A 56,064-nucleotide genomic window follows, 5' to 3' on the forward strand; every position below is an offset into this window, starting at 1 on the left:
GTCTGTCGTTTTATTGCGGACATCTTTACAGATCGGCTTCTCAACCTCGGAGAAGCCCCGCGCTGCTCAGCGCATTCCCTTTGCCCGTCAACCCCAGTGTTTACCCGTTAACCCAGTCGAATATTCAGGCTCTGCGCGTCCCCGGTCCGGGCGGCGCTGATCAACTGTTGCCGTGAGGCTGAGCTCAGCGGGTTGAGCCAGCTGACCACCGTATGGCTGCGACCCAGGCGCAGGGCTTCGCAGGTCAGTTGCTGGGCGCTCTGGGTGCCGCGCGGCTGCAGCAGCAGGATGCGTTCGCGATTCAGGCCGGCATCGCGCAGCCAGGCCTGGGTGAGGCTGGCGGGCGGGGCGATCAGGGTCAGCCAGCGGGCGTCCTGGTCTTCGCTCAATTCCCGGAGGATCGGTGCCAGAAGGTTCAGGCAGTTCCCGGCCGCACCACGTAGCGACAGCTCGCTGAACACGTCCGGTTCGGCACTCCAAGGCGACTCGACCACCTCTTTCAGGGTCGGCGCCAACGGCTGCACCATGAACGCCTCGAACAACGGCAACTGGGCTTGCTGTGGTGTATGTGGGAACTGCATAAAGCCTCCTTTTAGCGGCGAATGACGCCGACACTCAAGCCTTCGATCACCAGTTCCTGATCTTTCAGGTTCACTTCGATTGGGGCGAATTCAGGGTTTTCGGCCAGCAGCCAGACTTTGCTGCCATCGCGCTTGAAGCGCTTGACGGTCACCTCGTCGCCGATCCGCGCGACCACGATCTGGCCGTTGCGGGCTTCACGGGTGGTATGGACGGCCAGCAGGTCGCCGTCGAAAATGCCCACGTCCTTCATGCTCATGCCATGGACCCGCAGCAGATAGTCGGCGCGAGGATGGAAGAAGGTCGGGTTGATGTTGCAGGATTCTTCGATGTGCTGCTGGGCGAGGATCGGCGCACCGGCCGCCACGCGGCCGATGATCGGCAGGGTGGATTCGTCGGCCTTGGCTTCGAAACCGGGGATGCGAATGCCGCGGGAGGCCCCCGGGGTCATCTCGATGGCGCCCTTGCGGGCCAGTGCCTTGAGGTGTTCTTCCGCCGCGTTGGGCGACTTGAAACCCAGTTCCTGAGCGATTTCCGCGCGGGTCGGCGGGTAGCCGTTGTCATCTAGGCAGCGTTTGATGAAGGCCAGAATCTCTGCTTGGCGTGGCGTCAGCTTTAGCATATTGATCGCTCTGTCTTTTTATACAGTGACTGGGATTATATACAGTGGAACGGTCTTGGCAATGCCCGTTTTTTTGCCCGCCGCCAGACGGTCGATCAAGCCGCTGATTAAAGCGTTGCCGATGTATGGTTAAATAGCTGACCGACGGTTCCCGAAACGAACCGCCAGACTTGACAAGGCTGGGACTGAAACGTATGTTTCAAACAAGTGTTTGTCAGGCGGAGTAGCCATGGCCCAGTCGGAAACCGTTGAACGCATTCTCGATGCTGCCGAGCAATTGTTCGCGGAAAAAGGTTTCGCCGAAACCTCGTTGCGTCTGATCACCAGCAAGGCCGGGGTCAATCTGGCGGCGGTGAATTATCACTTCGGCTCGAAGAAGGCGCTGATCCAGGCGGTCTTCTCGCGCTTTCTCGGCCCGTTCTGCATCAGCCTCGACAAAGAGCTGGAGCGGCGCCAGGCCAAGCCTGAAAACAAGCCGACCCTCGAAGAACTGCTGGAAATCCTCGTCGAACAAGCCCTGGTGGTGCAGCCACGCAGCGGCAACGACCTGTCGATCTTCATGCGCTTGCTGGGCCTGGCCTTCAGTCAGAGCCAGGGCCATTTGCGGCGTTACCTGGAAGATATGTACGGCAAGGTGTTCCGCCGCTACATGACGCTGGTCAACGAGGCCGCCCCGCGGATTCCACCGATCGAACTGTTCTGGCGCGTGCACTTCATGCTCGGTGCCGCGGCGTTCAGCATGTCGGGGATCAAGGCCTTGCGCGCCATTGCCGAGACCGACTTCGGCGTCAACACCTCCATCGAGCAGGTCATGCGGCTGATGGTGCCGTTCCTGGCGGCCGGCATGCGCGCCGAAACCGGCGTGACCGACACGGCCATGGCCACCGCGCAGCTGCGTCCGCGTAGCAAATCGACACCCTTTGCCGCCAAGGTTTGACCCCGCACGGGTGGGCGCGGCAGCGGACATCCGCTAAGCTGGGCGCCCATGCCGACTCTCGTTTCGAACCTGCACCCCATTGTTTGCGCCAACCGGGCTATCACCCGGGGTGACCAATGCGTGCGAGCCGGGTTTATCGTTATCAAGGAATCTCTATGACTGCTGGCCTGCAAGGCTCGTTGATGGTGGACGTCGCCGGTACCTGGCTGACGGCCGAAGATCGCCAATTGTTGCGTCAACCCGAAGTGGGTGGCCTGATCATTTTTGCGCGCAACATCGAACACCCGCGCCAGGTGCGTGAATTGAGTGCGGCGATCCGCGCCGTTCGTCCCGACCTGCTGCTGGCCGTGGACCAGGAGGGCGGGCGGGTGCAACGCCTGCGCCAGGGCTTCATCCGGCTGCCGGCCATGCGGGCCGTTGCCGACAACCCGAATGCCGAGTTCCTGGCCGAGCAGTGCGGCTGGATCATGGCCACCGAAGTGCTGGCGGTCGGCCTCGACCTGAGCTTCGCCCCGGTGCTGGATCTGGATCACCAGCGCAGCGCCGTGGTCGGCACGCGTTCGTTCGAAGGCGACCCGGAGCGTGCGGCCTTGCTGGCCGGTGCCTTCATCCGCGGCATGAACAGCGCCGGCATGGCGGCCACCGGCAAGCACTTCCCCGGTCACGGCTGGGCCGAGGCCGATTCCCATGTGGCCATCCCCACCGATGAGCGCAGCCTCGATGAGATCCGCGCCAATGACCTAGTGCCGTTCGCCCGCTTGAGCAAGCAACTGGCCGCCGTCATGCCGGCCCACGTCATTTATCCACAGGTCGATGCCCAGCCCGCCGGTTTCTCCCGCCGCTGGTTGCAGGACATCCTGCGTGGCGAGTTGCAATTCGACGGGGTGATCTTCAGCGACGACCTGTCGATGGCGGGTGCCCATGTGGTCGGCGATGCCGCCAGTCGTATCGAAGCGGCGCTGACGGCCGGTTGCGACATGGGCCTGGTGTGCAACGACCGCGCCGCCGCCGAACTCGCGCTGAGCGCCGCCCAGCGCTTGAAAGTCAAACCGTCGCCACGCATTGCGCGGATGCGCGGCCAGGCCTGGGCCAACACTGAATATCGTCAGGACCCGCGCTGGCTGGCCGCTGTCGGCGCGCTCAAAGAAGCTCAACTGATTGATTGAGGACGTTCCCCATGACGGTTTACGCGATTATCGGTGGCAGTGGCCTGACCCGGCTCGATGGCTTGGACATTCGCCAGTCACTGGCAGTGGACACGCCTTACGGTGCGCCGTCGGCCGAGGTGCAGATCGGTGAGTACGCCGGCAAGGACGTGCTGTTCCTCGCGCGCCACGGTCATCCGCACCGTTTGCCGCCGCATCGGGTGAACTACCGCGCCAACCTCTGGGCGCTGAAGCAGGCCGGCGCCGAGGCGATTCTCGCGGTCAATGCCGTGGGCGGGATTCACCCCATGATGACCCCCGGGTTTTTGTGCGTACCGCATCAGTTGATCGACTACACCAGCGGTCGCGAACACACCTATTTCGCCGATAATCTTGAACAGGTCACCCATATCGATTTCAGCGCTCCCTATAGCGAAGACCTGCGCCAGCAGCTGATCGCGGCACTGGTGGCGGAGAACGTCGGGTTTGCCAGTCAGGGTGTGTACGCCTGTACCCAGGGGCCACGGCTGGAAACCGCCGCCGAGATCGAGAGACTGGAGCGCGACGGCTGCGACATCGTCGGCATGACCGGCATGCCGGAAGCGGCCTTGGCCCGTGAGCTGGAGCTGGATTACGCCTGCCTGGCGCTGGTGGTGAACCTGGCGGCGGGCAAGTCGACGGCGGTGATTACCGCGGCCGGGATCGAACAGGCGTTGCGGGATGGGATGGGGAAGGTTAATTCGACGCTGGCGCGGGTGCTGAAAGGCTAAGTTGTGCGCCACCGTCGCTAATTCATCTTCAAAAGCATCGAGTGTATGTCTGCAATTATTGAGCAAATTCAACAGCTGCCATGGGCGGAAGCATTCAGTCATCGCGCTCTGGATAAGGCGCGCAGATATGCCCATGAACGTCGGGTAAAAATTCTCGAACTTGATGATGTGTTGGTTCGTGCAACCTGCAGGGGTTCCCAAGGTAACGTCTACGAACAGCAGATCGAACTGGTCGAAGACGCCAATGGCGATTTTGAGCTGGATTGCTTCTGCTCATGCCCTGTAGTGGTCGATTGCAAACACTGCGCAACCGTTATCTATCACTTGCAGGACCTTCCTGTCGCGGCGACTGACAGTCCTGCTTCTGTTCACTTGAATCGTGAGCTGGAGCGCTGGATCGACGGTATTCCTTCTACAAGCAATCCCGCCGATGAGCCGGCACAGGGGACAAGTACGCGCCTGTTTTACACACTCAGGGCTACACCCACTGCCGGTAGATGGACGCTTGAAATCTTCAAGGCCCGCCAACTCAAGAGTGGCGTGTTGCAAGATATCAAGTCGATGTACTCGCTGTCGGACACGCTGATACGTCAACCCGGTTACCTGACGGAACTCGACCTTCGAATCGCCAGGCTGTTAGTCGCCGTTCACTCCCATCACGCGTATTACGCCGGCTATCTATTGGAAGGCAGCAGCGGCGCCGAGCTTATTGAGATGCTGTTGCGGACCTCGCGTCTTTTCCTCGATCTCCAACAGTCGCAACCCTTGACGCCTGGTATGCGCAGAGCAGGTCAATTTGTCTGGGCCGAACAAGCCAACGGCAGTTTCCGCCCGCAATGGGGCAGCGACGAAGCGCCAGTGGAAACGATCCTGGCCTTGGAGCCCTTGTACTATCTGGATCGCGAGCGGCTGCAAATCGGGCCACTGTTCAGCGAGATGGATGAAAAACTGGCGTGTCACCTGTCGTTGGCCCCGGAGATCCCGGCTCGCCAGGCCATGCAGTTCAGCCATCGGATGAGAGCGGCGACTCAAGTTGCGCCGCCGCCGCATACGTTGACGGAACGGGTCATCGAGGGCGTTTTCCCTCAGGCTCATCTGGTGCTCGCCAGCGGCAAGCGTTACGTCCGCTGGCAGCATGAACCCGAGCACCGCGCCGCGTTGGCGTTCACCTACAACGGGCATCCAGTGTCGGACAGGAGCCCGGAGGTGTTGATCCTTTCAGGGACTGAAACCCAGCGTATCCAGCGCAACCCGGTCGCCGAAAAAGCCCTGCGCCAGGCCCTGCAAAAACACGGTTTCAAAAAGGCTACGCGCAAAAGCAGTCTGGACCGCCCCGGCGAAATGTTCACCCTGGCGGATGATGCGACCTGGCTGGCCTTTGCGCAGGACGGGGTCCCGGCGCTGCGGCAGCAAAACTGGCTGATCGATATCAGCGAAAACTTTCACTTCAGCGTGCAGCCTGTAGAGGAGTGGTATGCAGAGGTGGAGGAAGAGTCGGGGCACCAGTGGTTCGATCTGCAACTGGGTATCGTCGTCAACGGCGAGCGTCACAGTCTGTTACCCATCCTCCTGCATTTGTTGCGCAGCCAGCCACAGTTGATGGACCCCGCAAGCTTGGCCCAACGCAACGATGATGAACTGTTGCTGATCGGACTTGGCGACGGGCGTTTCGGTGCCAAGCCCCAGGGCAAAGTCGCGCTGCCCTATGGTCGGATCAAACCGCTGATGGCCACCTTGGGCGCGTTGTACCTGGGTGACCATGTGGGTGATTCCTTGCGTCTGAGTTTGCCGGATGCCGCGCGCCTGAGCGCGCTGGAAGGCGTACCACTGGTGTGGCAGGGCGGTGAGCGCCTGCGCGGTTTTGCCAAGCGCCTGCGTGAGTCGAACCATGCTCACGTCCCGGCGCCCGAAGGGTTGAAAGCGACCCTGCGACCGTATCAGCTGGAAGGGTTGAACTGGATGCAAACCCTTCGCGAACTGGAAGTGGGCGGCATCCTCGGCGACGACATGGGCCTGGGTAAAACCCTGCAAACCCTGGCTCACCTGCTGACGGAAAAACAGGCCGGCCGGCTCGATCATCCGGCACTGGCCGTGATGCCTACCAGCCTGATCCCCAACTGGCTCGACGAATCCCTGCGCTTTACTCCGCAGCTCAAGGTGCTGGCGCTGCATGGCGCTGCACGGCAAAAAGACTTTGCCAGCCTTGCTGAATACGACCTGGTGCTGACCACCTACGCGTTGCTGCCTCGGGACCTGGAGATTTTGCAGCCGCAAGTCTGGAGCGTGCTGATTCTCGACGAAGCGCAGAACATCAAGAATCCGCTCAGCAAAGCAGCTCAAGCCGCCCGTGATCTACAGGCTCGCCAGCGATTGTGTCTGTCCGGCACCCCGCTGGAAAACCACCTCGGCGAGTTGTGGTCGCAATTCCACTTTCTGTTGCCCGGGTGGCTGGGCGACAGCAAAACCTTCAACCGCGACTACCGCACGCCGATCGAAAAGCATGGCGACACCGAGCGGATGCGCCACCTGAGCGCTCGGATAAAACCCTTCTTGCTACGTCGCAAGAAAGACCAGGTGGCGACCGAACTGCCGTCGAAAACCGAGATTGTGCATTGGGTTGATCTCAGCGACGGGCAGCGGGATGTGTATGAAACCGTGCGGGTTGCGATGGACAAGAAGGTCCGCGACGAAATTGCCCGCAGTGGCGTTGGGCGCAGTCAGATCATCATCCTCGATGCGCTGCTCAAGCTGCGTCAGGTGTGCTGCGATCTGCGGTTGATCAAGACGCCGCTCACCGCCAAATCCCTGCGTTCGGGCAGCGGCAAACTGGTCAGCCTGATGGAGATGCTGGAAGAGCTGCTCAGCGAAGGCCGCAAGATTTTGCTGTTTTCGCAGTTCACGTCGATGCTGGCTTTGATTGAGGAAGAGTTGCTGCAGCGTGGCCTGGGTTACTCGTTGCTGACCGGTGAAACGACGGATCGACGCACACCGGTCAAGGATTTCCAGAGCGGTAAAGTGCCGTTGTTTCTCATCAGTCTGAAGGCCGGTGGCACCGGGCTGAACCTCACGGCGGCGGACACGGTGATCCATTTCGATCCGTGGTGGAACCCGGCGGTCGAGAACCAGGCGACCGACCGCGCCTACAGGATCGGGCAAAACAACCCCGTGTTCGTCTACAAGCTGATTGCTAGGGGTACGGTGGAAGAAAAGATACAGGCGTTGCAGCAGGAGAAAGCCGTTCTGGCCGAAGCGGTGCTTGAAGGTGGGGCGACGGGTGGGTTGAAGCTTGAGCAGAGTGATATTGAGGCATTGTTTGCACCGCTGCCCAATCTCAAGTCCTGATAGCGTTTTTCTTCAGTAATGGCCCCATCGCGAGCTTGCTCGCGATGGGGCCTACCAGGCGCCGCCGATCTCAGCGCTTCTCCAGCTTCTCCGGCAACGGCGCAAACAACGCTTCGATATCATCACTCTGCAACTTCCAGTCCCCGGCCTTGCGCCCGTCCAGCACGCCGGCGGCGAGGTCGGATTTTTCTTTCTGCAGGTGCTGGATCTTCTCTTCCACCGTGCCCCGGGCAATCAGCTTGTAGACGAATACCGGTTTCTCCTGGCCAATGCGATACGCGCGGTCGGTCGCCTGGTTTTCGGTCGCCGGGTTCCACCATGGATCGTAGTGGATCACGGTGTCCGCTTCGGTCAGGTTCAAGCCAACGCCGCCGGCCTTCAGGCTGATCAGAAAGATCTGCCGCTTGCCGCTCTGGAAGTCCTTCACCGGCGTACGCCGGTCGCGGGTCTGGCCGGTCAGCAGGGCATAGGCGACACCGCGTTTGGTCAGCTCGGCCTCGATCAGCGCCAGCATTGAGGTGAACTGCGAAAACAGCAACACCCGCCGTCCTTCCTCGAACAACTCCTCGAGCATTTCCATCAGGCTGTCGAGCTTGCCCGAGGTGCTGCCGCGCGCGGGCAGGGTGGCTTCGTTGACCAGGCGCAAATCGCAGCAGACCTGGCGCAGCTTGAGCAGCGCCTCGAGAATGATGATCTGGCTGCGCGCCACGCCCTTGCGGGTGATTTCGTCGCGGACTTTCTTGTCCATCGCCAGGCGCATGGTTTCGTACACGTCGCGCTGGGCTTCGTTGAGTTCGACCCAGTGGATGATCTCGGTTTTCGGCGGCAACTCGGTGGCCACCTGCTCCTTGGTCCTGCGCAACAGGAAGGGTTTGATCCGACCGTTGAGGTGTTGCAGGCGTACTTCACTGCCGCGCTTTTCAATCGGCACGCGGTAATCGCGGTTGAAGCTTTTTATATCGCCAAGCCAGCCGGGCAACAGGAAGTGAAACAGTGACCACAGCTCGCCCAGGTGATTCTCCAGTGGCGTGCCACTCAGGCACAGGCGCTGGCGCGCATTCAGCTCGCGCGCGGCCTGGGCCGCCTTGCTGTTGGGGTTCTTGATGTACTGCGCCTCATCCAGCACCAATACGTGCAACGGCTGCGCCGCCAGCCGTTCGACGTCCTTGGGCAGCAGCGCATAGGTGGTGAGGATCAGGTCGTAATCGGCCAACTGGTCGAAATGCTTTTTGCGACTGGCGCCGTACAGCGCCAGCACCTTGAGTTGCGGGGTGAAGTGCGCCGCTTCATCGAGCCAGTTGGGGATCAGGCTGGTGGGCATCACCACCATGCACGGCCGATCGAGGCGCCCGGCGTTTTTCTCGCTGAGAATGTGCGCCAGGGTCTGCAGGGTTTTACCCAGTCCCATGTCGTCCGCGAGAATCCCGCCGACTTCCAGTTGGCGCAACGACTGCATCCAGCTCAGGCCTTCCAGCTGATACGGACGCAAGGTGGCGTTCAGGCCTTCGGGGGCGGTGGCGGTGTGATCCTTGATGTCCCGCAGGCGCTGGGCAAAGGTGCGGATCTGTTCGCCGCCTTCCCACAGCAGCGGCAGGTCTTCCAGCGGATTCAGGCGCGTGGCGTCGGCCTTGCTCAGGCGCAGGGTGGTCTCGCCGGGCTCTTGCAGATAGAACTCGCCGAGGGTCGCCAGTACCGGTTTCAAGCGGCCGAAGGGCAGGGCGACTTGCAAGGGCCCGTGTTCGGAATTGGGACGGTGGGGGATGTTCACCAGGATCAGCTCGTCGTCGCGCCGCCGGGCCAGGCGCTCCGGGTTGAGGATCTCGGTGTGGGAGCGCATCAGGTTCAACAGGATCGGCAGCAGGCTCAGGCGCTCACCGTTGACGATGATCCCCAGTTCCAGGTCGAACCAGTCACGTTCAGGGGCCTGTTCGACCGTGGCGTACCAGTCGTCCACCGCCGTCAGGTCGAAACCGAAGTCCTCGTCGATCTGCAACTCCCAGCCCTGGGTGCGCAGCTTCGGCAGTTCATTGAGGGTGAAGGTCAGCCAGGCGCTGTCGTTGACCATCTCGAACAGCTCGCCGGCGCTTTCCGGCAAGGCCTTGCTTTGCCGGGTGGCGACCTTGAAGCCGAGGATTCGCAACTGTTCCCGGTAGGATTGTTCGATTTCCGGATGACGTTTTATCCGCAGTGTCTGGGTTTCCTGGCGAATCAGCACGTCGGCGTTCTTCTGCCCGCTGACGTATTCATCCAGGTAGCTGAACGACAGGGCGGCGCGATGCTGGATGTAGCGTTGCATCTTGCCGTTGCGCGGTTCGAAGGCGCTGAACTCGACGCTCGCCAGCCACAGCCGCGGCACCGGTTGCACATTGTCCACCAGCACTTGGGGCGCTTTCGGGTTGCGGTTGTCCAGCACCGCCTGGAGTTTTTCCAGCAGCTCGGCGTCTTTGGCCGCGGCGGGGTAGTTGAGGGTTTCCTGCACTTGCAGCAACACCGCCGCGCAATGTTTGCAGTTGCTGTGGACCGGGCACGTGCAGTGGGCGTCGATCATCAGCAGCGTGCCTTTGGCCGACTCGCGCAGGCGAATCGTCTGACGGTAAACGTTAGCGCCAGAGCCTTCGCAGGCGGCGATGATGGTGGCGTCGCCGGCCTCGACGATCCTGACGCGATTTTCCAGGGCGTAGCGGCGGCCACGCTCCAGGCTCTGTTCCTTGAATCGGCTGACCCAGGAAGGTGCCAGGGGTTTGCTCAGGGTCGGGGACATAAGGACTTCAATCAGTCCGGAATTTCATCGGGGACTGGCCGAGGCGCAGGGGCGGTCAGCGAAGTGATCTTGATCAGCAGGCCGAGGTGGCCGTTGTCGAGGAAGTTCAGCTGGCCGTTCTTGGTGTGGCTTTCCTGTTTCATGCGTTCGCTGGCAGTGACCATGCCGTTGGCATCGATCTGGTTGACCCAGAAATCCGCGTCGACGTCGGTAAAACGCCCCAGTTTCAGGCTCAGCGTGCCCTCGATCGGGAACTGGCCGAATTGTTCCGCGCCGTCGCTGATCGCGACTTTGCTGGCCTCTTCGCCGAGGTTCTGCTGCCACGCCTTGTGCAGCAATACCGTGTAGTCGTTGCTGGCGGTGAGCTTCTCCACTTCGGGATTGAGGCTCGGCGTGCGGAAGCTGTCGGGGTCGATGCGCTGGGCGCCGGCCGCCCAGTCTTCCGGCGCGGCTTTGCTGACAATGGCAGGCACGGCGTTTTGCCGCACCAGGATCATTTCGACCTGATACAGATCATCGGCAAATGCCGTCGGGATGACCAGAGTCATCAACGTAGGGACGACCAAAGCCATCAACAAGGTCAGTGTGCGGAACAGGCGCATGCGGCGTCCTTCAAGCAGTTTTCGGAATGAGGCGCTCGAACAGCGCCTCTACAGTATTAAAGCGCTCTTCCGGGCGCTCCATCGGCACCTGGAATTTAAACATCGTCGCGCCTTCGAATTTGTAGCGTTTGGGCTGGCTCTGGATCAGTTTGATCAGCGTCAGCGGGTCGACTGGCGTTTGCGTGGCGAACTCGATCCGGCCGCCTTGCGGGCCGCCGTCGACTTTCTTGATGCCCAGCAACTCGGCCTGCAACTTCAGCGCGGTGATGCGCATCAGGTTCTTCGTCGGCTCCGGCAGCAGGCCGAAACGGTCGATCATCTCCACTTGCAGGTCCTTGAGGCCTTCCTCATCGGCGGCCGAGGCAATGCGCTTGTACAGGATCAGGCGCGCATGCACGTCCGGCAGGTAGTCTTCGGGAATCAACGCCGGTACCCGCAGGTTGACTTCCGGACCGCCGCCCAACGGCTGATCGAGGTTCGGTTGTTCGCCCTTGCGGATCGATTTCACCGCGCGCTCGAGCATTTCCATGTACAGGGTGAAACCGACGGCCTGGATCTGCCCGCTCTGCCCGTCGCCGAGCAGTTCGCCGGCGCCACGGATTTCCAGGTCGTTGGTGGCGAGCACGAAGCCCGCGCCGAGGTCTTGGGTATTGGCGATCGCTTCCAGGCGCTTTTCCGCGTCCGGGGTGATCTGCTGGCGCGGCGGCGTCAGCAGGTAAGCATACGCCTGGTGGTGGCTGCGACCGACCCGGCCGCGCAGCTGGTGCAACTGTGCCAGGCCGAACTTGTCGGCCCGCTCGATGATGATGGTGTTGGCGCTCGGCACGTCGATGCCGGTCTCGATGATGGTCGAGGCGATCAGCACGTTGAAGCGCTTGTGGTAGAAGTCGCTCATCACTTGTTCGAGATCGCGTTCGCGCATCTGCCCGTGGCCGATGCCGATCCGCGCTTCCGGGACCAGTTCGGCGAGGTCGGCGGCGCATTTCTCGATGGTCTTCACGTCGTTGTGCAGGTAATAGACCTGGCCGCCACGCAACAGCTCACGCAGCAGGGCCTCCTTGACCGTGCTCTTGTTCTGCTCCATGACGAAGGTGCGCACCGACAGGCGACGGGCCGGCGGCGTGGCGATGATCGACAGGTCGCGCATGCCCGACACCGCCATGTTCAGCGTGCGCGGGATCGGCGTCGCGGTCAGGGTCAGGATGTCGACTTCACTGCGCAGGGCCTTGAGCTGTTCCTTTTGCCGGACACCGAAGCGGTGCTCTTCGTCGATGATCACCAACCCGAGGTTTTTGATCTTGACGTCGTCCTGCAGCAGCTTGTGCGTGCCGATGACGATGTCGATCTTGCCTTCGGCCAGGTCCGCGACCGCGGCGTTGACTTCCTTGGTCGACTTGAAGCGGCTCATCACTTCCACGGTCACCGGCCAGTCGGCAAAGCGGTCGCGGAAGCTGTTGTAGTGTTGCTGGGCGAGCAGGGTGGTCGGCACCAGGATCGCCACCTGCCGGCCGCCGTGCACCGCGATGAACGCGGCGCGCATCGCCACTTCGGTCTTGCCGAATCCGACGTCGCCGCAGACCAGGCGATCCATCGGCTTGGGCGCGAGCATGTCGCTGCGCACCGCGTCGATGGTGGTTTGCTGGTCCGGGGTTTCTTCGAAGGGGAAGCCGGCGCTGAAGGTCGCGTAATCGGCTTTCGGGTCTTCGAAGGCATACCCTTCGCGAGCGGCGCGGCGGGCATAGATGTCGAGCAGTTCGGCGGCGACGTCGCGCACCTGTTCGGCGGCTTTGCGCTTGGCTTTCTGCCAGGTCTCGGAGCCGAGGCGGTGCAGCGGGGCCAGGGCATCGTCGCTGCCGGTGTAGCGTGCGATCAGGTGCAGGTTGGCCACCGGCACGTACAGCTTGGCGTTTTCGGCGTATTCGAGGGTCAGGAATTCGGCGGCCTGGCTGTCGATCTCAAGAATGGTCAGGCCCAGATAACGCCCGACACCGTGGTCGATGTGCACCACCGGCGCGCCTTCGCGCAGCTCGGTGAGGTTCTTGATCACCGCATCGTTGTTGGCGTCGGCGCGCTTCTCGCGGCGCCGACGCTGCATCACGCGCTGGCCGAACAGCGGGCTTTCGGCGACCAGGGCCAGGGCTGGGTCGTCGAGCACCAGGCCTTCGTCGAGCGGCGCAATGGTGATCGCCAGGCGCTCTTTGCTGGCGACAAAGTCCGGCCAGCTGTCGACGGTTTTCGGGCGCAGCTTCAGGCGCTCGAGCAATTCCAGCAGGACTTCGCGACGGCCGGCGGACTCGGCGGTGAACAGCACGCGCCCGGGGAACTCGTCGAGGAAGCTGGCCAGCGCCGCCAGCGGTTGGCTGGCCTTGGCTTCGATGGCCAGGTTCGGCAGTTCGCGAGCGGGGAAGCGCTCGCGGCCGACGCCGGTTTCCACATCCTGTTGACTGGCGACCACCCGCGGCCAGTTCTTCAGGCGGGCGAAGCAGTCTTCCACCGGCAGGAACAGCTCGGCGGGCGGCAATAAAGGCCGCGCCGGATCGACGCGGCGCTCTTCATAACGGTTGCGCACGTCGTTCCAGAAGTTTTCCGCGGCCTGCTCGATGCCCGGCAGGGAGAACACCTGGGTGTCCTGGGGCAGGTAATCGAACAGGGTCGAGGTTTCGTCGAAGAACAGCGGCAGGTAGTACTCGATACCGGCCGGAGTGATGCCGCTGCTCAGGTCCTGGAAGATCGGGCAGCGCCGGAAGTCGACGTCGAAGCGCTCGCGAAACCGCGCCTTGAAGCGCGTGACCGCATCCTTTTGCAGCGGAAACTCTCGCGCCGGCAGCAGGCGAACGGTGTCCACCTTGTCGATGGACCGCTGGTTTTCCGGATCGAAGGTACGCAGGCTCTCGATTTCGTCGTCGAACAGGTCGATGCGGTAGGGCAGTTTGCTGCCCATCGGGAACAGGTCGATCAGCGAGCCGCGCACGGTGAATTCGCCGTGCTCGTACACCGTGTCGACGTAGCGATAGCCTGTGGCTTCGAGCCGGGTGCGCATCTGCTCGACGTCGAGTTTCTGGCCGACGTCCAGCACCAGGCTGCTGCCGAGCAGGAATCGGGTCGGCGCCAGGCGATGCAGGGCCGTGGTGATCGGCACCACCAGCACGCCATGACTCAGCTCCGGCAGCCGGTACAGGGCGGCGATGCGCTGGGAAATGATGTCCTGGTGCGGCGAGAACAGGTCGTAGGGCAGGGTTTCCCAGTCCGGGAAATGCAGCACGGGCAAATCCGGGGCGAAGAAACTCAGCTCCTGTTCCAGCCGTTCGGCACTTTGGCTGTCGGCGGTCACGAGCAGGGTAAAGCGCTTGGCTGCGCTGGCAGCCTCGGCGATGGCCAGGCTCAGGGCGGCACCGGGCAGGTTGCCCCAGTGCTGTTTACCTGCCGCGGCAGGGAGAAGCGGTAGACGCAGAACGGGCACGGAAGGTTGAGCTCCAAGCGTTGCGACAAAGTCGGTAATTGTAACGGTCCCGGGTGCCGCCTGTCAGTTGCAGACTGTGTCTATTACGCAATGGGACAAATGTAGTGGTAATGACAAAATCGGCCGGTTTTTCAGGAAAAATCACGGATTATGTAGTGGCAAACGCAACCTGTGTTACGGATGGTTACGGACAAGGCAGCGCTGTCTCCAAAAATTTGACTCGGCTGCAGGCCACGTTATTACTGGGCTGGAGCGATGCGGGATTTTTTTTCAGGAAAAGTTGTTACTGGTTGCGCGACAGGCGCGCATTGCTACGGGAGCCACTCGGCGGCATAATGTAGCCCCTTTTTTCTGCCCCTACATGTGGAAGGTTCCCGTGACTCAGAAGCCCGACCAGTGTCTTGGTGAATGGATCGACCGTGAAGCACTCGCAGAAGCGATGATTCCGCTTATCGGTCAGCTCTACCGCAATAACAACGTGGTGAGCTCGATCTATGGCCGCAGCCTGATCAATCGTTCAGTCATCGCGATTCTCAAAGCTCACCGCTTTGCCCGTCATCGCCAGTCCGATGACAGCGAATTGTCCGTCCACGAAACATTCCCGCTGCTCAAGGCGATGAGCGAGCTCAAGCTGGGCGCCGCTTCGGTCGACCTGGGCAAGCTTGCAGTCAAGTTCAAGGCCGAAGGCAATGGTCGCAGCGCCGAAGACTTCGTCCGTGACGAGCTGGCCGATGTGGTCGGCAAGCAAAACGGTTCCGGCCGTACCGGTACCGACGTTGTCCTGTACGGCTTCGGTCGTATCGGCCGTCTGCTGGCGCGTATCCTGATCGAGAAAACCGGTGGTGGCGACGGCCTGCGTCTGCGCGCCATCGTGGTCCGCAAGGGCGCCGAGAACGATCTGGTCAAGCGTGCCAGCCTGCTGCGCCGCGACTCGGTGCATGGTCCGTTCGATGGCACCATCACCATTGATGAAGCCAACAACACCATCACCGCCAACGGCAACCTGATCCAGGTTATCTACGCGAAAAACCCGACCGAAGTGGATTACACCCAGTACGGCATCAAAGACGCGCTGCTGGTGGACAACACCGGTGTATGGCGTGACGCCGAGGGCCTGGGCCAGCACCTGACTTGCCCGGGTATCGACCGCGTTGTGTTGACCGCGCCTGGCAAAGGCAAGCTGAAGAACATCGTTCACGGCATCAACCACGGTGAAATCACCGCTGACGACAAGATCGTGTCCGCCGCTTCCTGCACCACCAACGCCATCGTGCCGGTGCTGAAGGCTGTGAATGACAAGTTCGGCATCATCAACGGTCACGTCGAAACGGTTCACTCGTACACCAACGACCAGAACCTGATCGACAACTTCCACAAAGGCGATCGCCGTGGCCGTAGCGCCGCGCTGAACATGGTGATCACCGAGACCGGTGCCGCCACTGCTGCTGCCAAGGCCCTGCCTGAGCTGGCCGGCAAGCTGACCGGTAACGCAATCCGTGTTCCGACGCCGAACGTGTCGATGGCCATTCTCAACCTGAACCTTGAGAAAGGCGCTACCCGTGAAGAGATGAACGAGTACCTGCGCTACATGGCGCTGCACTCCGATCTGCATAAGCAAATCGACTACGTCAATTCGCAGGAAGTGGTGTCCACCGACTTCGTTGGCTCGCGCCACGCAGGCGTGGTGGACGCTGAAGCGACCATCGTCCAGGACAACCGCGTTGTGCTGTACGTGTGGTACGACAACGAGTTCGGTTACAGCTGCCAGGTAGTGCGTGTGATGGAAGACATGGCCGGGGTAAACCCGCCAGCGTTTCCGCGCTAAGCATTAGCTGCAAATGAAAACGCCCCGGCTTTGGTCGGGGCGTTTTTGTTTGTGGGGTTTACACGATAGTGGTCACAACAAATATCCTGTAGGAGCTGGCTTGCCAGCGAAGGTCTGTCAGTTGCTATCAATGTTGCCTGGCACACCGCTTTCGCTGGCAAGCCAGCTCCTACAAGGTTTTGTGGTGTTTACACGATAGTGGTCACGCCAAAAATCCTGTAGGAGCTGGCTTGCCAGCGAAGGTCTGTCAGTTGCTATCAATGTTGCCTGGCACACCGCTTTCGCTGGCAAGCCAGCTCCTACAAGGTTTTGTGGTGTTTACACGATAGTGGTCACGCCAAAAATCCTGTAGGAGCTGGCTTGCCAGCGAAGGTCTGTCAGTTGCTATCAATGTTGCCTGGCACACCGCTTTCGCTGGCAAGCCAGCTCCTACAAGGTTTTGTGGTGTTTACACGATAGTGGTCACGCCAAAAATCCTGTAGGAGCTGGCTTGCCAGCGAAGGTCTGTCAGTTGCTATCAATGTTGCCTGGCACACCGCTTTCGCTGGCAAGCCAGCTCCTACAAGGTTTTGTGGTGTTTACACGATAGTGGTCACGCCAAAAATCCCGTAGGAGCTGGCTTGCCAGCGAAGGTCTGTCAGTTGCTATCAATGGTGCCTGGCACACCGCTTTCGCTGGCAAGCCAGCTCCTACAAGGTTTTGTGGTGTTTACACGATAGTGGTCACGCCAAAAATCCTGTAGGAGCTGGCTTGCCAGCGAAGGTCTGTCAGTTGCTATCAATGTTGCCTGGCACACCGCTTTCGCTGGCAAGCCAGCTCCTACAAGGTTTTGTGGTGTTTACACGATAGTGGTCACGCCAAAAATCCCGTAGGAGCTGGCTTGCCAGCGAAGGTCTGTCAGTTGCTATCAATGGTGCCTGGCACACCGCTTTCGCTGGCAAGCCAGCTCCTACAAGGTTTTGTGGTGTTTACACGATAGTGGTCACGCCAAAAATCCTGTAGGAGCTGGCTTGCCAGCGAAGGTCTGTCAGTTGCTATCAATGTTGCCTGGCACACCGCTTTCGCTGGCAAGCCAGCTCCTACAAGGTTTTGTGGTGTTTACACGATAGTGGTCACGCCAAAAATCCTGTAGGAGCTGGCTTGCCAGCGAAGGTCTGTCAGTTGCTATCAATGTTGCCTGGCACACCGCTTTCGCTGGCAAGCCAGCTCCTACAAGGTTTTGTGGGGTTTACACGATAGTGGTCACGCCAAAAATCCTGTAGGAGCTGGCTTGCCAGCGAAGGTCTGTCAGTTGCTATCAATGTTGCCTGGCACACCGCTTTCGCTGGCAAGCCAGCTCCTACAGTTCTATCGCATAATGGCTGGCCTTGGCGGTGTGTCGGGGGGGCTTCAGGAGATGCAGGTGTTGTTGAAGGGGCGGCTGATCGGAATGGTGGTGCTGGCCGGCGTATTGTCCGGTTGCGGCAACGGCGACTCCATGGAAAGCTTCGGCGGCCCGACCATGGGCAGCACTTACTCGGTCACCTACCTGCGCCAGGCCGGTCTTCCGGCGCCGGCGCAAGTCCGGGGCGAGGTCGAGAAGATCCTCGCGCAAATCGATCGGCAGATGTCGACCTACCGCAGCGACTCCGATATCGAGCGCTTCAACGCGCTGCCCGCCAACCGCTGCCAGCCAATGCCCGCGCCGATCCTCAAGCTGGTCCGTGTCGCCGAGCAGCTGTCGGAACAAAGCGCAGGCTCCTACGACTTGACGGTGGAACCCTTGCTCAATCTCTGGGGGTTCGGCCCGCAAGGCCGTGCGGAAACAGTCCCTTCCGCCCAGGCGCTGGCCGAGGTGCAACAACGAGTCGGCTACCAGCATTTACGCATCGAAGGCGATCAGCTGTGCAAGGACGCCGCGGTCGAAGTCGACTTCAACAGCATCGCCGCCGGCTACGCCGTCGACACTATTGCCGCCAGGCTCGAGGCGTTGGGCATCCACAATTACCTCGCCGAAGCCACCGGCGAACTCAAGGCGGCCGGCAAGAAACTCGATGGCTCACCCTGGCGCATCGCCCTCGAGGAGCCGCGGGATGATCGCCAGGTCGCGCAACGCATTCTGGCGGTCGACGGCTACAGCGTTTCCACCTCCGGTGATTACCGAAATTATTTCGAGCAGGGCGGCAAGCGCTATTCCCACACCTTCGACGCCCGCACCGGTGCACCGGTCTCACACGCCCTGGCGTCAGTCACGGTGATTCATCCTTCAGCGTTGATGGCCGATGGCTTGTCCACCCTGTTGCTGATTCTCGGCCCGGTGCGCGGTTGGGACTACGCCGAAAAACACGACATCGGCGCATTCTTTGTGATTCGTGCCGATCGCGGTTTCGTCATACGCACCAATCAGGCATTTGAGCGCCTGAGCGGGGCCGAGACCGAGTGATCACGGCGATCCCCGCATTGAAAACTGGCGTTGTAGTGCAGGCAAAAGTAGCCTACGACACGACCAAGGGTTAATGTGCCCGGCGTTGACGCTTCTATAGACTGTGTCCCGGGTTCTGCACTGGCCCCAAAATTGTTCCTTCACGCCGCAGATCGGCGTGATTTAGCCGCAGGTGCCGAGGGCGCCGCGGCCTGTTCTGAGGAGTACGCATGGCTGTCTACAACTACGACGTGGTGGTACTGGGTTCCGGCCCGGCGGGAGAAGGCGCGGCAATGAACGCCGCCAAGGCAGGGCGCAAGGTGGCGATGGTCGATAGCCGTCGCCAAGTCGGCGGCAACTGCACCCACCTGGGTACCATCCCGTCCAAGGCACTGCGTCACTCGGTCCGGCAGATCATGCAGTTCAACACCAACCCGATGTTCCGGGCCATTGGTGAGCCGCGCTGGTTCTCGTTCCCGGACGTGCTGAAAAGCGCCGAGAAAGTCATTTCCAAACAAGTCTCTTCGCGCACCGGCTACTACGCCCGCAACCGCGTCGACGTGTTCTTCGGCACCGGCAGCTTCGCCGACGAGCAAACCATCGAAGTGGTCTGCGGCAACGGCGTGGTCGAGAAACTGGTGGCCAAGCACATCATCATCGCCACCGGCTCGCGTCCGTATCGTCCGGCGGACATCGATTTCCACCACCCGCGCATCTACGATAGCGACACCATCCTCAGCCTCGGCCACACCCCGCGCAAACTCATCGTTTACGGCGCCGGCGTGATCGGTTGCGAATACGCCTCGATCTTCAGCGGCCTGGGGGTGCTGGTCGAGCTGGTGGATAACCGCGGCCAGTTGCTGAGCTTCCTCGACTCGGAAATTTCCCAGGCCCTGAGCTACCACTTCAGCAACAACAACATCACGGTTCGCCACAACGAAGAATACGACCGCGTCGAAGGCGTGGACAGCGGCGTGATCCTGCACCTCAAGTCCGGCAAGAAGATCAAGGCCGACGCCTTGCTCTGGTGCAACGGCCGTACCGGCAACACCGATCAGCTGGGTCTGGAAAACGTTGGCGTGAAGGTCAACGGCCGCGGCCAGATCGAAGTCGACGAGGCCTACCGCACCTGCAAGCCGAACATCTACGGCGCCGGTGACGTGATCGGTTGGCCGAGCCTGGCCAGTGCCGCGCACGACCAGGGTCGTTCGGCCGCCGGGAGCATCGTCGACAACCACAGCTGGCGCTTCGTCAACGACGTGCCGACCGGCATCTATACGATTCCGGAGATCAGCTCGATCGGCAAGAACGAGCAGGAGCTGACCCAGGCCAAGGTGCCGTACGAAGTGGGCAAGGCGTTCTTCAAGGGCATGGCGCGGGCACAGATCGCCGGCGAGCCCCAGGGCATGCTGAAGATCCTGTTCCACCGCGAGACCCTGGAAGTGCTGGGCGTGCATTGCTTCGGTTACCAGGCGTCGGAGATCGTGCACATCGGCCAGGCGATCATGAACCAGCCGGGCGACCTCAATACCCTGAAGTATTTCGTCAACACCACGTTCAACTACCCGACCATGGCCGAAGCCTATCGGGTCGCCGCCTACGATGGCCTCAACCGGCTTTTTTGAGCGGCTCCGGCCGGTGGCCTGAGCCGGCCGGGGAGACCGATTTCAGCAATTCTCGAGCGTGGCGCTGGCCAAACCGGGAAAGTCTGTAATCAGGCTGTCAACGCCGAAGTCGGCGAGCCTGCGCATCAGCGCGGGCTCGTTGACTGTCCACACCGACACATGCAGCCCCTGACGCTGCGCCCTCTGCAGGCGTTCCGGCGTACACAGGGTCCAGTTCAGCGCCAGGATCTCACAGCCATAGCTTTGCGCGACCTTCAGCGGGTCGAGCCAGGCGTATTCGGCCACCAGCCCGCGGGACACGTCCGGCACCAGGTCCAGCGCGGCTTTGAGCACTTCCCGCGAGCTCGAGGTGATCGTCACCTTGTCCAGCAGGCCATGGCGCTGGGCCATTTCCCGAATCGCCAGCACGGTGGAGGCGGCGCGGGTGCGTGAAGCGCTTTTGACCTCCAGTTGCCAATGCTCGAAATCGCATTGCTCGAACAGCGTTTCCAGGGTCGGGATCGGGCACGGCTTGATCCAGCCCGGGCCGCCCTTGCGCGCGTCATAGGTCACCAGTTCCGCCGCGGTGTGCTCGACCACCTTGCCGCGACGGTCGGTGGTGCGCTTGAGGGTCGGGTCGTGGATGACCATCAACTCGCCATCCATGGACAGGTGCAGGTCCAGTTCGCAGCGGCGCACGCCGTGCTTGAGACATTCCTGAAAACTGGTCAGGGTGTTTTCCGGTGCTTCGCCCTTGGCGCCGCGATGGCCGTAGATGAGGGTCACGGTTCTTCCTTAAGTTAAATGCCTGATTCGGTTTGTTCGCGGGCCAGGCGTCGTTCCTGGGCCTGCTTGTGCAAGATGTAGCGGGCCAGCAATTGCCGCTGGGCATCGGTTGCGTGTTCGAACGCGGTGCCGATGACGTAGCCGTCGCCCTGGCGGTCGCAATGGATCACGCGCGCGCGCAGCAGCAGGCCGAGGGCTTGGGGCATCAACACCAGTTTCACCGACAGCCGTGCGCCGGCGGCAAGCGGTGTCGGGTGCTGGAAGTCGATGCCGCCTTCGGAAATGGTCACCGGCTGCGGTTCGCCGATCTGCCCGAGCACGGTGATGGCGATCACCTGGCTGAGCAGATCGATGCGTTTGTTCTGGGATTTGAGGAACGCCGCGAGGGGGCGGTCGCGCTCGCTGATCTGGCGCAGCAGGTGTTGCGACTCGTATTCGCTGAGGTGCAGTTCGCTGAGCAGGTTGAACAGCTGAGAAGCATCCTGCAACACTTCCTGGCCCAAGGCTTCGGGCGCGGACAGAGGCCGAATTTCCAGTGCGATCATGTCCTCGATACGGTAGTATTCGCGGTGATCTTCATCATCTAATGTCGACATGGCGAACCCATGGTAGCGGCGGTGGTCTGAGTGTAAAGCTGGTTATCGACCCCCGCCACAAGGACGTTCCTTTTCCCTCCGAACAAGCCCCGACATGTTCAGACCTCTCTTCGTATTTATTGGCACGCGTTATACCCGTGCAAAGCGTCGCAACCATTTTGTCTCCTTCATTTCCCTGACCTCGATCATTGGACTCGCCCTCGGCGTGGTCGTGATGATCGTGGTGCTGTCGGTCATGAACGGCTTCGATCATGAGATGCGCACCCGCGTGCTGGGCATGGTGCCCCACGCGACCATCGAGTCCGGTGAACCGATCAACGACTGGCCGAGCCTGGCCGCCCAGGTCAAGCAGAACCCGCAGGTGACGGCCGTGGCGCCGTTCACCCAGATGCAGGGGTTGCTGACCAACAAGGGCAAGGTCTCCAAGGTGTTGCTCAATGGCATCGATCCGGCGCTGGAGCGGCAGGTGTCGATCATCGACAAGTTCATGCTGCAGGGGCAGCTCGACGCCCTGGCGCCGGGCAGCTTCGGCATCGTCATCGGCGACAAGGCGGCGGCCAAGCTCGGTGCGGCCATCGGCGACAAGCTGACGTTCGTCGCGCCGGAAGTCACCGTGACCCCGGCCGGGATGTTTCCGCGCATGAAGCGCTTTACCGTGGTCGGCATCTTCCATGTCGGCGCCGGTGAGATCGACGGTTACCTGGGCGTGACCAACCTGCAGGACCTGGCCCGGCTGCATCGCTGGAAGCCGGAGCAGGTGCAGGGCATCCGCCTGAAGTTCGACGACCTGTTCCAGGCGCCGCGCACCGCGTGGAACATCGCCCAGCAGCTCGGCGAAGATCATTACTACGCCCGGGACTGGACCCGCACCCACGGCAATCTGTATCAGGCGATCCGCATGGAAAAAGCCATGATCGGCCTGCTGTTGCTGCTGATCGTCGCGGTGGCGGCGTTCAACATCATTTCCACGCTGGTGATGGTGGTGAACGACAAGAAGGGCGACATCGCGATCCTGCGGACCCTGGGCGCCACGCCGGGTTCGATCATGGCGATCTTCATGGTGCAGGGCACGGTGATCGGTGTGGTCGGGACGCTGATCGGCGCCGTGGTCGGGATCTTCGCCGCGCTGAACGTCAGCGCCGCGATCTCGGCCCTCGAAGGCTTGATCGGGCATAAATTTCTCAACGCCGACGTGTACTTCATCGATTACCTGCCGTCGCAAGTGCAGAGCGACGATGTGTTGATGGTCTGCGCCGCCGCGTTGGTCCTGAGTTTTCTCGCCACCCTGTATCCAGCCTGGCGTGCCGCGCGCACCCAGCCTGCGGAGGCGTTACGTTATGAGTGAGTCGGGCATGAGTGATAAAGCAATCTTGAGCTGCCGCAACCTGGGCAAATCCTACGAGGAAGGCCCGGAGTCGGTCGAGGTCCTGGCCAACCTGCAACTGGAGTTGCATCCGGGTGAGCGGGTGGCGATTGTCGGCACCTCGGGTTCGGGCAAAAGTACTTTGCTCAACCTGTTGGGCGGCCTCGACACGCCGACCAAGGGCAGCGTCTGGCTGGATGGCGAAGAGCTGTCGGCCTTGAGCGAGAAGAATCGCGGCCTGCTACGCAACCGGTCGCTGGGGTTCGTCTACCAGTTCCACCATTTGCTGCCGGAGTTCACCGCGCTGGAAAACGTCTGCATGCCGCTGCTGATCGGCAAGACGGCTATTCCAGAGGCGCGTAAACGGGCGACGGCGCTGCTGGAGCGGGTAGGGCTGGGCCATCGCCTGGAACACAAGCCGTCTGAACTGTCCGGTGGCGAACGCCAGCGCGTGGCCATCGCCCGTGCCCTGGTGAACCAGCCAGGCCTGGTGATGCTCGACGAGCCGACCGGCAACCTCGACTCCCACACCGCCCAGGGCATTCAGGATTTGATGCTGGAACTCAGCGTGTCGATGCGCACCGCGTTCCTGGTGGTGACCCACGACATGAACCTGGCCCGCCAGATGGATCGCGTCCTGCACTTGCAGGAAGGTTGCCTGACGCCCATCTGACTGGCCGCAACCCGACGTCACTGAAGGGTGCGTCGGGTCTTTTATATTTATACGGTGCCCCTGCGAATGTTCAGACCGTTATCGATCTTCATCGGCGCGCGCTATACCCGCGCCAAGCGCCGCAATCGCTTTGTTTCCTTCATCTCGATGACCTCGATGATCGGCCTCGCCCTGGGCGTGCTGGCGATGATCGTGGTGCTGTCGGTGATGAACGGCTTCCAGCGCGAAATGAGCTCGCGCATCCTCGGCATGGTGCCCCATGCGACCATCGTCGGCGTCAATCCGATCGATGATTGGCAGCCGGTGGCCGCCGCCGCGATGAAAAATCCCGAAGTGACCGCGGCCGTGCCGTTCACCGAGATGGAAGGCATGCTGTCCTACAAGGGCACGATGCAGCCGATCCAGGTCAGCGGGGTCGATCCGGCGCTGGAAGGCAAGGTCTCGATCGTCGCCCAGCACATCGTCCAGGGGCGTCTCGATGCCTTGAAACCGGGCGAGTTCGGCGTGGTGATCGGCGAGATCACGGCGCGGCGTTTCCGCTTGAACGTCGGCGACAAGATCACCTTGATCGTGCCGGAAGTCAGCACCGCACCGGGCGGGATCACCCCGCGCATGCAGCGGCTGAACGTGGTCGGCGTGTTCAAGGTCGGTGCCGAGCTGGATGGCTCGATGGCGCTGATCCACCTGGCCGATGCCGCGCAGATGCAGCGCTGGGAGCCGAATCAGGTGCAAAGCGTGCGCCTGGCGGTGAAGGATTTGTACGCGGCGCCCCAGGTCTCCAGCGAGGTGGCTGCGGGTCTCGGCAGTGCCTACCGGGCTGACGACTGGACCCACACCCAGGGCAGTCTGTTCAGCGCGATGAAGATGGAAAAAACCATGATCGGCCTGCTGTTGCTGATGATCGTCGCCGTGGCCGCGTTCAACATCATCGCGACCCTGATCATGGTGGTGAACGACAAGGGCGCGGACATTGCGATCCTGCGCACCATCGGTGCCACTCCTCGGCAGATCATGGCGATCTTCATGGTCCAGGGCACGGTGATCGGGGTTGTCGGGACTTTGATCGGCGGTGTGCTGGGGGTGATTGCGGCGCTGAATGTCAGTGAGCTGGTGGGCTGGGTGGAGCGGGTGAGCGGGCAACACATCTTCAGTTCCGATGTGTATTTTGTCAGTAACCTGCCTTCGGAATTGCAGGGGGCGGATGTGCTGTTGATCTGCTCCGCCGGGTTCATCTTGAGCTTCCTGGCCACGGTTTATCCGGCCTGGCGTGCGGCGAAGACTGAGCCGGCTACCGCGCTGCGTTATTCGTAAGCCGTTACACCGCTGGACCCTGTAGGAGCTGGCTTGTCGGATCGCCGCACCGCAGCGAAGGCGGCCTTGAATCTTGCATCGATTTCGAGGGCCTCTTCGCTGGCAAGCCAGCTCCTACAAGGGATCAGATCAATTCCCCCTCGGTAATTCGATCACAAACCTGGTCCACTCCTTTTCTGACTCACACCGAATCTGCCCCCCATGGGCCCGAATGATCGACCGGGTAATCGCCAACCCCAACCCCGCATGCTCACTGCTGCCTTCATGCCGTGCCGGATCGGCCCGATAAAACCGGTCAAACAAGCGCGGCAGCAACGTCCCGTCAATGCCTGCGCCGCTGTTCTCGACAGTCAGGCGCAACCCCTCAGGCTGTTCAACAAGCCGCACCCGGACCTCACCCTCAGCCGGGGTAAACCGCAACGCATTATCCAGCAGATTGGACAGCGCCCGCCGCAACATGCTGCGATCGCCCTCCATCCGCGCGCTGCCTTCACGGCTCAACCTGACCTGCGCGTCCTCCGCCAACGGCGCAAAAAACTCCAGCAACAGATCCACTTCCTCCGCCAGTTCCAGCGGCTCGCGCCTGGGCATCAACAAGCCATGGTCCGCCTTGGCCAGGTACAGCATGTCGTTGACCAGTTGCGCCATCCATTGCAGTTCTTCGAGGTTGCTGTGCAGCGCTTCGCGATAATCCTCGATCGGCCGCGGGCGGGTGAGGGTGACCTGGGTGTGGGTCAGCAGGTTCGACAGCGGCGTGCGCAGTTCGTGGGCGATGTCGGCGGAGAACGCCGAGAGCCGCTGGAAAGAGTCGTCGAGGCGCCCGAGCATGGCGTTGAAGTGGTGGGCCATTTCCGCGAGTTCCGGCGGCATGTCAGTCTCGGGCAGGCGCGCATTGAGCGATTGCGCCGACACGCCGCGGGCCACCGCGCTCATGCGCCGCAACGGGCGCAACCCGCTACGCGCGGCCCAGGCACCGAGCAGGGCGGTGGCCAGGGCCGACAGGCCCACGGTCAGCCAGATCAGGTGCTGCATGCGTTGCAGGAAGTGCTGGTGATGGGTGATGTCCAACAACAGGGTCAGCTGCGGCGAGTCGGGTCGGTCGGGGAACAACGGCGCCTTCAACACGCGATAGTCGGTGCCGGCGTCGTTGAGGGTCGACAGGCCCGGTTGCTGGGGCAGCTTGTCCGGCAGGCGCGGCGAACTGTCATACCAGCGCCGGCCATCGCTGCCGGTAATCCGCAGTGACAAATCCGCTTGCCGGCTCAACTCATCCGCCAGTCTGACGTCACTCTCGCTCGATTGCAGATCCTGAAGCGCACGGCGCAGGCCGATCAGCTTGCCGTCGAGCAATTGCTGATCCAGCTCGACGAAGTGCGCCTCGCTGGCGCGACTGAACAGCACCCCGGCGAACAGTGAAACCACGGCAGTGCAGGCGGCAAACAACAGCGCCAGGCGACTGCTCAGCGACAGTCGACGCATCAGGCCTGGCGCTCTTCAAGCACGTAACCCATGCCGCGCACGGTGTGGATCAGCTTGTTCGGAAACTCATCGTCGATTTTCAGGCGTAGACGGCGGATCGCCACCTCGATGACGTTGGTGTCGCTGTCGAAATTCATGTCCCAGACCTGGGAGGCGATCAGTGACTTGGGCAGGACTTCGCCCTGGCGCCGCAGGAGCATTTCCAGCAGGGCAAACTCCTTGGCGGTCAGGTCGATGCGCTGACCGCTGCGTTCGACCCGGCGGCGGATCAGGTCCAGGCGCAAGTCGGCCAGGTGCAGGCTGGTTTCCTGGGGGGTGGCGCTGCCGCGACGCAACAGGCTGCGGACCCGGGCCAGCAGTTCGGAGAAGGCGAAGGGTTTGACCAGGTAATCGTCGGCCCCCAGCTCCAGGCCGTGGACCCTGTCCTCCACCGCGTCACGGGCGGTCAGAAAAAGTACCGGGGTGTCGAGGCCGGCGCCGCGCACCGCCTGCAGAATCTGCCAGCCATCGCGGCCGGGCAGCATCACATCGAGAATCAACAGCGCGTAATCGCCGCTCAGTGCCAGTTGCTGGCCGGTGCTGCCGTCGGCCACCAGTTCGGTGTTGAACCCGGCCTCGGTCAGGCCCTGGCGCAAGTAGTGGCCGGTTTTCGGTTGGTCTTCGACGATCAGCAGTTTCATGGGCGACTCGGGGCAGATGGAACGAACGCTTTATACCGTGGGCAGCATCGGTACAGGCCAACCTGACAAAGTTGTAATCTGGGTGTCAGGTTGTCGGCAGCGGTAGCAGTTTAGAGTTTTCCACAGGCTGAACCTTATCTTGTTGGAGTACGACCATGTTTTTGCGCAAATCTCTGATGCTGGCCGCGTGTTTGCTGACGCTGGGCTCACCGGTGTGGGCATCGCCGGCGCATACCTTCGACTTCGGCCAACCGGCGCCGGCCGCCAAGGCAACCCGCAGCGTTGAAGTGGTGATGGGCGACATGTCGTTCACGCCCAAAGCGATCGAGATCAAGGCCGGTGAGACGGTGCGCTTCGTGCTGGTAAATAAAGGCAAGTTGCTGCACGAATTCAACCTTGGCGACGCGGCGATGCACGCCAGGCACCAGCAGGAAATGCTGAAGATGCAGCAAAGCGGCATGCTTACGCCTACAGGCATGAAGGAAATGGACCACGGCTCAATGCCCGGTATGGATCATGGCATGAAGCACGACGACCCCAACAGCGTGCTGGTTGAGCCGGGCAAAACCGCCGAACTGACCTGGATCTTCACCAAGGCCACCAGCCTGGAATTCGCCTGCAACATCCCCGGGCATTATCAGGCGGGCATGGTCGGCCAGTTGACTGTAGATCCGTAGATCCGTAGTCCTCGTAGGACCTGTGGGACCTGTGGGACCTGTAGGAGCTGTCGAGTGAAACGAGGCTGCGATCTTTCAAGGGCACCCCCGGCACTTTGAATTTGTAGGAGCGAGCTTGCTCGCGATGGACCCAAGGGCGCCGCGTTCAACCAGTCAACACGCGTTATCGTTAACGACCATCGCGAGCAAGCTTGCTCCTACAGCAAGCGCAAACACTGGTAGAATCCACTGATTCTTCAGTCAGGTTTCCGCCATGCATCCCGCAGCCGAACACTCGCCGCTGGGCAAATCCAGTGAATATATCGCCACCTACACGCCGTCCTTGCTGTTCCCGATCCCGCGCACCGCGAAATGGGCCGAGCTGGGCCTGACGGCGGAGACCTTGCCCTACAAGGGCGTGGACTTCTGGAACTGCTTCGAGCTGTCGTGGCTGTTGCCGTCGGGCAAACCGGTGGTGGCGATCGGCGAGTTCAGCATTCCGGCGGATTCACCAAACATCATCGAATCCAAGTCGTTCAAGCTGTACCTGAACTCCCTGAACCAGACGCCGTTTGCCGATAACGCCAGCCTGCAAGCCACGCTGGTGAAGGACCTGTCGGCCGCGGCCGGCAAACCGGTCGGCGTGCGCATTCGCCGCCTGCAAGAAGTTGAAGCCGAAGGCGTCGTGGCATTGCCGGGCGTGTGCATCGATGATCTGGACATCAGCGTCAGCAACTATGAGCACCCGCGTCCGGAGCTGCTGCGTTGCGACGAGTCGCGCATCGTCGAGGAGAGCGTGCACAGCCACTTGCTCAAATCCAACTGCCCGGTCACCAGCCAGCCGGACTGGGGCAGCGTGGCGGTGGAGTACCGTGGCGCGGCGCTGGACCACGCCAGTTTGCTCGAGTACATCGTCAGCTTCCGCCAGCATTCGGACTTCCATGAGCAGTGTGTGGAGCGGATCTTCCTCGACCTGCAGCGGCTGCTGAAGCCGCAGAAACTGACGGTGTATGCACGGTATGTGCGCCGTGGCGGGCTGGATATCAATCCGTATCGCAGTACCGAAGAAGTGCAACTGCCGAACCACCGCCTGGTCCGCCAATAACGCCCCCCCTGTAGGAGCTGGCGTGCCAGCGAAGAGGCCGTCACATTCAACATCAATGGTGACTGATGCTCCGCCTTCGCTGGCAAGCCAGCTCCTACAGGGGATCGCGTTTCAAGTCGCAGATATCAAAAAGCCCCGCCATCGCTGGCAGGGCTTTTTTGCATCCAGGGAATCAGATCCCCATATTGCCCAACGCCTGCACAATATTACGCAAGGTGCCGGCCAGGGTCGGATGTTCGAGTTCGAAGCGTTCGACAGCCAGATTCACATTATCGGAAAGGCTGGAATCCTGGGTTTTGGTTTCAAGTTCAAGCTCAAGCTCGATCTGCTGCATCAGCTTGTGCAGGTCATCGCGCTCGAGTTCGGTCAGCGGTGGATTCTGTTCCAATTGCTCGCGCAGGGTATTGAGCTGTTCTTGCAGTTCGCGGGCAGGCATGGTGTTCTTCCTTTTATCGATAGGCACTGGCATAGACCGCAGCGGCACGCCAAAGGTCTATGGCTGTCCTTTAGATTAATCCACTCCCGCGCAACCTGCATACGTTCATCGGTGGGGAGGTGTTCAGGGCTTCTCGCCCTTGAGCCGGCGCAGGCGGATGTCGGCCAGGCAGGTGTCAAGTTCGCCGAGGTGATCGATCACCGAATGCACACCCAGGCCGAACAGGTGCACCGTGGCCTTGCCGCGTTTGATGTCCCGTTCCTGCTGGGTCAATGCCTGCCATTCGTTGGGCGCCAGCCCGCAGAGCGAACCGCAGGAGGCCAGGCCGATCGTCCACAATCCGGCATTCAACCCCGATTGCAGCAAGCGCGGTTCGCCGCTGACCAGCACGCAACCCTCCAGGCGCTCCACATTCAAGCGCATCAATGCTTGCCAGCAGGCATCGGGGGCCGGCCACGGATTGATTGTTGCAAGGTGTTGCGATGGAATTATCCATTCCGGCAGGGCGGCGGCCAGGGAATGGCAGAGGGCAGGGGGCAGTTCATCGAGCCAGGCGCAGGGAATCCGTTGCCCTTGCAAATTGTGCAGGCTCTCCAGGGCGCCGGGCGTGACCTCGGCCTGTTCGCTGGCGTGGCTGCCGTGACGGTGCGTGCGGGCGCCGAAATCCACCAGGCAACCACTGAGGCCGAACAGCACGGCGGTCAGGCTGGGTGCAGCGAGGGGCAAGGTTTCGGCGTGCGGCATATTAACGTCCCTGAAATAGTTTCAAGGCTAGGGGCCGATGGTGACAGTTACGTGACATCGCGGTGAATCGCCGAACATCATCGCCAATCTGTTACCTGGAATGCACGATGCTGCCTAAAGCGACTATTCCGTCTTATACTAGCCAGCTTATCGCTTGGGCCCCTGCGCCCGCGCCAGTAACAATCCAAGGAGTTTTCTATGCGCTGGAGCAATCATCTAGCTCGGCTTTCTGTGTGCGCCAGTGTGCTGGTGGTTCCGTTCGTTGCCCAGGCCGCCACCGAAGAAGATCCTTGGGAAAGCGTCAACCGCCCGATCTACAAGTTCAACGACGTGCTCGACACCTATGCCCTGAAGCCCTTGGCTCAAGGCTACCAGTTCGTGACGCCGCAGTTCCTCGAAGACGGCATCCACAACATGTTCCGCAACGTCGGTGACGTCACCAACCTGGCCAACGACCTCTTGCAGGCCAAGCCGGCCGCCGCCGGTGTCGACACTGCGCGCCTGATCTTCAACACCACTTTCGGCGTGCTGGGCTTCTTCGACGTGGGCACCAAGATGGGCCTGCAGCGCAACGACGAAGACTTCGGCCAGACTCTCGGTTACTGGGGCATGGGCAGCGGGCCTTACGTGATGCTGCCTTTTCTGGGCCCAAGCACCCTGCGTGACGCGCCGTCCAAGTATGTCGACGGCTACACCGGCCCCTACCGCTACATGGACGACGTATCGCTGCGTAACTCGATCATGGGCCTTTACATCATCGACACCCGCGCCAGCCTGCTGTCGGCCGAGAAGCTGATCAGCGGCGACAAATACACCTTCATCCGGAATGCGTACCTGCAGAATCGCGAATTCCGGGTCAAGGACGGCCAGGTCGAAGACGATTTCTGATCTTCGCAGGAGCAAGTTCGCTCGCGATGGACGCCAACGATAACGCGCGCTCCCTGAACAAACGCAACACCCTGTAGGAGCGAGCTCGCTCGCGATGGACGCCAACGATAACGCGCGCTCCCTGAACAAACGCAACACCCTGTAGGAGCAAGCTCGCTCGCGATGGACGTCAACGATAACGCGTATTTCCTGAATAAACGCGTCGCCCTTGAGACCATCGCGAGCAAGCTCGCTCCTACAGTTGTTTAATTCGGTGAATGACGAAATACCTGTTAAATCGGCAGGTTACGACCTTCCATCCAGTTACGCTCCAGCCGGTTTTTATAACTCCCGGTCATTTGGCAAGCAAAGACGTCAAGCGACCATCGGCGTGAGCTTGAAACGCCCCGCGGATGGGAGTACCGTCTGCGCCTTAGAAGGGCACCTCTGGTGTACCCGTGTGTAGGGCAAATTCCCGAAAACGGTGCGACGGAGAGGCTAGAAAGCGAATCCAGTAGTGTGAGCCGGGTCAAAACCCCTGCCTGCTACGCCAACCTAATTCTGGCGCCGTTTGCCCACATGCCAAAAACCAGTGCCACGCTGCTGATAATCGATGATGACGAAGTAGTGCGAGCGAGTCTCGCCGCCTACTTGGAAGACAGTGGTTTCAGCGTCTTGCAGGCCAGCAATGGCCAGCAGGGTCTTCAGGTATTCGAGCAATTCAAGCCCGACTTGGTCATCTGCGATCTGCGCATGCCGCAGATGGGCGGGCTCGAACTCATCCGCCAGGTCACCGAGCGATCGCCACAAACCCCGGTCATCGTGGTGTCGGGCGCCGGCGTGATGAACGATGCGGTCGAGGCCCTGCGCCTGGGCGCGGCGGATTACCTGATCAAGCCCCTCGAAGATCTGGCGGTGCTCGAGCACTCTGTGCGCCGGGCCCTGGATCGTGCGCGCCTGCTGCTGGAAAACCAGCGCTACCGCGAGAAGCTGGAAAAGGCCAACCGTGAGCTCGAGGCCAGCCTGAACCTGCTCCAGGAAGACCAGAACGCCGGTCGCCAGGTGCAGATGAACATGTTGCCGGTCAGTCCCTGGAGCATCGACGAGTTCCAGTTTGCGCACCAGATCATCCCGTCGCTGTACCTGTCGGGCGATTTCGTCGACTACTTTCGGGTCGACGACCACCGGGTCGCGTTCTACCTCGCCGATGTGTCCGGGCATGGCGCCTCGTCGGCTTTCGTCACCGTGCTGTTGAAGTTCATGACCACGCGCCTGCTGTTCGAATCCAAGCGCAGCGGTACATTGCCGGAATTCAAGCCTTCAGAGGTCCTTGGTCATATCAACCGAGGCCTGATCAGTTGTAAGCTGGGTAAACACGTCACAATGGTCGGTGGAGTCATCGACGAGGAGACAGGTTTGTTGACCTATAGCATCGGCGGTCATTTGCCGTTGCCTGTGTTGTACACGCCAGACAGTGTTCGTTATCTGGAAGGACGTGGTCTGCCGGTGGGCCTCTTCAATGAAGCCACCTACGAAGACCACCTGCTGGAGCTGCCGCCGACATTCAGCCTGACGCTGATGTCCGACGGCATCCTGGACCTTTTGCCAGAACCGACACTCAAAGAAAAAGAAGCGGCTTTGCCCCAACGGGTCAAGGCAGCGGGCGGCAGCCTGGATGGTCTGCGGCAGGTTTTTGGATTGGCCACGCTGGGGGAGATGCCGGATGATATCGCCCTGTTGGTGTTGAGCAGGAATCTTTGATGAGTACCGGTAGAATCCAGTTCGCCGAGCAGGACGGCACCTTCGTCCTCAAGTTCGTCGGTGAAGTTCGCCTGACCCTGTGTTCGGCGTTGGATGCGACTATTGAGCGGATCTTCACTTCGTTGAATTTCAACGCGATCGTGATCGACCTGACCGAAACCCGCAGCATCGACAGCACCACCTTGGGCCTGCTGGCCAAACTGTCGATCCTGTCGCGGCAAAAGGTCGGCCTGCTGCCGACCGTCGTCACCACCCACGAAGACATCACCCGGCTGCTGCAGTCCATGGGCTTCGAGCAGGTGTTCAACATCGTTGACCGCCCGATCCCGTGCCCCGAGTGCCTGACCGACCTGCCAGACCAGGACCAGTCCGAAGAAGTGGTGCGGATCAAAGTGCTCGAAGCGCACAAGATCCTCATGGGCCTGAACGACTCCAACCGTGAAGCCTTCCACGACCTGGTAAATGCCCTCGAGCGGCACTGATCCCCAATCAATGGCCAGCTCCCCCTTGTGGGAGCGAGACCGGACCAGTCACCACGCAGTTGAATATGCCGCCCCATCGCGGGCAAGCCACGCTCCAACAAGCTCAGCGTCGTCCACATCCCTCATGGACGACACAGCCCCCTGTAGGAGCGAGCTTGCTCGCGAAGGCGCCATAACAAACACCACATCCCCCGCCGCGAAGCCACCCAACACCCAAACTCAACGCAAAAAAAAGGACGAACCCAAGGTCCGCCCTTTTTGCATCGCTCCGACCTAAATCACAACTTGGCCTGCAGCAACGCCTCAAGCTTCTCCTGATCCCGAGCAAACTGACGAATACCCTCGGCCAGCTTCTCGGTCGCCATCGCATCTTCGTTGGACAACCAACGGAACTGCGCTTCATTCAGGCTCAAACGCGCCTCACCGGCGTTGCCCGGTGCCAATTTGCGCTCCAGCTTGCCGTTATCCGCCGCCAGCTTCTCCAGCAGGTCCGGGCTGATGGTCAGGCGGTCGCAACCGGCCAACTGCTCGATCTGATTCAGGTTCCGGAAGCTCGCGCCCATCACCACAGTCTTGTAGTCATTGGCCTTGTAGTAGTTATAAATCCGCGTCACCGACTGCACACCCGGATCATCCGCGCCGGTGTAGTCGTTGCCGTTGGCCTTCTTGTACCAGTCGTAGATACGGCCCACGAACGGCGAAATCAGGAACACCCCGGCATCGGCACAAGCCGCGGCCTGAGCGAAGGAGAACAGCAGGGTCAGGTTGGTCTGGATGCCTTCCTTTTCCAACTGCTCGGCAGCGCGGATACCTTCCCAGGTGGACGCGATCTTGATCAGCACCCGGTCACGGCCCACGCCAGCCTTGTCGTACAGGTCGATCAGACGGTGCGCGCGCTTCAATACGGCGTCAGTGTCGAACGACAGGCGCGCATCCACCTCAGTGGAAATACGGCCCGGTACAACCTTGAGGATTTCTTGCCCTACCGCCACGCCAAAACGGTCGCTGGCCAGGCCGACATCGCCCTTGCAGTCGTGAACGCACGCATTCAGCAACTCGGCATAACCGGAAATGGCCGCGGCTTTGAGCAGCAGCGAAGGGTTGGTGGTAGCGTCCACGGGTTTAACGCGAGCGATAGCTTCGAAGTCGCCGGTGTCGGCAACCACGGTGGTCATTTGTTTGAGTTGATCCAGCTTGGAAGTCATGGGCGTGCTCTGTCCTATGGGTCTGGTGACATTACCCGAGCGCTGACAGCCACTCAAGGGCGTGTGCGTGTATCGATGGCCCCGGCGGCAACAACCTGAAAACGGGTGTTTGAAAGGCGGGGCGCGGTATCGATAGTTACGATGCCAAATCCGGGCACAGGTTCAACCGGGGCGACCGTTAACGCCCCTCCAACAACTCCGCCGCCTGATCCAGCAACACCAACGGCTCTTTAGCCTTATGAATATCCACCGACAACAACTGCCGAAACTTGCGCGCCCCCGGGAAACCGGTGCCCAGTCCCAGCACATGCCGGGTGATATGGTGCATCGAACCACCGGCATCGATATGCGCCGCGATGTAGGGCCGCAACTGCGCCAGCGCCTCGGCCCGGCTGATCACCGGCGCCGTGCTGCCGAACAGCTGTTGATCGACCTCGGCCATCACATAAGGGTTGTGATAGGCCTCACGGCCCAGCATCACCCCGTCGAACGTCTGCAAGTGCTCGCGACAAGCCTCCAGCGTCTTGATCCCGCCGTTGAGAATAATCTCCAGCTCCGGAAAATCCTCTTTCAACCGCGCCGCCACGTCATAACGCAGGGGCGGAATGTCGCGGTTCTCCTTCGGCGACAACCCCTCCAGAATCGCAATCCGCGCATGCACCGTAAAGCTCGTGCACCCGGCATCCCGCACCGTACCGACGAAATCGCACAACTGCTCGTAACTGTCCCGGCCATTGATCCCGATCCGATGCTTCACCGTCACCGGAATCGACACCGCATCGCGCATCGCCTTCACACAATCGGCCACCAACTGCGGATGCCCCATCAGGCACGCGCCGATCATATTGTTCTGCACCCGATCACTCGGGCAGCCGACATTCAGATTCACCTCGTCGTACCCATGGTCCTGCGCCATGCGCGCGCACATGGCCAGGTCCAGCGGCACGCTGCCACCGAGTTGCAGGGCCAGCGGGTGCTCGGCTTCGTTGTGACGCAGGAAGCGCTCGTGATCGCCGTTGAGCAGCGCGCCGGTGGTGACCATCTCGGTGTAGAGGAGGGCGTGTTTGGAGAGCAGGCGCAGGAAGAAGCGGCAGTGGCGGTCGGTCCAATCCATCATAGGCGCGACGGAGAAACGGCGGGAGAGCGGGGCGGGCGTGGCGGTGATTGGGGGCATTGGGGATCTGGAATCGGTGGGGCTGGGTGGAGGGAGAGTTTATCAGGATTGAGACGTTGGGGTTTGGGCAGTCCCATCCGCCCGGGGGGCAGGATGCTGTGAGCTCCAGGCGAAGGGGATGCTCAAATAAACCAGAGAATCATCTAGGGGCTAGCCACCAGATGCAGCGAACGCTCCTCTCGTCACCAGGACGGTTTCGAGAGGAGCGTCATTGGTCCTTTGCGGACCCGCTTGACCAGTTATTGCTGTTCAACGTGCATCGTCGCTACTGCTTGGCACGTTATCCTTTAGGGCAGCCCTTGCTGGCATACTTCGCGTCGCCACTGTATTTGCAAGTCCACGCACCGGCGGTATCTCGCGTCCAGGTAACGCTACCTGTCGCGGCAAGGTTGTCTTTGATGGCGCAGGCGATTGTGCCAGTGTTGGAGGCTGCTACCTGGGTCGTTGTTATATCGCAGTTAGGTGTGGTGGTTTGCAGACCGATTGCAGCCGGGGTAATGTTGGCAGTATTCCCTTCATTCACCATCACCTCGAACCCAGTTTTCCCAGGGGAAATCTCCGCTATTGCCGCACCGACCTTGGCTTTGGCCACATAATCCGAATAAGCCGGAATAGCGAATGTGGCCAGAATCCCAATGATCGCAACGACGATCAGGAGTTCGATGAGCGTAAAACCCTGTTGTGCAGATTTCATTCAGACATCCTTTTAGGTCAATTTAACGGCAGAAACAGCGTTGCTGATTGCTGTCAAGCAAGGGCTATGCCAGTCTCGGCGAGTAGCAATACCCCGGCAGAAACCGGCTCTGCGTTCAATTGAAAACAACTTGGCATAGGTTTGATTGCGCCTTATTGGGCATTGGCACGGCTTGGCTCGTGCCACTGAATGTCAGGCCATTCAGCGTGCTCCAGTGTTGGTAAACCGTAGAAGAGAATTTATTTGCCCTCCGGCCACCACGTGTCCGAAGGAAGCGGCCTTGGCGATCCACATGATTCCAGTGTTCTCATCTTTGGAGACGCCCTTGCCGCAGATGAAGCAGTTGCCGAGATAGTGCATGGCATCAGGGTGCCCTTGATCGGCTGAAGCGCGCCACCAATACAACGCCACTTCATGCTTTCCAAGTTCATCGAACATCTGGGCCAGATCGTTTTGCGCATCGGCGTTTCCCGCATCGGCCGAAATGATCAGATCAATATCCTCATAGGTGAGCGGGACTGAGATGAAGGGAAGGACGTCATCCAGCGCAACCATCGTTCTTCCCCGATCGCTGCCGGTACGGCCTACGACTTTGGCGGACACTCTGCGCCACCAGGTGCGTTTGCTGTGCTCACTCATGGCTATTGCTGAATCAAGACCTATCGATCGCATAATTTCTCCTTAGGGTTGAAATGGGCATTAGCGAGTGGCAAGCAGTAACGGTATTGAGACCCACTCTGCCGAACAGAATGTCGTCTTGCAACAATAGGCCCGTTGTCGACTTGGGTGGCGGATTTGAAATGAAATGGAAGCAATAATCCTGCCGATGCTCCAGCTGCGGGGACTGCTGTCCTCAGGCCAGGTGACCCGGCCTTCGCGCCCTATGGCTGGGATTTTGGCCAGTTGGTCTACGGCGGCGAAGAAAGGGCAACGAAGTGAGGTCAAGTAGTTGCACGGTGTAGTTTGATCAGCATTTTGTGCTGGCCCAATGAAAAAGGCGCGCTCTAGAAAGCGCGCCTTCCTTTATCCCGGCAGGATACATTTCGATCCCGCAAGTCATTCAGACGATCTTCAACCCTTCAAACGGGTTCCACCCTTGCGAGCCTTTTTCCTGCTTCAGGTAATACGCATAGTTGGCGCTCAACCCGTACATCAGTGCAAAGACGACGTTCAGGCCGCTGCCCAAGGCATTGGGCAATTCATGACCCAGGATTGTGAAGATCAACGACAGGCTGAAGCTGACGACAACGATGATCCCTATCAGCGCCAGATTCTTTTTCCACAAACCAAGCACGAAAAGGTAAATCGGTCCGAAGAAAATCGCGATGAAGTTGATATTGATCAGCATGCGTTTGCGGGTCGGTAGCTGCTTGAGCGCCGAACTGAAGTCGGGGTTTTTGGGGCTGCCGTGCTGATTGAAAAAAGCGAATCGCTCTTTCCATTTTGGGCTGGCATCGTGGTTTTGCAATTCATCCGTGCTGCTCATGTTCTGTCCTTTTTTGGGGGGCGCTGCTGGTCGAGAGATCGACCAGGTTTTCCTTCAGTGCGTTTGGCAAGGCGTTTTTGTAGGCCGCAGGCCAGTAGCGGTGGCGACTTGAGTCTCCGGCAGCGTAGGAAATTTCACAAGCCATTATGTTCAGCCGCGAGCAGGCTCGGGATCAGAACGCAAAACCTGCCCGCCATTGCTGATGCTGCTGCTTTGACATCAACTGCCAGGCACAATGGCTTGCCGACCGTCACCAACAGCAGAAATAAGGGTGAATTGTTAACGGCGGCCTGCTATTACCCTGTAACCACCTGAACGAAGGAGCGCTGACATGTCGACCACCAAGAAGCTGGCCCTGATGATTGCTGCGCTGTACTTCTCGAGCTTCGCCCAAGCCCGCGAGCTGGAGGTTGCCACGGGCGGCGCGACCGTGACCATCAATGGCATTACCTACACCGGGAAAAACATCAGCGTTGACGGCAACCGGGTGGTGGTCGATGGCGTCGAGCAGGCTGTGCCAGTGACGGGGCCGGTGAGCGTCGTCGTGAACGGTAACCCCACCTCGGTTGAAACGGCCGCTGGCAGGGTTCAGGTCACCGGCAATGTCGGCAGCGTCCGCACCATGAGCGGCCATGTCGAGAGTGGTGATATCAATGGCGATGTCACTACCATGTCGGGTGATGTGAGTTGCAAGGTTCATAAGGGCGACACTAAAACAGTCTCCGGCAACATCAGGTAATCAGCGCCGATGGCCGATAGTCCTGGAGATGTTCCCGGGTGGCACCTGTGTCCAGGTGCCTTGCACCCTGCAGTTACAGCCAGGCTTTGATTTGCGTGCAAACCGCTTGAGTTGAAATACCGTAGCGATCATGGAGTGTTGGCAGCGCCCCGGCATCGAGGAAGGCGTCCGGTAAGGCTATTTGCCTGAAGGTGGGTGTTACGCCGTTCCGCAGCAGGACAGTGGCAACCGCCTCACCCAGTCCACCGATGATGGAGCTGTTTTCCGCGGTAATGACCAGTCGACCGGGTTTTCTGGCTTCAGCCAGAATGGTTTGTTCATCCAGGGGCTTGATCGTCGGTACATGTAGCACGGCCACATCAACGCCATCAGCTTGAAGTTCGTTGGCCGCTTCCAACGCGCGCATCGTCATTAGACCGGTGGAGATGATCAAAACATCATTGCCGGTACGCAGGGTTTTGGCTTTGCCGATCTCGAATTTGTAGCCGTATTCGTCCAGCACCAGCGGCACATTTCCGCGTAGCAAACGCATGTAGACGGGCCCTTGGTGAGCGGCGATGGCAGGCACTGCCTGTTCGATCTCGAGCGCGTCGCACGGGTCGACGATCATCAGGTTGGGCATGGCACGGAAGATCGCCAGGTCGTCCGTGGCCTGGTGGCTTGGGCCGTAACCGGTGGTGAGGCCGGGCAAGCCGCAGACGATTTTGACGTTGAGGTTTTCCTCGGCAATCGCCATGCAGATGAAGTCATAGGCGCGGCGGGAGGCGAATACGGCATAAGTCGTGGCGAAGGGTACGAAGCCTTCCCGGGCCATCCCCGCTGCTGCGCTCATCAACAACTGCTCGGCCATGCCCATTTGATAAAAACGATCCGGGTGGGCCTTGGCGAAAATGTGCAGGTCGGTGTACTTGGACAAGTCGGCGGACATGCCCACGATGTCTGAACGCTGATCCGCCAGCGCGGCTAACGCATGGCCAAAAGGTGCTGAGCGGGTGGCCTGGCCTTCAGAGGCAATCGAAGCGATCATCGCCGAGGTGGTCAGGCGCTTTTTTGGCGGCTTGATCAATGAAGTCGGCGTGTTGGTTGCGTTGCTCATTGGTTTTTTCCTTCTTCAAGATTGCTCAGTGCCAGATCCCATTCGTGCTCTTCCACACGGATGAAGTGGGTCTTCTCGCGGTTTTCGAGGAAGGGCACGCCTTTACCCATTTTGGTGTCGCAGATGATGACTCGCGGTTGCGTGCCGGGATGGTTGCGCGCGGCATCGAATGCGGCGACCAGTGCCTCCAGGTCATTGCCATCGACCCGTTGGGTGAACCAGCCAAATGCCTGCCAGCGATCAACGATCGGTTCGAACGAGAGGATTTCGCTGGAGTAGCCATCGGCTTGCTGGTTGTTGACGTCGACTATGGCAATCAGGTTGTCGAGCTTCCAGTGCGAGGCCGACATCACCGCTTCCCAGGTCGAGCCTTCATTCAGTTCGCCGTCCGACAGCAAGTTGTAGACGAAGGAAGATGAACCTTTGCGCTTGAGGCCCAGGCAGGCCCCGACCGCGATGCCCAGGCCCTGACCCAGCGAACCGCCGGTGATTTCCATGCCCGGGGTGTAGGTCGCCATGCCCGACATCGGCAGCCGGCTGTCATCCGATCCGTAGGTTTCCAGCTCATCGAGCGGGATGATTTGCGCTTCGATCAACGCTGCGTACAGCGCAATCGCGTAGTGACCGATGGAGAGGTAGAAGCGGTCTCGCTCCTCCCACTGCGGATTTTCCGGCCGATAGTTCAGTGCGTGAAAGTAGGACACTGCCAGCAGGTCGGCGGCACCAAGGGCCTGGCCGACATAGCCCTGGCCCTGGACTTGACCCATTTGCAGCGCGTGCCGACGAATGTTGTGGGCGCGCTCCACCAGGGTTTTGGATGAGGCGTATGAAAGATGGGTAGTCATGCTAAAAACTCCGTTAAATCAACGATTGACCAGGGCGGCGGGAATGCGCAGCACCAACAAAGCTCCGCTCACCAGTACGCCGGTGATGAGATACATGCCGATGGCGCTGGAGCCGGTGAGGGTGGTGATCCAGCCGATCAGGTAAGGCGAGCAGAAGCCGGCGAGGTTGGCGAAGCTGTTGACCGCCGCGATGCCTGCGGCGGCAGACACGCCACCGAGCAACGTGGTGGGTAACATCCAGAACATCGACGTCGCGGCCAGAATTCCGGAAGCGGCCAGGCAAAGACTCAGAATGGAGAGCGTCACATTTCCCCCCATCATTGCCGCCAGAGTCAGTCCGATGGCACCCGTGATCATCGGTATGATGAGGTGCCAGCGGCGCTCGCGATGTTTGTCGCCACTGCGTCCGGCATACAGCATGGCCACAATTGCGCAGAGGTAGGGCAGGCTGGTCAGCACGCCGATCTTCATCGGGTCGGACACCCCTGCGTTACGCACCAGGGTCGGCAGCCAGAAGGTGATTGCGTACTGGCCCATCACCACACAGAAGTAGATGGCGGCCAATAGCCAGAGACGACGGTCACGGATGAATTCACCTACAGAGGCGTGTGTGACTTTTTTCTGGTCATCCTCGGCCAGCTCGCGGCTGATCAGCGCTTTTTCGTCGTCGTTGAGCCAGTTGGCTTGATGCACGCCATCCTTGAGATAGCTCAACACCAGAAGTCCAACCACGACCGTGGGCACGGCCTCCAGTACGAACATCCATTGCCATCCCGCCCAGCCATGCATCCCTGCGAAGTGGGTCATGATCCAGCCGGAGAGGGGGCCGCCCACCATGCCTGACAGCGGAATGGCGACGAACCACAACACGGTCATGCGGGCACGACGGTAGGATGGAAACCAGTAGGTCAGATACAACAACAGACCCGGCGCCAGGCCGGCTTCGGCAATGCCAAGCAGAAAGCGCAAGGCGTAGAATTGCCAGGCGGTTTCGACGAAGGCGAACAGAGCAGACACAATGCCCCAGGTGATCATGATGCGCGCGATCCAGACCCGCGCACCGACCTTGTGCAGGATGATGTTGCTGGGGACTTCGCAGAGGAAATAGCCGATGAAGAACATGCCCGCGCCCAGCCCGTAGACCGTTTCGCTGAGCGCCAGATCGTTCATCATTTGCAGCTTGGCAAAGCCGACGTTGACCCGGTCCAGATAGGCGCACAGGTAGCACAGCATCAGGAACGGCATCAGGCGCCACGCGGTTTTCCGGTAGGCGTTGGAGCGCACGGTCGAAACCGCTTCGAGCGACAGGGTTGTCATGATGGTCCGATCTCTTGTTTTTATTGACCGCCAGGCTATAAAGCCTGGCTGCGTCGTCGATCCAGAACCGCACGGGCCGCGTAGGCCCGCCAGGTATCATCAGTGAATCAGCATGCCGCCGTTCACATCCAGCGTGATGCCAGTCAGATAGGAGGAAAGGTCACTGGCCAGGAACAGGGCCGCGTTGGCGACGTCCTGCGCTTCACCAAGACGCCCTAACGGAATGCCGTCGATGATCGCGTGGCGGCGTTCGTCCTGCATCAGGCCGCCGGTGATGTCGGTGTGAATCAAACCAGGTGCAATGGAGTTGACGCGAATCTTGTCCGGCCCCAGTTCTCGTGCCATGGCTTTGCCCAGACCCAGCACACCCGCTTTGGCGGCACTGTAATGCGGGCCACCGAAAATCCCGCCGCCACGTTGCGCGGAGACCGAGGACATGCAGACGATGCTGCCGCAAGACTGTTGACGCATGATCGGGATCACCGCCTGCGACATGAGCAAGGTGCCGCGCAGGCTGACGTCCAGTACCTTGTCGTAATCGCAAGGGCGAATGTCCAATGTCTTGAGGGGCTGGGTGATGCCGGCGTTGTTGACGAGGATGTCGATGCGGCCGAACTGTTCGATGATTTTGGCAACGGCCGACTGAACCTGCGATTCGTCAGCAACGTTGGCTGCAAGACCGAGATGTCCTTCACCCAGGGAAGCAGCGGCATCACGGGCGGCGGATTCATCCAGATCGAGGATCACGACGTGTGCACCCTGTTGCGCAAAGGTGGTCGCTGTAGCGCGGCCAATGCCACGTGCGGAAGCTGCACCGGTGATGATCGCGACTTTGCCTTGAAGAAGCATGGAAGAGTACCTCTGATTGTTTTTATTGGGTCGACCCACAATGAATCGATGACTCAGCTTGGTCCCCAGGCATGCCTTGAGCAATAACGTGAATGTCACTCGATGCTGAAAAAAATTCAGCACTCGTCAATCCGGTTATCGGGTGTTTGAATAGGAAGAACCCCGGTTCATGTCACTTGCAGCGGAATAACATAATGATGCGTTCACCCGGCGACGCGCCTCCGATACTGCCACCCCTGAAAGCCATTCAGGCCTTCGAGCAGACGGCCCGATTCGGCAACGTTGCCCGCGCCGCGGAACTGCTCGACCTGACGCCCTCGGCGGTCAGCCACCAATTGGCCAAACTGGAGGCGATGATCGGCCGGCAGTTGTTCTTGCGAACGGCGCGGGGCGTGACACTCACACCGGTCGGCGAGCAATACCTCAAGGAAGTGTCTGGCATCCTCCACAGTCTCGCGATAGCGACCGAACGTGCCGCCAGTGATGTCAGCCTGGACTGCCTGCGGTTGCACTCGTCGCCCAGTTTCGGTCTGTTGTGGCTGATGCCGCGCCTGGAGCAGTTCCGGGAAAGTCATCCGGATATCCAGCTCAACCTGTCGTGCTCCTACGAGTCGCTGCACTTCAGTCGAGACAAGATCGATGTCGATATTCGCCATGGTTTGCCCAACTGGCCAAGCTTCGAAGTGCGGACAGTGAGAGACGAAAAAATTGCAGTGATGGCGTCACCGAAACTGCTGGAAAAGCGCCCTGTGCGCAGTATTGTCGATTTGCTGGACAGCAACCTGATCATGTCGGAGGCGACGCTGATCAAGTGGCCGCAGTTGTTCGCGCAGCATGGCGTCTCCCGCCCGGATAAACCCTATACCCTGAGCTTCGACCGTTCGTATATGACACTGGAAGCTGCAAGCCATGGGCTTGGTTTTGCCCTAGAAAGTACCTTGCTCGCCCAGGACTACCTCGCTCGGGGCGTATTGGTTGAAGTGGCACCGGAGCTGAGCGCGCCTATTACGGCGCACCATCTGGTATTTCCCCGGGCCCATTCCAATTTTCCAAGGGTGCGGCGGTTCCTGGAATGGATGCAAAAGGAATTGGGACATGATTTTGCGTACTGATTGCAACATCAAGTCCGATGTACCGAGGCGCCCGTAGCGCATCACGATGACCAAGGGGTTGCTGCATGAGCAGGGAAATGCGAGCAGCTGAACTAAAAGCTGACCGGTTGGTCAGGATGTGTGGTTGCTCTTCTCCCATTACGAGGATCCCCCCATGCACAACTACACCGTGGAATACATCTTCAACGGTGAGCCCCGAACTCACACGTTCGAACTCAACCAGCCTCGGCTGCCCGTGTATGAGGCGGCGATGCACCTGCTACAGCTGCATTTGGGGGATGCCGAGAACAGCCTGGTCATGCCCACTGCGGATTCGACGCCGGAGGAGATTTTAGAGCAGGCGGAACGGGTAGGGCTGACGCGGATCGAGGTTGTTGGTCTTGCTGGTTGAGGTCTGGCGCAATCACATTAAGGGCGCTTCCTTGGGAGGCGCCCTTTTTGCTGTTCGAACTTATAAAAAATGGATCCGCTATTTAGCCACAGGCACCGCCAACCACTGCTCCAGAACCTTCTGATAATTCCCCGTCACCTTGGCCAGATGCAGCCACTGATCGACATACAACTTCCAGCTGATGTCATCCCGCGGCAGCAGGTAGGCCTTCTCCCCATATTGCATGAACCGGGTGGGATTGACCGCGCACAATCCGGGTTTGAGTTTCTGCTGGTACAGCGCTTCCGAAGCATCAGTGATCATCACGTCGGCCTTCTTGTCGAGCAGCTCCTGGAAGATGGTCACGTTGTCATGCAGGCGCAATTGCGCTTTGGGCAGGAAGGCGTGGACGAAGGCTTCGTTGGTGCCGCCGGCCGGTTCGACCAGGCGTACCGCCGGCTGGTTGATTTGCTCGATGGTCTGGTACGACGCCTGCTCTTCGCAGCGCACCAGCGGAATCTTGCCGTCGACATCCAGGGTGGTGCTGAAGAAGGCTTTTTTCTGGCGCTCCAGCGTGACCGAGATCCCGCCGACCGCGATGTCGCATTTGCCCGCCAGCATGTCGGGCATCAGGGTTTTCCAGGTGGTCTGCACCCACTCGACCTTGACGCCGAGGCTGTCGGCCAGCGAGCGGGCCATGGCGATGTCGATTCCCGAGTATTCGCCGTCATCGGCCTTGGAGGTATAGGGTTTGTAGTCGCCCGTGGTACAGACGCGCAATTGGCCCTGCTGGATGACGGAGTCCAGGTGCGATGGGCTTTGTGCTGCCTGAGCGCCGGTGGATAGGGCGAGCAGGCCGCCGAGCAGCATCGCGCTTTTGATTTTTTTCATTGTTATTGGGCTTTGGATTGGAGTGTCGACGGAGTGTAGTGAATTGGTTTGTCGACTTGAAGAACTGGATACTCCAATCAGGTGTGTTTATTGGCGGGTCGTAGGCTTTGACGACGACGCGACCGTGGCGCCACCGCAATTGATATACGAAGAAGACTTCAGCCAACGCTGGTCCGGATAGTAAGAGAACAGCAACTGCCCATCCTTCATCGAGTCGATCAGCTTGTGCGCAATGGCCGGTCGTACCGCCGGGCAGCCCAGGCTTCGCCCGATTCGTCCGTTCGCCCGTGCAAGTACGGGGCTGACATAAGGTGCGCCGTGGATAACGATCGCCCGGTCAAACGCGTTGTCGTTGAAACCCGGCTCCAGTCCTTCCATGCGCAACGAGTAACCGTTCTGCCCGACATAGCTCGCCTGGGTGCGGTACAGGCCGAGGCTGGTGGCAAAACTTTCGTTCTGATTGGAGAACTTGACCGCCATGTTCTCGCCGCTGTTGCGACCGTGGGCCACCAGTTCGTGGAACAGCAACTTGCGCTTCTTCAGATCGAATACCCACAGCCGCTGTTCGGTGGAGGGCAGTGAATAATCGATCACTGCTAGTCTTTGCACCGGGGCTTTGCCTTGGGCGATGCTACATTGGGAGGCGCGTACCGCCAGTCCAATGACTTTGGCATTAGCCTGGGGAGCCGCTTTGATCAGCGCAGCTTCAAGCGAATCGGCGTAGGCTGCCGATACTGGGATGGAGGTCAGCAGCAGGGCCGTGATTGCCATGCCAAAGCGGTGTAGCGCCATAATCGGGTCTCATCAGATAGTTTCGAGTCTAGCAGTGTGTGGGATGCTAGCTGTTGAATGCGGAGATTAAGGATTATCCATGGTGCAGTTAACAAGGTTATTCGTCATAAGCCGCGTGTTTTTTATGGTCTTTCTGATCAGCGGTGCAGCGCAGGCGCAAACGTCGCCGATTATGCTGTCATCTCCCGCTGGCGACATGATCGAGGCGGCACCTGATGACATCGTCGCCCAGGCGATTCAGGCCGAGCTGGCGCCGCTGGCGACTGCGTTCCCGCCGCTGCTCACCTCGCCGCGTCATCAGCGGGTGGATGTGAACCGGGTAGTGATGGATTTTTATAGTCATCGCGGTTATCGCGCCGCCTGGTCCCGCGACAGCGACGTTGCCCAGTTGTTGAAAAGCCTGGGCGATACCCAGGTCGACGGGCTCGATCCCGCGGATTTTCGCATTGCCGAGCTGGCCGGGGCGCAAACTTTCATGCAGTCCATGGTGCCCACCCCGGCCCAGCGTGCTGCGTTCGACATGGCGGCCACCCATACCTTCATTACGGCGTTGCTGCAGTTGCGGCGCGGCAAGGTCGACCCCTCGCGACTGGACATGCATTGGAACTTCGACCCTGTCGGCGTCGATCCCCGCGAAGACGTGAATCATTTTTTCGCCGCACTCGATAACCACGATGTGGCGCGGGCGTTTGCTCAAGCGCCGCCACAAGAAACGGTGTATGGCAGCTTGCGCACAGGCCTGGCGCAATTGCGCAAAGTGCGGGACATGGGTGGCTGGCCGAAGGTTGCCGAAGGCCAGTCGCTCAAGCCCGGCATGGATAACGCTACGGTGGCGCAGTTGCGGGCCCGTTTGGTGGCGGGCGGCTATCTGGCTGCGCAACACCCGCCGCGCACGATCTACGACGACGCCGTTATCGCTGCGGTGAAGAAGTATCAATCCGAGCAATACCTGGGGGCGGACGGTGTGGCGGGGGCGGCGACGCTGGCGGCCTTGAACGTGCCCGTCGAGGCGCGGATCGACCAGGTCCGGGTGAATATGGAGCGCGCACGCTGGTTGCTGTACAAGCTGCAGGGCACGTTCGTCATCGTGGATATCGCCGGCTACAAAGTGGCGCTCTACCGCGACGGCAAGGCGATATGGCGTTCACGGGTACAGGTCGGCAAGCCGTTCCGCAGTACGCCGGTGTTCCAGTCCGAGATTACCTACGTCACGTTCAACCCGACCTGGACGGTTCCGCCGACGATCCTGGTCCAGGATATGTTGCCCAAGATTCGCAGCAATCCTGGCTACCTGGCCGCCAACCGCATCCGGGTCCTGGATCGCGAAGGCCATGTGCTCGATCCGGCCGGCGTCGACTGGGACAACCCGCGCGGCCTCACCCTGCGCCAGGATGCCGGCGCGGAAAACTCGCTGGGCCAGGTGGTGATCCGGTTTCCCAACGACTATGCGATTTATCTCCATGACACACCGCATCGGGAGCTGTTTGCCAAGCCCTTCCGCGCCACCAGTTCTGGCTGCATACGGGTGGAAAACCCGCTGCAACTGGTTGAGCTACTGTTCAATGATCCGGTTCGCTGGAATGCCGCCGGGATCCAGGCCCGGTTGGCCAACGGCAAAACCGAAAACATCAGGCTTCCGGTCAAGGTGCCGGTGTTGTTGGCGTACTGGACGGTCGACCTGAGTAACGATGGTCGGGTCATGTTCAAACCCGACATCTACGGGTACGACTCGGCGGTACTTCGGGGCTTGAACAGGCCTTCGCAGCTGCCCGTCCTGGATTGGCAGCGAGCAGGCAGCCCCGCAGTCGTAGCGGGGAAAAACCAACAGTAACCAGGAAAGGTGCTGGATTTAAAAGCGTTACAGGAGGGAATCTGAAGATGGATGTTGCGCAAAAAAAACCGTCATTTTCTACACGTCAGCCTGATGTGCATGACTTCGATGAGTGTCGCAATATTCAAAAAGGTCCGGTGTTCATCATTGCATCGGGGGCCTCCGCGAAAGATTTTCCGCTGGAGAAGTATGCCGACGTTCCGATGATTACCATGAACGGGGCTATTTCGATGTTCATCGAGCCTGACATCAAACCGTTCTTTTACGCCTGCACGGACGACGCCTTTTGCCGGCAACAGCCTTATCTGTTTGCTGAAGCCATGCGCCTCAGTCAGCGCATAGCGTTGTGGAAAGACCTCATCAGGTATGAAGCGCTGATGCCTGAGGGCGAGCTTTATTTGCTGACGCCGGCGCCCAAACTCACGTGGAGCGAGGTGATTTTCCGGCCGGATAAAGAACTCATCAGAAGACGAAAATTAGGCACTGGCCGCAATCGCAGCCTGGGTTTCAGCAAAAACCTCAAGCGCGGCTTTTTTGATGCCCGCACGGTGGCCTACCTGGCGTTGCAAATCGCCTATCACCTGGGGTTCAACCAGGTGTTTCTGGTAGGCGTCGACCTGGATCAGTCGGCGGGTCGTTTTTATGAGCAGCCAGGGAACCTTGTGTCGCCTTGCAACCTCGACGAACACTTTCATACGAGAATCCTGCCCTCGTTCGAGATAATGTCGCAGCACGTCATTGATGAAGATTTTCAGGTCTACAACCTCTCCCAATCGTCGCGGATCCCCGATGAACTGGTGCCCCGGGTGACGTTGGATCAGATCGACAGGATGATTTGAACAGGCTCACCGTCAACAGCACGCATCGGTCATAGGGACCGTCAACCGTTCGGCACTTGCAGCCGGGAAGCAATGAAGCGTCGCCTAAGCTTTGATTTGACCGGAAATTTCTCCGGCGCTTGCAAGGAAGGTGTGGCATGACTTCATTAAAGTTCGGCGCGTCCATCCTGTTGGTCTGCCTGGCAGGCTGTGCAACCAGCAGCAGTTCCTATGAACCGCCGCCGGTGCCGACATCGGCGGTGACGCTTGATGATGGGCAAATCCACAGCACATTGGAGGGCAGGAAATTCTATGGGACTACCCGAGAAGGCAGTCATCCTTACTCCATGAGTTTTGCGCCTGGCGGTGTAGAAATATTCGAGATGGCCCCCAACAAACCCGAAAAGGAAAAATGGACGCTGAAAGACGGCGTGGTGTGTATCGAAGCCAAAGGCTATCCAACGGAATGCAGCCAGGTGAAGGTGGCCAATAACGAATATTGGTTTGTCGATCCGAAGAGCGGGAAAGTCAACGCGCACCTGAAACTCACGCCTTGAGGGTCATGCTGGTGCAGGAATGGGGTGTAAGGCACGCCCGTTCCTCGCCTTCAAGCCTTGCCCACTTCGTCGCGCAAAAACGCCAACCAGCGCCCGCTGCAACGCGGTCAGCGCACCTTCGCGGCTGATCTACGCCAGCTCCGTCGGCGATAGGTCGGGCAGGTCGGTGTACACGCTGTGCTCGGGCAATACTGCCGAAACCGGCAGCACTGACACGCCCAAGCCGCAAACGGCCGCCGCCTGAATGCCTGTCAGGCTATGACTTCCAGAGGCAATCCGCCATGGCCGCTGTGCCCGTATTGCCAGCGTCATGGGTAATGCCGACATTGTTTTTTTGAAGAACCACGGGGTGATCATTGCCGCGCCGACCATCGCCGAGGCCTGGGACGATCTGTATTACCTGGAGCGCGCCGCCCAGGTCCAGTTGATGGCGATGGCGACCGGGCGCGAGCTCAAACCGGTACCTCACGAGATTGCCCAGCGGGCTTACGAGCAAAGCGTTTATTCGTTCAGCTACCCGTCCCGCCACCCGTACCACCGGTTCCACCTCCTGCGGACCCCGTGCCGCCGCCCGCGCCGGAGTTCGAACCGCTGGTGCCGCCACTGCTGCCGGTGTCGCCACCCGAGTCCGTGCGATTACCGCTTGAAGGCTCGCCGGGGGTGTTATCCGGGGGCGTGGTCGGTGCGCTGGTGGCGCCGGATTGGGTCCCGGTCGCATCGGCACCATCGCCCGACCCTGCAAACGTGGCCGCTGCCGCCACCGATAACAATCCGGCCAATAACAACGAAGTGATTTTGCTGTTCATCATGGTAGGTCTCCAAAAGAAGAGTCGTTACCTGATGTTGGTGTGAGGGGGCAGAAGTAGGTGCCGATTGGATGACGAGTGGTGGTGGGGGCCATTCATCAACAATGAGCGACTGCTGACGCAACCGCCGAAACGTGGAGATGTCACACGCTAGGGGGGCCCCCTAGACACCCCGCCCTCAGGAGCGTTGGCCCATGAAGAATTTGCGAATCGCGACGTTCAACGTCAACGGCATGCGCGCCAGGCTGCCGAACCTGCTGGCCTGGCTGGAGCGAGAACAACCGGACATTGCCTGCCTGCAGGAGCTCAAGTCCGTGGACTCCGCGTTCCCCGCCGCTGAGCTTGAGGCCGCTGGCTACGGCTCGATCTGGCAAGGCCAGTCGTCGTGGAACGGGGTCGCGATTCTGGCGCGGGATGCGCAACCGCTGGAGAGTCGGCGCGGTTTGCCGGGCGATGACAGCGATACCCACAGTCGCTATCTGGAGGCCGCGGTGCACGGCATTCTCGTGGGCTGCCTGTACCTGCCCAACGGCAATCCGCAGCCGGGGCCGAAGTTCGCCTACAAACTGGCGTGGTTCGAACGGCTGATCAGCTATGCCAAGGACCTGCAGAGCAGCGAACACCCGGTGGTGCTGGCGGGTGACTACAACGTGGTGCCGACCGACCTGGACATCTACAACCCGCGATCCTGGCTCAAGGATGCGCTGCTGCAACCGGAAAGCCGCGAGTGTTACCAGCGGTTGCTGGATCAGGGCTGGACCGATTCCCTGCGGCACCTGTATCCGGAGGATCGGCTGTACACCTTCTGGGATTACTTCCGCCAGCACTGGCAGAAAAACTCGGGGTTGCGCATCGATCACCTGTTGCTCAACCCGGCATTGAGCCCCTACTTGCAAGAGGCGGGCGTCGACGCCTGGGTGCGCAACGAACCCCACGCCAGCGACCATGCGCCGACCTGGATTAGACTGGGTACGCGCAAACGGCGCTGATGTTTACCCGGGTGGCGATTGGCTAAATCAATTGTCAGTCGAAGCGGTTTTTCCCTTATACATGGCGGCCAACAGCGCAGAAATCTGCGGCCCCTGCATAAGGATCGAGCAATGAGCGAGCCACGCCTGACCCACCTGGCGTTGTACCTGCAACAGTTGGGCTTCGACGCCCCTCCGGCACCGACCCTGGACACCCTGCGCCTGTTGCAATGGCGGCATACCGGCACCTTTGCGTTTGAAAACCTCACCACCCTGTCGGGCGAACCCGTGCTCATCGATTTGCCGTCCGTGGAGCAAAAAGTCCTGTTCGACGCTCGCGGCGGTTACTGCTATGAACTCAACAGCCTGTACCTGGCGCTGCTGCAAGCGCTGGGCTTCGACGCACGCGGCATCTCCGGCCGCGTCGTCATGGGCCAGCCCGAAGGCGCGTGGACCGCGCGCACGCACCGCTTGAGCCTGGTGACCCTGGACGGTGTGCGCTACATCACCGACGTCGGCTTCGGCGGCATGGTGCCCACCGCACCGCTGAGACTCGATTGCGCGACCGAACAACCCACCCCCCACGAACCCTATCGCATCGAGCCGCATGACGACGGCTACACCCTGCGCGCCAAGGTCGCCGGGGAGTGGAAGGCGATGTACATCTTCGACCTGCAACGCCAGGAAGACATCGACTACGCCGTCGGCAACTGGTACGTCTCGACCCATCCCGAATCGTCGTTCAGAAAACAGCTGATGGTGGCGCGCACGGGGGAAGGCTGGCGCCGTACGCTGAACAACGGCAGCTTTGCGATTCATCGGGTCGGCAGCGAGAGCGAGCGGCGGCAGGTGGCGGATGTAGACGAACTGGTGGCGCTGCTGGAGCGCGAGTTCGGGATTCGCGTGCCGCAGCATGCAGGGTTGAAGAGCGAGCTTGGGCGGTTGATCGAGCCCGCATAGGCGGCTTATTGCCAGATTGCAGGGGGGCAATCGGGGCGCATGTCGATAATTTGACCGATGAGTTGTATACAACTCTATAGACATTTGTCCTGACTCTTGAATACAGTGTGCGTACAACAAAAACCAGGGAACCCCCCAAACCATGAAAACGCCCTCTGTTTCACACCAACGGCCCGAGGATGAAAATCTCGGGGTCGGCGCGAATATGGCTTACGGCCTGCAACATGTTCTGACCATGTACGGCGGTATCGTCGCGGTGCCTTTGATCATCGGCCAGGCGGCCGGGCTCTCGCCGGCGGACATCGGGTTGTTGATTGCTGCTTCATTGTTTGCCGGAGGCCTGGCGACGTTACTGCAAACACTGGGTCTACCGTTTTTCGGTTGCCAGTTGCCGCTGGTGCAGGGCGTGTCGTTCTCTGGCGTCGCGACCATGGTGGCGATTGTCAGCAGTGGCGGGGAGGGTGGCTTCCAGTCGATTCTTGGGGCGGTGATTGCCGCGTCCCTGATCGGTCTGCTGATCACGCCGGTGTTCTCGCGCATCACCAAGTTCTTCCCGCCGCTGGTGACGGGCATCGTCATCACCACCATCGGCCTGACGCTGATGCCGGTGGCCGCGCGCTGGGCCATGGGCGGCAACAGTCACGCGCCGGACTTCGGCAGCATGGCCAATATCGGCCTGGCGGCGATGACGCTGGTGCTGGTCCTGTTGCTGAGCAAGATCGGCAGCGCGACCATCTCCCGCTTGTCGATTCTGCTGGCCATGGTCATCGGTACGGTGGTCGCGGTGTTCCTCGGCATGGCGGACTTCTCGTCGGTGACTCAGGGCCCGATGTTCGGCTTCCCGACCCCGTTCCACTTCGGCATGCCGACGTTCCACTTCGCGGCGATCCTGTCGATGTGCATCGTGGTCATGGTGACCCTGGTGGAAACATCGGCGGACATCCTGGCGGTCGGTGAAATCATCGGCACCAAGGTGGATTCCAAACGCCTGGGCAACGGCCTGCGTGCCGACATGCTGTCGAGCATGATCGCGCCGATCTTCGGCTCCTTCACCCAAAGCGCCTTTGCCCAGAACGTCGGGCTGGTGGCCGTGACCGGGATCAAGAGCCGCTTCGTGGTCGCCACCGGCGGGTTGTTCCTGGTGATCCTTGGCCTGCTGCCGTTCATGGGCCGGGTCATCGCCGCGGTACCGACTTCGGTACTCGGTGGTGCCGGCATCGTGTTGTTCGGCACCGTCGCCGCCAGCGGCATTCGTACGCTGTCCAAGGTCGACTACCGCAACAACGTCAACCTGATCATTGTGGCCACGTCCATCGGCTTCGGCATGATCCCCATCGCCGCGCCGAACTTCTACGACCACTTCCCGAGCTGGTTCGCCACGATCTTCCACTCGGGCATCAGCTCCTCGGCGATCATGGCCATCGTGCTCAACCTGACCTTCAACCACCTGACCGCCGGCAACTCCGACCAGCAATCGGTGTTTGCGGCGGGTACCGAACGGGTCCTGCATTACCAGGACCTGGCGGCCTTGCGCGAAGGGGATTATTTCAGCGAAGGCAAGCTGCACGACTGCGACGGCAAGGAGATTCCGGTGGTCGAGGCAGAGCATGGACATGCCGAGCCGCGGGCGGCGCATGCGAAAAGCAGTGAGCATGTGTGATTGAAAGAGGCGTCCTTCGGGACGCCTTTTTCGCAACTGACAAGCGCCGGCCCCCTGTGTAGGAGCTGGCTTGCCAGCGAAGGCGTCTACAAGGGCGGTGCAAGGCTCGAGGCCGCCTTCGCTGGCAAGCCAGCTCCTACAGGGGGCGAGACGTATCACGCATTTTCTACTGGCCACAAAAAAGCCCCCGAACCTTTCGATTCGGGGGCTTTTCGATCTTGCTGTCTGGCTCCACGACCTGGACTCGAACCAGGGACCCAGTGATTAACAGTCACTTGCTCTACCAACTGAGCTATCGCGGAATGCCGTGTATGTTACTGATTCAAAAAGAGAAGTCAAGCATCTGTTGGCGATCGGACGGTTTCGACGGGACGGACGGTGGTTTATCGGTCATTGACGGTTACCAGAATGGCCCCGGAGGTCTACCATGGCGGCCCGGAAGTGGTTACACGCGCTGCCGGCCATTCGCCGAAAAGGTACGCGCCATGAATCACCCAGTCCTCACGCCTCGCCACCACGAGGTGCTTGCATGAGCATCGCTCAGATCAGTCTGCCCAAAGGGGTCGGCCCGCACGCGGAGAAGTTGTTCGACGCGATCACCCAGGCCAGCACCGCTGACGAATTGAACCGCGCCGGTGGCAAGGCCGAAGGCTTTGTCCTCGGCCTGGAAAGCACCAAGGCGATCAAAAGCCAGGTCGCCGAATCGCTGTATGTGGCCTATGACGATGCCGCCAGCCAGCGAGCCACCGAACTGGCTTAACCGCCGAAGGTCAGGGTGCCGAGCATCAGTTTGGCGTACAGCATCGTCGCGGCCAGTTGCACCAGCCACAAGGCCAGGCCGCCGAGGAAGACGCCAGCGGCCACTTGCATCACCAGGTTGTTCCCGCGTTTGGCCGGGGTGCGCGGGACGAAGGCATCCAGGTCATCCAGGTCATCGCGCTCAGCGCGTAGGTCATCGTTTTTCATGTGGGCTCTCATCAAAATGCTCGGGTATACATAAAACCCTGTAGGAGCCCGGCTTGCCGGCGAAGGCGTCTTCATGGGCACCGCAAGGCTCGAGGCCGCTTTCGCTGGCAAGCCAGCTCCTACAGGGATCATCTGTGTGCAGATGAATTGTGGTCAATGCCAAATCCCTGTGTAGGAGCCGGCTTGCCGGCGAAGGCGTCTTCATGGGCGATGCATGGCTTGAGGCCGCCTTCGCTGGCAAGCCAGCTCCTACAGGGATCATCTGTGTGCAGATGAATTGTGGTCAATGCCAAATCCCTGTGTAGGAGCCGGCTTGCCGGCGAAGGCGTCTTCATGGGCGATGCATGGCTTGAGGCCGCTTTCGCTGGCAAGCCAGCTCCTACGAAGGGCAGATGTGTGCAGTCTAGAGCGCTTGCCTGGCGGGTTGAAAATTATCTGGGCCAAATAAAAACGGGAAGCCCGAAGGCTTCCCGTTTCACATCGCCAAGCTGATTCAAATCACCTGAACGATCGCATCCGTCACCACGTCGATGTTGCTCTGGTTCAATGCCGCGACGCAGATACGGCCAGTATCCAGGGCGTAGATGCCGAACTCGTTGCGCAGGCGGGTCACTTGCTCGACGGTCAGGCCGGAGTAGGAGAACATGCCGCGCTGGCGACCGACGAAGCTGAAATCACGCTGGGGCGCTTTCTTGGCCAGCAGGTCGACCATCTGGGTGCGCATGCCGCGAATCCGCAGGCGCATTTCGGCCAGTTCTTCTTCCCACTGCGCGCGCAATTGCGGGCTGTTCAGTACGGCGGCGACAATGCTGGCACCGTGGGTCGGCGGGTTGGAGTAGTTGGTGCGGATCACGCGTTTGACCTGCGACAGCACGCGGGCGCTTTCTTCTCTCGATTCGCTGACGATCGACAGGGCGCCCACGCGCTCGCCGTACAACGAGAACGATTTGGAGAACGAGCTGGAGACGAAAAAGGTCAGGCCCGATTCGGCGAACAGGCGCACGGCAGCCGCGTCTTCGTCGATGCCATCGCCAAAGCCCTGGTAGGCCATGTCGAGGAACGGCACGTGGCCCTTGGCTTTCACCACCTCCAGCACGTTGTTCCAGTCCGCCGGGCTCAGGTCGACGCCGGTCGGGTTATGGCAGCAGGCATGCAGCACAATGATCGAACCGGACGGCAGGGCGTTCAGGTCTTCCAGCAGGCCGGCACGGTTGACGTCGTGGGTCGCGGCGTCGTAGTAGCGGTAGTTCTGCACCGGGAAGCCGGCGGTTTCGAACAGCGCGCGGTGGTTTTCCCAGCTCGGGTCGCTGATTGCCACGACGGCGTTCGGCAGCAGTTGCTTGAGGAAGTCGGCACCGATTTTCAGGGCGCCAGTACCGCCGACGGCCTGGGTGGTGATGACGCGACCGGCAGCGATCAGCGGCGAGTCATTGCCGAACAGCAGTTTCTGCACGGCCTGGTCATAGGCTGCGATGCCGTCGATCGGCAAGTAGCCTCGGGAAGCATGTTGAGCGACGCGAATCGTCTCGGCTTCGACAACGGCGCGCAGGAGTGGAATTCGCCCCTCCTCGTTGCAATAAACACCGACCCCCAGGTTGACCTTGTTGGTACGGGTATCGGCGTTGAATGCTTCGTTGAGGCCCAGGATTGGATCGCGTGGTGCCATTTCGACAGCGGAGAACAGGCTCATTTTTGCGGCGGCTCTGAATGGAGAGTGGAGGGACGTGTCGCGCTCCAGCCGAATGCACTAGAGCGGTGCACAAACGGGGAGCTAGTATAGAGGCCATCACTGATGTAACGCGACAGGCATTTCGGCTTTTGACGTAGGTTTTGCCGAATATTTTTCGATCGATCGTCGATTGCTTGCGTCAAAGACTTCAAGGGTTGTAGGACGTTTGCCTTGAAAGCGCGGGCAATCGGCGCCACATTGAGCACAATCCC

The 56,064-nt window shown here is 60.4% G+C and carries 50 protein-coding genes, 1 tRNA gene and 2 pseudogenes; 26 read left to right on the forward strand and 27 right to left on the reverse strand.

Features of this window, described 5'->3' with window-relative positions; all coding sequences use genetic code 11:
- Positions 1-107: 107 nt before the first annotated feature.
- Positions 108-581, reverse strand: a complete 474-nt coding sequence (sulA, locus tag ELQ88_RS11605) for an SOS-induced cell division inhibitor SulA (RefSeq protein ID WP_138965148.1) — start codon at positions 579-581, stop codon at positions 108-110.
- Between the two features lie 11 nt (positions 582-592).
- Positions 593-1,201: a transcriptional repressor LexA gene (lexA, locus tag ELQ88_RS11610; protein WP_128870862.1), complete on the reverse strand. Its 609-nt coding sequence runs from the start codon at positions 1,199-1,201 to the stop codon at positions 593-595.
- 229 nt (positions 1,202-1,430) lie between these two features.
- Here lexA and ELQ88_RS11615 point away from each other — a divergent pair, with 229 nt between their 5' ends.
- From ELQ88_RS11615 to ELQ88_RS11630, 4 genes are all read left to right on the forward strand, one after another.
- Positions 1,431-2,138, forward strand: coding sequence for a TetR/AcrR family transcriptional regulator (locus ELQ88_RS11615; protein ID WP_128870861.1), 708 nt, complete (start codon positions 1,431-1,433; stop codon positions 2,136-2,138).
- 155 nt (positions 2,139-2,293) lie between these two features.
- Entirely contained in the window at positions 2,294-3,304 is a 1,011-nt protein-coding gene (gene nagZ, locus ELQ88_RS11620; RefSeq protein ID WP_138965150.1) for a beta-N-acetylhexosaminidase, read from the forward strand.
- Between the two features lie 11 nt (positions 3,305-3,315).
- Complete coding sequence (locus ELQ88_RS11625; RefSeq protein WP_138965152.1) at positions 3,316-4,053, forward strand: S-methyl-5'-thioinosine phosphorylase; 738 nt, start codon at positions 3,316-3,318, stop codon at positions 4,051-4,053.
- Between the two features lie 45 nt (positions 4,054-4,098).
- Complete coding sequence (locus ELQ88_RS11630; protein ID WP_138965154.1) at positions 4,099-7,395, forward strand: DEAD/DEAH box helicase; 3,297 nt, start codon at positions 4,099-4,101, stop codon at positions 7,393-7,395.
- A 70-nt stretch (positions 7,396-7,465) separates the two neighbouring features.
- Here ELQ88_RS11630 and ELQ88_RS11635 read toward each other — a convergent pair whose 3' ends face one another.
- Genes ELQ88_RS11635 through mfd form a run of 3 tightly spaced genes read right to left on the reverse strand, consistent with a single transcriptional unit; the run spans position 7,466 to position 14,218 of the window.
- A complete protein-coding gene (locus tag ELQ88_RS11635) occupies positions 7,466-10,156 on the reverse strand; it encodes a DEAD/DEAH box helicase (RefSeq protein ID WP_128870857.1) in 2,691 nt (896 codons plus the stop codon).
- Positions 10,157-10,167: 11 nt separating this feature from the next.
- The gene (locus ELQ88_RS11640; protein ID WP_128870856.1) at positions 10,168-10,758 is read right to left on the reverse strand and encodes a CsiV family protein; all 591 of its coding nucleotides are present in this window, start codon (positions 10,756-10,758) and stop codon (positions 10,168-10,170) included.
- Between the two features lie 10 nt (positions 10,759-10,768).
- The gene (gene mfd, locus ELQ88_RS11645) at positions 10,769-14,218 is read right to left on the reverse strand and encodes a transcription-repair coupling factor (RefSeq protein WP_138965156.1); all 3,450 of its coding nucleotides are present in this window, start codon (positions 14,216-14,218) and stop codon (positions 10,769-10,771) included.
- Positions 14,219-14,579: 361 nt separating this feature from the next.
- Between mfd and ELQ88_RS11650 the strand changes: the two genes are divergently transcribed.
- The 3 genes from ELQ88_RS11650 (at position 14,580) to sthA (ending at position 20,069) form a co-directional block, all read left to right on the forward strand.
- Complete coding sequence (locus ELQ88_RS11650) at positions 14,580-16,043, forward strand: glyceraldehyde-3-phosphate dehydrogenase (protein WP_128870854.1); 1,464 nt, start codon at positions 14,580-14,582, stop codon at positions 16,041-16,043.
- A gap of 1,396 nt (positions 16,044-17,439) precedes the next feature.
- The gene (locus ELQ88_RS11655; RefSeq protein WP_228761596.1) at positions 17,440-18,465 is read left to right on the forward strand and encodes an FAD:protein FMN transferase; all 1,026 of its coding nucleotides are present in this window, start codon (positions 17,440-17,442) and stop codon (positions 18,463-18,465) included.
- A gap of 209 nt (positions 18,466-18,674) precedes the next feature.
- Complete coding sequence (gene sthA / locus ELQ88_RS11660) at positions 18,675-20,069, forward strand: Si-specific NAD(P)(+) transhydrogenase (protein WP_138965160.1); 1,395 nt, start codon at positions 18,675-18,677, stop codon at positions 20,067-20,069.
- A gap of 42 nt (positions 20,070-20,111) precedes the next feature.
- Here the strand turns inward: sthA and ELQ88_RS11665 are convergent, their stop codons facing one another.
- Complete coding sequence (locus tag ELQ88_RS11665; protein ID WP_128870852.1) at positions 20,112-20,834, reverse strand: glycerophosphodiester phosphodiesterase family protein; 723 nt, start codon at positions 20,832-20,834, stop codon at positions 20,112-20,114.
- A gap of 14 nt (positions 20,835-20,848) precedes the next feature.
- Positions 20,849-21,430, reverse strand: a complete 582-nt coding sequence (locus tag ELQ88_RS11670; RefSeq protein ID WP_138965162.1) for a PilZ domain-containing protein — start codon at positions 21,428-21,430, stop codon at positions 20,849-20,851.
- 94 nt (positions 21,431-21,524) lie between these two features.
- Between ELQ88_RS11670 and ELQ88_RS11675 the strand changes: the two genes are divergently transcribed.
- From ELQ88_RS11675 to ELQ88_RS11685, 3 genes are all read left to right on the forward strand, one after another.
- The gene (locus ELQ88_RS11675) at positions 21,525-22,775 is read left to right on the forward strand and encodes a lipoprotein-releasing ABC transporter permease subunit (RefSeq protein ID WP_128870850.1); all 1,251 of its coding nucleotides are present in this window, start codon (positions 21,525-21,527) and stop codon (positions 22,773-22,775) included.
- A gap of 7 nt (positions 22,776-22,782) precedes the next feature.
- Positions 22,783-23,466 carry a lipoprotein-releasing ABC transporter ATP-binding protein LolD gene (lolD, locus tag ELQ88_RS11680; RefSeq protein ID WP_168187341.1) on the forward strand — a complete coding sequence of 228 codons (684 nt, stop codon included), beginning with the start codon at positions 22,783-22,785 and terminating at the stop codon, positions 23,464-23,466.
- 66 nt (positions 23,467-23,532) lie between these two features.
- Entirely contained in the window at positions 23,533-24,777 is a 1,245-nt protein-coding gene (locus ELQ88_RS11685; protein ID WP_128870848.1) for a lipoprotein-releasing ABC transporter permease subunit, read from the forward strand.
- Positions 24,778-24,906: 129 nt separating this feature from the next.
- Here ELQ88_RS11685 and ELQ88_RS11690 read toward each other — a convergent pair whose 3' ends face one another.
- Positions 24,907-26,256: a heavy metal sensor histidine kinase gene (locus tag ELQ88_RS11690; protein WP_138965166.1), complete on the reverse strand. Its 1,350-nt coding sequence runs from the start codon at positions 26,254-26,256 to the stop codon at positions 24,907-24,909.
- A complete protein-coding gene (locus ELQ88_RS11695) occupies positions 26,256-26,936 on the reverse strand; it encodes a heavy metal response regulator transcription factor (protein ID WP_138965168.1) in 681 nt (226 codons plus the stop codon). The genes ELQ88_RS11690 and ELQ88_RS11695 overlap by 1 nt, the downstream gene beginning before the upstream one ends.
- Before the next feature lie 155 nt (positions 26,937-27,091).
- On the opposite strand from ELQ88_RS11695, the gene ELQ88_RS11700 reads away from it, so the two are divergent.
- Both ELQ88_RS11700 and queF read left to right on the forward strand, forming a co-directional pair.
- Complete coding sequence (locus ELQ88_RS11700) at positions 27,092-27,613, forward strand: cupredoxin family protein (protein ID WP_138965170.1); 522 nt, start codon at positions 27,092-27,094, stop codon at positions 27,611-27,613.
- A 253-nt stretch (positions 27,614-27,866) separates the two neighbouring features.
- Positions 27,867-28,697 carry an NADPH-dependent 7-cyano-7-deazaguanine reductase QueF gene (gene queF, locus ELQ88_RS11710; protein WP_128870845.1) on the forward strand — a complete coding sequence of 277 codons (831 nt, stop codon included), beginning with the start codon at positions 27,867-27,869 and terminating at the stop codon, positions 28,695-28,697.
- A 172-nt stretch (positions 28,698-28,869) separates the two neighbouring features.
- Here the strand turns inward: queF and ELQ88_RS11715 are convergent, their stop codons facing one another.
- Both ELQ88_RS11715 and ELQ88_RS11720 read right to left on the reverse strand, forming a co-directional pair.
- The gene (locus ELQ88_RS11715; RefSeq protein ID WP_128870920.1) at positions 28,870-29,133 is read right to left on the reverse strand and encodes a DUF4404 family protein; all 264 of its coding nucleotides are present in this window, start codon (positions 29,131-29,133) and stop codon (positions 28,870-28,872) included.
- A gap of 123 nt (positions 29,134-29,256) precedes the next feature.
- Complete coding sequence (locus ELQ88_RS11720) at positions 29,257-29,877, reverse strand: HAD family phosphatase (RefSeq protein WP_138965172.1); 621 nt, start codon at positions 29,875-29,877, stop codon at positions 29,257-29,259.
- 198 nt (positions 29,878-30,075) lie between these two features.
- Here ELQ88_RS11720 and ELQ88_RS11725 point away from each other — a divergent pair, with 198 nt between their 5' ends.
- The 3 genes from ELQ88_RS11725 to rssC all read left to right on the forward strand — a co-directional run bounded on the left by ELQ88_RS11725 (position 30,076) and on the right by rssC (position 32,987).
- A complete protein-coding gene (locus ELQ88_RS11725) occupies positions 30,076-30,765 on the forward strand; it encodes a VacJ family lipoprotein (protein WP_128870922.1) in 690 nt (229 codons plus the stop codon).
- Between the two features lie 558 nt (positions 30,766-31,323).
- Entirely contained in the window at positions 31,324-32,505 is a 1,182-nt protein-coding gene (gene rssB / locus ELQ88_RS11730; protein WP_138965174.1) for a two-component system response regulator RssB, read from the forward strand.
- On the forward strand, positions 32,505-32,987 hold the full coding sequence (gene rssC, locus ELQ88_RS11735; protein WP_064676786.1) for an anti-sigma factor antagonist RssC: 483 nt from the start codon (positions 32,505-32,507) through the stop codon (positions 32,985-32,987). The genes rssB and rssC overlap by 1 nt, the downstream gene beginning before the upstream one ends.
- A 278-nt stretch (positions 32,988-33,265) precedes the next feature.
- Here rssC and tal read toward each other — a convergent pair whose 3' ends face one another.
- From tal to ELQ88_RS11760, 5 genes are all read right to left on the reverse strand, one after another.
- Positions 33,266-34,192, reverse strand: coding sequence for a transaldolase (gene tal, locus ELQ88_RS11740; RefSeq protein ID WP_128870924.1), 927 nt, complete (start codon positions 34,190-34,192; stop codon positions 33,266-33,268).
- Between the two features lie 178 nt (positions 34,193-34,370).
- Entirely contained in the window at positions 34,371-35,366 is a 996-nt protein-coding gene (gene dusA, locus ELQ88_RS11745; RefSeq protein WP_138965176.1) for a tRNA dihydrouridine(20/20a) synthase DusA, read from the reverse strand.
- 280 nt (positions 35,367-35,646) lie between these two features.
- The gene (locus ELQ88_RS11750) at positions 35,647-36,060 is read right to left on the reverse strand and encodes a pilin (RefSeq protein WP_138965178.1); all 414 of its coding nucleotides are present in this window, start codon (positions 36,058-36,060) and stop codon (positions 35,647-35,649) included.
- A 201-nt stretch (positions 36,061-36,261) separates the two neighbouring features.
- A complete protein-coding gene (locus ELQ88_RS11755) occupies positions 36,262-36,699 on the reverse strand; it encodes a tetratricopeptide repeat protein (RefSeq protein WP_161599955.1) in 438 nt (145 codons plus the stop codon).
- Positions 36,700-37,120: 421 nt separating this feature from the next.
- Positions 37,121-37,546, reverse strand: a complete 426-nt coding sequence (locus ELQ88_RS11760) for a DUF2628 domain-containing protein (RefSeq protein ID WP_138965181.1) — start codon at positions 37,544-37,546, stop codon at positions 37,121-37,123.
- Positions 37,547-37,877: 331 nt separating this feature from the next.
- Here ELQ88_RS11760 and ELQ88_RS11765 point away from each other — a divergent pair, with 331 nt between their 5' ends.
- Positions 37,878-38,285, forward strand: coding sequence for a hypothetical protein (locus ELQ88_RS11765; protein WP_138965183.1), 408 nt, complete (start codon positions 37,878-37,880; stop codon positions 38,283-38,285).
- Positions 38,286-38,358: 73 nt separating this feature from the next.
- On the opposite strand, the gene ELQ88_RS11770 is transcribed toward ELQ88_RS11765, so the two are convergent.
- From ELQ88_RS11770 to ELQ88_RS11785, 4 genes are all read right to left on the reverse strand, one after another.
- Positions 38,359-39,381 carry a transketolase family protein gene (locus ELQ88_RS11770; protein ID WP_138965185.1) on the reverse strand — a complete coding sequence of 341 codons (1,023 nt, stop codon included), beginning with the start codon at positions 39,379-39,381 and terminating at the stop codon, positions 38,359-38,361.
- On the reverse strand, positions 39,378-40,226 hold the full coding sequence (locus ELQ88_RS11775) for a transketolase (protein ID WP_138965187.1): 849 nt from the start codon (positions 40,224-40,226) through the stop codon (positions 39,378-39,380). The genes ELQ88_RS11770 and ELQ88_RS11775 overlap by 4 nt, the downstream gene beginning before the upstream one ends.
- 18 nt (positions 40,227-40,244) lie before the next feature.
- The gene (locus ELQ88_RS11780) at positions 40,245-41,543 is read right to left on the reverse strand and encodes an MFS transporter (protein WP_138965189.1); all 1,299 of its coding nucleotides are present in this window, start codon (positions 41,541-41,543) and stop codon (positions 40,245-40,247) included.
- Between the two features lie 99 nt (positions 41,544-41,642).
- A complete protein-coding gene (locus ELQ88_RS11785) occupies positions 41,643-42,392 on the reverse strand; it encodes an SDR family NAD(P)-dependent oxidoreductase (protein WP_138965192.1) in 750 nt (249 codons plus the stop codon).
- A gap of 197 nt (positions 42,393-42,589) precedes the next feature.
- On the opposite strand from ELQ88_RS11785, the gene ELQ88_RS11790 reads away from it, so the two are divergent.
- Positions 42,590-43,504, forward strand: a complete 915-nt coding sequence (locus tag ELQ88_RS11790; RefSeq protein WP_138969499.1) for a LysR substrate-binding domain-containing protein — start codon at positions 42,590-42,592, stop codon at positions 43,502-43,504.
- A gap of 154 nt (positions 43,505-43,658) precedes the next feature.
- Positions 43,659-43,895 carry a hypothetical protein gene (locus ELQ88_RS11795; protein WP_138965194.1) on the forward strand — a complete coding sequence of 79 codons (237 nt, stop codon included), beginning with the start codon at positions 43,659-43,661 and terminating at the stop codon, positions 43,893-43,895.
- 78 nt (positions 43,896-43,973) lie between these two features.
- Here the strand turns inward: ELQ88_RS11795 and ELQ88_RS11800 are convergent, their stop codons facing one another.
- Together ELQ88_RS11800 and ELQ88_RS11805 are read right to left on the reverse strand one after the other, a co-directional pair.
- Positions 43,974-44,765, reverse strand: coding sequence for a transporter substrate-binding domain-containing protein (locus ELQ88_RS11800; protein WP_138965195.1), 792 nt, complete (start codon positions 44,763-44,765; stop codon positions 43,974-43,976).
- A gap of 87 nt (positions 44,766-44,852) precedes the next feature.
- Positions 44,853-45,557 carry a murein L,D-transpeptidase catalytic domain family protein gene (locus ELQ88_RS11805; RefSeq protein WP_138965197.1) on the reverse strand — a complete coding sequence of 235 codons (705 nt, stop codon included), beginning with the start codon at positions 45,555-45,557 and terminating at the stop codon, positions 44,853-44,855.
- Between the two features lie 79 nt (positions 45,558-45,636).
- On the opposite strand from ELQ88_RS11805, the gene ELQ88_RS11810 reads away from it, so the two are divergent.
- The 3 genes from ELQ88_RS11810 (at position 45,637) to ELQ88_RS11820 (ending at position 48,763) form a co-directional block, all read left to right on the forward strand.
- Positions 45,637-47,388, forward strand: a complete 1,752-nt coding sequence (locus tag ELQ88_RS11810; RefSeq protein ID WP_138965199.1) for a L,D-transpeptidase family protein — start codon at positions 45,637-45,639, stop codon at positions 47,386-47,388.
- A gap of 47 nt (positions 47,389-47,435) precedes the next feature.
- Complete coding sequence (locus ELQ88_RS11815; RefSeq protein ID WP_138965201.1) at positions 47,436-48,227, forward strand: lipopolysaccharide biosynthesis protein; 792 nt, start codon at positions 47,436-47,438, stop codon at positions 48,225-48,227.
- Positions 48,228-48,364: 137 nt separating this feature from the next.
- Positions 48,365-48,763: a hypothetical protein gene (locus tag ELQ88_RS11820; RefSeq protein ID WP_138965203.1), complete on the forward strand. Its 399-nt coding sequence runs from the start codon at positions 48,365-48,367 to the stop codon at positions 48,761-48,763.
- Positions 48,764-48,813: 50 nt separating this feature from the next.
- On the opposite strand, the pseudogene ELQ88_RS11825 reads toward ELQ88_RS11820, so the two are convergent.
- Positions 48,814-49,057 (reverse strand): annotated as a pseudogene (locus ELQ88_RS11825) (LysR family transcriptional regulator); the annotation flags it as partial.
- A gap of 1 nt (position 49,058) precedes the next feature.
- Between ELQ88_RS11825 and ELQ88_RS11830 the strand changes: the two are divergent.
- A pseudogene (locus tag ELQ88_RS11830) lies at positions 49,059-49,259 on the forward strand (class II aldolase/adducin family protein); the annotation flags it as partial.
- Between the two features lie 13 nt (positions 49,260-49,272).
- Here the strand turns inward: ELQ88_RS11830 and ELQ88_RS11835 are convergent.
- Positions 49,273-49,572, reverse strand: a complete 300-nt coding sequence (locus ELQ88_RS11835; RefSeq protein WP_138965205.1) for a hypothetical protein — start codon at positions 49,570-49,572, stop codon at positions 49,273-49,275.
- 191 nt (positions 49,573-49,763) lie between these two features.
- Between ELQ88_RS11835 and ELQ88_RS11840 the strand changes: the two genes are divergently transcribed.
- The 3 genes from ELQ88_RS11840 (at position 49,764) to ELQ88_RS11850 (ending at position 53,157) form a co-directional block, all read left to right on the forward strand.
- Positions 49,764-50,558, forward strand: coding sequence for an exodeoxyribonuclease III (locus ELQ88_RS11840; RefSeq protein ID WP_128870934.1), 795 nt, complete (start codon positions 49,764-49,766; stop codon positions 50,556-50,558).
- Between the two features lie 111 nt (positions 50,559-50,669).
- Entirely contained in the window at positions 50,670-51,497 is an 828-nt protein-coding gene (locus ELQ88_RS11845) for an arylamine N-acetyltransferase (RefSeq protein ID WP_138965207.1), read from the forward strand.
- A gap of 142 nt (positions 51,498-51,639) precedes the next feature.
- A complete protein-coding gene (locus ELQ88_RS11850) occupies positions 51,640-53,157 on the forward strand; it encodes a nucleobase:cation symporter-2 family protein (RefSeq protein WP_138965209.1) in 1,518 nt (505 codons plus the stop codon).
- A gap of 226 nt (positions 53,158-53,383) precedes the next feature.
- Here the strand turns inward: ELQ88_RS11850 and ELQ88_RS11855 are convergent.
- Positions 53,384-53,459, reverse strand: a tRNA-Asn gene (locus ELQ88_RS11855).
- 227 nt (positions 53,460-53,686) lie between these two features.
- On the opposite strand from ELQ88_RS11855, the gene ELQ88_RS11860 reads away from it, so the two are divergent.
- The gene (locus tag ELQ88_RS11860) at positions 53,687-53,917 is read left to right on the forward strand and encodes a hypothetical protein (RefSeq protein ID WP_008007186.1); all 231 of its coding nucleotides are present in this window, start codon (positions 53,687-53,689) and stop codon (positions 53,915-53,917) included.
- Here ELQ88_RS11860 and ELQ88_RS11865 read toward each other — a convergent pair.
- On the reverse strand, positions 53,914-54,123 hold the full coding sequence (locus tag ELQ88_RS11865) for a hypothetical protein (protein ID WP_128870954.1): 210 nt from the start codon (positions 54,121-54,123) through the stop codon (positions 53,914-53,916). The genes ELQ88_RS11860 and ELQ88_RS11865 overlap by 4 nt on opposite strands.
- A 493-nt stretch (positions 54,124-54,616) precedes the next feature.
- Positions 54,617-55,813 carry an amino acid aminotransferase gene (locus ELQ88_RS11870; RefSeq protein WP_138965212.1) on the reverse strand — a complete coding sequence of 399 codons (1,197 nt, stop codon included), beginning with the start codon at positions 55,811-55,813 and terminating at the stop codon, positions 54,617-54,619.
- Between the last annotated feature and the right edge of the window lie 251 nt (positions 55,814-56,064).

It is taken from the genome of Pseudomonas sp. MPC6 (assembly GCF_006094435.1).
Lineage (GTDB): Bacteria > Pseudomonadota > Gammaproteobacteria > Pseudomonadales > Pseudomonadaceae > Aquipseudomonas.

Excerpts from the sequence above, each read along its gene's own strand:
- rssC (WP_064676786.1), top strand. The coding sequence starts at position 32,505 with ATGAGTACCGGTAGAATCCAGTTCGCCGAGCAGGACGGCACCTTCGTC.
- ELQ88_RS11840 (WP_128870934.1), top strand. The coding sequence starts at position 49,764 with ATGAAGAATTTGCGAATCGCGACGTTCAACGTCAACGGCATGCGCGCC.
- ELQ88_RS11790 (WP_138969499.1), top strand. The coding sequence starts at position 42,590 with ATGCGTTCACCCGGCGACGCGCCTCCGATACTGCCACCCCTGAAAGCC.
- sulA (WP_138965148.1), bottom strand. The coding sequence starts at position 581 with ATGCAGTTCCCACATACACCACAGCAAGCCCAGTTGCCGTTGTTCGAG.
- ELQ88_RS11860 (WP_008007186.1), top strand. The coding sequence starts at position 53,687 with ATGAGCATCGCTCAGATCAGTCTGCCCAAAGGGGTCGGCCCGCACGCG.
- ELQ88_RS11635 (WP_128870857.1), bottom strand. The coding sequence starts at position 10,156 with ATGTCCCCGACCCTGAGCAAACCCCTGGCACCTTCCTGGGTCAGCCGA.
- ELQ88_RS11775 (WP_138965187.1), bottom strand. The coding sequence starts at position 40,226 with ATGACTACCCATCTTTCATACGCCTCATCCAAAACCCTGGTGGAGCGC.
- ELQ88_RS11670 (WP_138965162.1), bottom strand. The coding sequence starts at position 21,430 with ATGTCGACATTAGATGATGAAGATCACCGCGAATACTACCGTATCGAG.
- nagZ (WP_138965150.1), top strand. The coding sequence starts at position 2,294 with ATGACTGCTGGCCTGCAAGGCTCGTTGATGGTGGACGTCGCCGGTACC.
- ELQ88_RS11865 (WP_128870954.1), bottom strand. The coding sequence starts at position 54,123 with ATGAAAAACGATGACCTACGCGCTGAGCGCGATGACCTGGATGACCTG.
- ELQ88_RS11700 (WP_138965170.1), top strand. The coding sequence starts at position 27,092 with ATGTTTTTGCGCAAATCTCTGATGCTGGCCGCGTGTTTGCTGACGCTG.
- ELQ88_RS11810 (WP_138965199.1), top strand. The coding sequence starts at position 45,637 with ATGGTGCAGTTAACAAGGTTATTCGTCATAAGCCGCGTGTTTTTTATG.
- ELQ88_RS11655 (WP_228761596.1), top strand. The coding sequence starts at position 17,440 with ATGCAGGTGTTGTTGAAGGGGCGGCTGATCGGAATGGTGGTGCTGGCC.
- ELQ88_RS11685 (WP_128870848.1), top strand. The coding sequence starts at position 23,533 with ATGTTCAGACCGTTATCGATCTTCATCGGCGCGCGCTATACCCGCGCC.
- ELQ88_RS11760 (WP_138965181.1), bottom strand. The coding sequence starts at position 37,546 with ATGAGCAGCACGGATGAATTGCAAAACCACGATGCCAGCCCAAAATGG.
- ELQ88_RS11850 (WP_138965209.1), top strand. The coding sequence starts at position 51,640 with ATGAAAACGCCCTCTGTTTCACACCAACGGCCCGAGGATGAAAATCTC.
- ELQ88_RS11815 (WP_138965201.1), top strand. The coding sequence starts at position 47,436 with ATGGATGTTGCGCAAAAAAAACCGTCATTTTCTACACGTCAGCCTGAT.
- sthA (WP_138965160.1), top strand. The coding sequence starts at position 18,675 with ATGGCTGTCTACAACTACGACGTGGTGGTACTGGGTTCCGGCCCGGCG.
- ELQ88_RS11755 (WP_161599955.1), bottom strand. The coding sequence starts at position 36,699 with ATGAGTGAGCACAGCAAACGCACCTGGTGGCGCAGAGTGTCCGCCAAA.
- tal (WP_128870924.1), bottom strand. The coding sequence starts at position 34,192 with ATGACTTCCAAGCTGGATCAACTCAAACAAATGACCACCGTGGTTGCC.
- ELQ88_RS11780 (WP_138965189.1), bottom strand. The coding sequence starts at position 41,543 with ATGACAACCCTGTCGCTCGAAGCGGTTTCGACCGTGCGCTCCAACGCC.
- ELQ88_RS11770 (WP_138965185.1), bottom strand. The coding sequence starts at position 39,381 with ATGAGCAACGCAACCAACACGCCGACTTCATTGATCAAGCCGCCAAAA.
- ELQ88_RS11675 (WP_128870850.1), top strand. The coding sequence starts at position 21,525 with ATGTTCAGACCTCTCTTCGTATTTATTGGCACGCGTTATACCCGTGCA.
- ELQ88_RS11715 (WP_128870920.1), bottom strand. The coding sequence starts at position 29,133 with ATGCCTGCCCGCGAACTGCAAGAACAGCTCAATACCCTGCGCGAGCAA.
- ELQ88_RS11650 (WP_128870854.1), top strand. The coding sequence starts at position 14,580 with ATGTGGAAGGTTCCCGTGACTCAGAAGCCCGACCAGTGTCTTGGTGAA.
- lexA (WP_128870862.1), bottom strand. The coding sequence starts at position 1,201 with ATGCTAAAGCTGACGCCACGCCAAGCAGAGATTCTGGCCTTCATCAAA.
- ELQ88_RS11800 (WP_138965195.1), bottom strand. The coding sequence starts at position 44,765 with ATGAAAAAAATCAAAAGCGCGATGCTGCTCGGCGGCCTGCTCGCCCTA.
- ELQ88_RS11765 (WP_138965183.1), top strand. The coding sequence starts at position 37,878 with ATGTCGACCACCAAGAAGCTGGCCCTGATGATTGCTGCGCTGTACTTC.
- lolD (WP_168187341.1), top strand. The coding sequence starts at position 22,783 with ATGAGTGATAAAGCAATCTTGAGCTGCCGCAACCTGGGCAAATCCTAC.
- ELQ88_RS11695 (WP_138965168.1), bottom strand. The coding sequence starts at position 26,936 with ATGAAACTGCTGATCGTCGAAGACCAACCGAAAACCGGCCACTACTTG.
- ELQ88_RS11640 (WP_128870856.1), bottom strand. The coding sequence starts at position 10,758 with ATGCGCCTGTTCCGCACACTGACCTTGTTGATGGCTTTGGTCGTCCCT.
- queF (WP_128870845.1), top strand. The coding sequence starts at position 27,867 with ATGCATCCCGCAGCCGAACACTCGCCGCTGGGCAAATCCAGTGAATAT.
- ELQ88_RS11870 (WP_138965212.1), bottom strand. The coding sequence starts at position 55,813 with ATGAGCCTGTTCTCCGCTGTCGAAATGGCACCACGCGATCCAATCCTG.
- ELQ88_RS11845 (WP_138965207.1), top strand. The coding sequence starts at position 50,670 with ATGAGCGAGCCACGCCTGACCCACCTGGCGTTGTACCTGCAACAGTTG.
- ELQ88_RS11720 (WP_138965172.1), bottom strand. The coding sequence starts at position 29,877 with ATGCCGCACGCCGAAACCTTGCCCCTCGCTGCACCCAGCCTGACCGCC.
- ELQ88_RS11835 (WP_138965205.1), bottom strand. The coding sequence starts at position 49,572 with ATGATGAACAGCAAAATCACTTCGTTGTTATTGGCCGGATTGTTATCG.
- dusA (WP_138965176.1), bottom strand. The coding sequence starts at position 35,366 with ATGCCCCCAATCACCGCCACGCCCGCCCCGCTCTCCCGCCGTTTCTCC.
- ELQ88_RS11690 (WP_138965166.1), bottom strand. The coding sequence starts at position 26,256 with ATGCGTCGACTGTCGCTGAGCAGTCGCCTGGCGCTGTTGTTTGCCGCC.
- ELQ88_RS11805 (WP_138965197.1), bottom strand. The coding sequence starts at position 45,557 with ATGGCGCTACACCGCTTTGGCATGGCAATCACGGCCCTGCTGCTGACC.
- ELQ88_RS11785 (WP_138965192.1), bottom strand. The coding sequence starts at position 42,392 with ATGCTTCTTCAAGGCAAAGTCGCGATCATCACCGGTGCAGCTTCCGCA.
- ELQ88_RS11820 (WP_138965203.1), top strand. The coding sequence starts at position 48,365 with ATGACTTCATTAAAGTTCGGCGCGTCCATCCTGTTGGTCTGCCTGGCA.
- ELQ88_RS11750 (WP_138965178.1), bottom strand. The coding sequence starts at position 36,060 with ATGAAATCTGCACAACAGGGTTTTACGCTCATCGAACTCCTGATCGTC.
- rssB (WP_138965174.1), top strand. The coding sequence starts at position 31,324 with ATGCCAAAAACCAGTGCCACGCTGCTGATAATCGATGATGACGAAGTA.
- ELQ88_RS11795 (WP_138965194.1), top strand. The coding sequence starts at position 43,659 with ATGCACAACTACACCGTGGAATACATCTTCAACGGTGAGCCCCGAACT.
- ELQ88_RS11725 (WP_128870922.1), top strand. The coding sequence starts at position 30,076 with ATGCGCTGGAGCAATCATCTAGCTCGGCTTTCTGTGTGCGCCAGTGTG.
- ELQ88_RS11625 (WP_138965152.1), top strand. The coding sequence starts at position 3,316 with ATGACGGTTTACGCGATTATCGGTGGCAGTGGCCTGACCCGGCTCGAT.
- ELQ88_RS11630 (WP_138965154.1), top strand. The coding sequence starts at position 4,099 with ATGTCTGCAATTATTGAGCAAATTCAACAGCTGCCATGGGCGGAAGCA.
- ELQ88_RS11615 (WP_128870861.1), top strand. The coding sequence starts at position 1,431 with ATGGCCCAGTCGGAAACCGTTGAACGCATTCTCGATGCTGCCGAGCAA.